Origin of the sequence: Kitasatospora sp. NPDC101447, from assembly GCF_044767225.1 — a bacterium.
Classification (GTDB): Bacteria; Actinomycetota; Actinomycetes; order Streptomycetales; family Streptomycetaceae; genus Kitasatospora.
The window spans coordinates 453,123-509,283 of sequence record NZ_JBIWNL010000001.1; the positions used below are offsets into that span (position 1 = coordinate 453,123).

The 56,161-nt window shown below is 73.5% G+C and carries 51 protein-coding genes (2 of these 51 only partly in view); 28 read left to right on the forward strand and 23 right to left on the reverse strand.

Annotation, left to right across the window (positions count from 1 at the left end; genetic code table 11):
* Positions 1-156 carry the final stretch of a hypothetical protein gene (locus ACIRST_RS01935; protein ID WP_402799149.1) on the forward strand. The gene continues 204 nt to the left of window position 1, outside the view, so only the last 156 of its 360 coding nucleotides appear in the window; its start codon lies off the left edge, out of view; the stop codon is at positions 154-156.
* Positions 157-188: 32 nt separating this feature from the next.
* On the opposite strand, the gene ACIRST_RS01940 is transcribed toward ACIRST_RS01935, so the two are convergent.
* Complete coding sequence (locus ACIRST_RS01940) at positions 189-833, reverse strand: DUF4937 domain-containing protein (RefSeq protein WP_402799152.1); 645 nt, start codon at positions 831-833, stop codon at positions 189-191.
* 169 nt (positions 834-1,002) lie between these two features.
* Here ACIRST_RS01940 and ACIRST_RS01945 point away from each other — a divergent pair, with 169 nt between their 5' ends.
* From ACIRST_RS01945 to ACIRST_RS01960, 4 genes are all read left to right on the forward strand, one after another.
* Positions 1,003-2,007 (forward strand): GlxA family transcriptional regulator, encoded by a 1,005-nt coding sequence (locus ACIRST_RS01945; protein WP_402799155.1) that lies wholly within the window; start codon positions 1,003-1,005, stop codon positions 2,005-2,007.
* 96 nt (positions 2,008-2,103) lie between these two features.
* Positions 2,104-2,856 (forward strand): MBL fold metallo-hydrolase, encoded by a 753-nt coding sequence (locus ACIRST_RS01950; protein ID WP_402799158.1) that lies wholly within the window; start codon positions 2,104-2,106, stop codon positions 2,854-2,856.
* A gap of 162 nt (positions 2,857-3,018) precedes the next feature.
* Positions 3,019-3,723 (forward strand): ribonuclease H, encoded by a 705-nt coding sequence (locus ACIRST_RS01955; protein WP_350522766.1) that lies wholly within the window; start codon positions 3,019-3,021, stop codon positions 3,721-3,723.
* 108 nt (positions 3,724-3,831) lie between these two features.
* Positions 3,832-4,038, forward strand: a complete 207-nt coding sequence (locus ACIRST_RS01960; protein ID WP_396545871.1) for a hypothetical protein — start codon at positions 3,832-3,834, stop codon at positions 4,036-4,038.
* A gap of 122 nt (positions 4,039-4,160) precedes the next feature.
* On the opposite strand, the gene ACIRST_RS01965 is transcribed toward ACIRST_RS01960, so the two are convergent.
* The gene (locus ACIRST_RS01965; protein WP_402799162.1) at positions 4,161-5,423 is read right to left on the reverse strand and encodes a hypothetical protein; all 1,263 of its coding nucleotides are present in this window, start codon (positions 5,421-5,423) and stop codon (positions 4,161-4,163) included.
* 410 nt (positions 5,424-5,833) lie between these two features.
* Between ACIRST_RS01965 and ACIRST_RS01970 the strand changes: the two genes are divergently transcribed.
* Positions 5,834-6,580 (forward strand): hypothetical protein, encoded by a 747-nt coding sequence (locus ACIRST_RS01970; RefSeq protein WP_402799165.1) that lies wholly within the window; start codon positions 5,834-5,836, stop codon positions 6,578-6,580.
* 104 nt (positions 6,581-6,684) lie between these two features.
* Here ACIRST_RS01970 and ACIRST_RS01975 read toward each other — a convergent pair whose 3' ends face one another.
* Positions 6,685-7,257, reverse strand: coding sequence for a hypothetical protein (locus tag ACIRST_RS01975; protein WP_402799168.1), 573 nt, complete (start codon positions 7,255-7,257; stop codon positions 6,685-6,687).
* A 166-nt stretch (positions 7,258-7,423) separates the two neighbouring features.
* Here ACIRST_RS01975 and ACIRST_RS01980 point away from each other — a divergent pair, with 166 nt between their 5' ends.
* The gene (locus tag ACIRST_RS01980) at positions 7,424-8,695 is read left to right on the forward strand and encodes a YncE family protein (RefSeq protein WP_396545867.1); all 1,272 of its coding nucleotides are present in this window, start codon (positions 7,424-7,426) and stop codon (positions 8,693-8,695) included.
* An 83-nt stretch (positions 8,696-8,778) separates the two neighbouring features.
* On the opposite strand, the gene ACIRST_RS01985 is transcribed toward ACIRST_RS01980, so the two are convergent.
* Positions 8,779-9,477 (reverse strand): hypothetical protein, encoded by a 699-nt coding sequence (locus ACIRST_RS01985; protein WP_402799171.1) that lies wholly within the window; start codon positions 9,475-9,477, stop codon positions 8,779-8,781.
* A gap of 282 nt (positions 9,478-9,759) precedes the next feature.
* Here ACIRST_RS01985 and sph point away from each other — a divergent pair, with 282 nt between their 5' ends.
* Complete coding sequence (gene sph, locus ACIRST_RS01990; protein WP_350522759.1) at positions 9,760-10,737, forward strand: sphingomyelin phosphodiesterase; 978 nt, start codon at positions 9,760-9,762, stop codon at positions 10,735-10,737.
* A gap of 161 nt (positions 10,738-10,898) precedes the next feature.
* A complete protein-coding gene (locus ACIRST_RS01995; protein WP_402799174.1) occupies positions 10,899-11,717 on the forward strand; it encodes a thioesterase family protein in 819 nt (272 codons plus the stop codon).
* Between the two features lie 63 nt (positions 11,718-11,780).
* Here ACIRST_RS01995 and ACIRST_RS02000 read toward each other — a convergent pair whose 3' ends face one another.
* Entirely contained in the window at positions 11,781-13,109 is a 1,329-nt protein-coding gene (locus ACIRST_RS02000; protein ID WP_402799177.1) for a radical SAM protein, read from the reverse strand.
* Between the two features lie 597 nt (positions 13,110-13,706).
* Between ACIRST_RS02000 and ACIRST_RS02005 the strand changes: the two genes are divergently transcribed.
* Together ACIRST_RS02005 and ACIRST_RS02010 are read left to right on the forward strand one after the other, a co-directional pair.
* Positions 13,707-15,125, forward strand: coding sequence for a family 2 encapsulin nanocompartment cargo protein terpene cyclase (locus tag ACIRST_RS02005; RefSeq protein WP_402799180.1), 1,419 nt, complete (start codon positions 13,707-13,709; stop codon positions 15,123-15,125).
* 59 nt (positions 15,126-15,184) lie between these two features.
* Positions 15,185-16,063, forward strand: coding sequence for a geranyl diphosphate 2-C-methyltransferase (locus tag ACIRST_RS02010; protein ID WP_350522755.1), 879 nt, complete (start codon positions 15,185-15,187; stop codon positions 16,061-16,063).
* A 69-nt stretch (positions 16,064-16,132) separates the two neighbouring features.
* On the opposite strand, the gene ACIRST_RS02015 is transcribed toward ACIRST_RS02010, so the two are convergent.
* Positions 16,133-16,777 carry a dihydrofolate reductase family protein gene (locus ACIRST_RS02015; protein ID WP_402799183.1) on the reverse strand — a complete coding sequence of 215 codons (645 nt, stop codon included), beginning with the start codon at positions 16,775-16,777 and terminating at the stop codon, positions 16,133-16,135.
* A 326-nt stretch (positions 16,778-17,103) separates the two neighbouring features.
* On the opposite strand from ACIRST_RS02015, the gene ACIRST_RS02020 reads away from it, so the two are divergent.
* The gene (locus ACIRST_RS02020; protein WP_402799185.1) at positions 17,104-18,174 is read left to right on the forward strand and encodes a phosphatidylinositol-specific phospholipase C domain-containing protein; all 1,071 of its coding nucleotides are present in this window, start codon (positions 17,104-17,106) and stop codon (positions 18,172-18,174) included.
* 122 nt (positions 18,175-18,296) lie between these two features.
* On the opposite strand, the gene ACIRST_RS02025 is transcribed toward ACIRST_RS02020, so the two are convergent.
* On the reverse strand, positions 18,297-20,747 hold the full coding sequence (locus ACIRST_RS02025; protein ID WP_350522752.1) for a tetratricopeptide repeat protein: 2,451 nt from the start codon (positions 20,745-20,747) through the stop codon (positions 18,297-18,299).
* 594 nt (positions 20,748-21,341) lie between these two features.
* Here ACIRST_RS02025 and ACIRST_RS02030 point away from each other — a divergent pair.
* The 4 genes from ACIRST_RS02030 (at position 21,342) to ACIRST_RS02045 (ending at position 26,087) form a co-directional block, all read left to right on the forward strand.
* Positions 21,342-21,695, forward strand: a complete 354-nt coding sequence (locus tag ACIRST_RS02030; RefSeq protein ID WP_350522751.1) for an isomerase — start codon at positions 21,342-21,344, stop codon at positions 21,693-21,695.
* 154 nt (positions 21,696-21,849) lie between these two features.
* Positions 21,850-23,202: an MFS transporter gene (locus ACIRST_RS02035; protein WP_350522750.1), complete on the forward strand. Its 1,353-nt coding sequence runs from the start codon at positions 21,850-21,852 to the stop codon at positions 23,200-23,202.
* A gap of 203 nt (positions 23,203-23,405) precedes the next feature.
* Positions 23,406-24,236: an SAM-dependent methyltransferase gene (locus tag ACIRST_RS02040; protein ID WP_402799379.1), complete on the forward strand. Its 831-nt coding sequence runs from the start codon at positions 23,406-23,408 to the stop codon at positions 24,234-24,236.
* A gap of 216 nt (positions 24,237-24,452) precedes the next feature.
* Positions 24,453-26,087: a metallophosphoesterase family protein gene (locus ACIRST_RS02045; RefSeq protein ID WP_350522748.1), complete on the forward strand. Its 1,635-nt coding sequence runs from the start codon at positions 24,453-24,455 to the stop codon at positions 26,085-26,087.
* A 68-nt stretch (positions 26,088-26,155) separates the two neighbouring features.
* On the opposite strand, the gene ACIRST_RS02050 is transcribed toward ACIRST_RS02045, so the two are convergent.
* The 5 genes from ACIRST_RS02050 to ACIRST_RS02070 all read right to left on the reverse strand — a co-directional run bounded on the left by ACIRST_RS02050 (position 26,156) and on the right by ACIRST_RS02070 (position 30,801).
* Positions 26,156-27,694: a cytochrome P450 gene (locus ACIRST_RS02050; protein ID WP_402799191.1), complete on the reverse strand. Its 1,539-nt coding sequence runs from the start codon at positions 27,692-27,694 to the stop codon at positions 26,156-26,158.
* Between the two features lie 35 nt (positions 27,695-27,729).
* A complete protein-coding gene (locus tag ACIRST_RS02055) occupies positions 27,730-28,347 on the reverse strand; it encodes an ATP/GTP-binding protein (protein ID WP_350523175.1) in 618 nt (205 codons plus the stop codon).
* Positions 28,328-28,687, reverse strand: a complete 360-nt coding sequence (locus tag ACIRST_RS02060; protein WP_350523174.1) for a DUF742 domain-containing protein — start codon at positions 28,685-28,687, stop codon at positions 28,328-28,330. Before ACIRST_RS02060 ends, ACIRST_RS02055 begins: the two co-directional genes overlap by 20 nt.
* 63 nt (positions 28,688-28,750) lie before the next feature.
* On the reverse strand, positions 28,751-29,137 hold the full coding sequence (locus ACIRST_RS02065) for a roadblock/LC7 domain-containing protein (RefSeq protein ID WP_396545994.1): 387 nt from the start codon (positions 29,135-29,137) through the stop codon (positions 28,751-28,753).
* 17 nt (positions 29,138-29,154) lie between these two features.
* Positions 29,155-30,801 carry an ATP-binding protein gene (locus ACIRST_RS02070; RefSeq protein ID WP_402799195.1) on the reverse strand — a complete coding sequence of 549 codons (1,647 nt, stop codon included), beginning with the start codon at positions 30,799-30,801 and terminating at the stop codon, positions 29,155-29,157.
* Positions 30,802-31,264: 463 nt separating this feature from the next.
* Between ACIRST_RS02070 and ACIRST_RS02075 the strand changes: the two genes are divergently transcribed.
* Both ACIRST_RS02075 and ACIRST_RS02080 read left to right on the forward strand, forming a co-directional pair.
* On the forward strand, positions 31,265-32,539 hold the full coding sequence (locus ACIRST_RS02075; protein WP_402799198.1) for a cyclic nucleotide-binding domain-containing protein: 1,275 nt from the start codon (positions 31,265-31,267) through the stop codon (positions 32,537-32,539).
* Between the two features lie 104 nt (positions 32,540-32,643).
* A complete protein-coding gene (locus ACIRST_RS02080; protein ID WP_396545850.1) occupies positions 32,644-32,853 on the forward strand; it encodes a hypothetical protein in 210 nt (69 codons plus the stop codon).
* 48 nt (positions 32,854-32,901) lie between these two features.
* Here the strand turns inward: ACIRST_RS02080 and ACIRST_RS02085 are convergent, their stop codons facing one another.
* The gene (locus ACIRST_RS02085) at positions 32,902-33,531 is read right to left on the reverse strand and encodes a helix-turn-helix domain-containing protein (RefSeq protein ID WP_350523169.1); all 630 of its coding nucleotides are present in this window, start codon (positions 33,529-33,531) and stop codon (positions 32,902-32,904) included.
* Between the two features lie 81 nt (positions 33,532-33,612).
* Between ACIRST_RS02085 and ACIRST_RS02090 the strand changes: the two genes are divergently transcribed.
* The 3 genes from ACIRST_RS02090 to ACIRST_RS02100 are packed head-to-tail and all read left to right on the forward strand — an operon-like array spanning position 33,613 to position 36,302.
* The gene (locus ACIRST_RS02090; protein ID WP_350523168.1) at positions 33,613-34,365 is read left to right on the forward strand and encodes an MBL fold metallo-hydrolase; all 753 of its coding nucleotides are present in this window, start codon (positions 33,613-33,615) and stop codon (positions 34,363-34,365) included.
* A gap of 23 nt (positions 34,366-34,388) precedes the next feature.
* A complete protein-coding gene (locus ACIRST_RS02095; RefSeq protein WP_350523167.1) occupies positions 34,389-35,033 on the forward strand; it encodes an NAD(P)H-binding protein in 645 nt (214 codons plus the stop codon).
* Between the two features lie 3 nt (positions 35,034-35,036).
* On the forward strand, positions 35,037-36,302 hold the full coding sequence (locus ACIRST_RS02100) for a multidrug effflux MFS transporter (RefSeq protein WP_402799204.1): 1,266 nt from the start codon (positions 35,037-35,039) through the stop codon (positions 36,300-36,302).
* A 289-nt stretch (positions 36,303-36,591) separates the two neighbouring features.
* Here ACIRST_RS02100 and ACIRST_RS02105 read toward each other — a convergent pair whose 3' ends face one another.
* Positions 36,592-36,765 carry a hypothetical protein gene (locus tag ACIRST_RS02105; protein ID WP_350523165.1) on the reverse strand — a complete coding sequence of 58 codons (174 nt, stop codon included), beginning with the start codon at positions 36,763-36,765 and terminating at the stop codon, positions 36,592-36,594.
* A 448-nt stretch (positions 36,766-37,213) separates the two neighbouring features.
* Positions 37,214-37,648, reverse strand: coding sequence for a hypothetical protein (locus ACIRST_RS02110; RefSeq protein ID WP_402799206.1), 435 nt, complete (start codon positions 37,646-37,648; stop codon positions 37,214-37,216).
* A 76-nt stretch (positions 37,649-37,724) separates the two neighbouring features.
* Between ACIRST_RS02110 and ACIRST_RS02115 the strand changes: the two genes are divergently transcribed.
* The 4 genes from ACIRST_RS02115 (at position 37,725) to ACIRST_RS02130 (ending at position 41,419) form a co-directional block, all read left to right on the forward strand.
* Entirely contained in the window at positions 37,725-38,225 is a 501-nt protein-coding gene (locus ACIRST_RS02115; RefSeq protein WP_402799209.1) for a Pycsar system effector family protein, read from the forward strand.
* Positions 38,226-38,344: 119 nt separating this feature from the next.
* Positions 38,345-39,280, forward strand: a complete 936-nt coding sequence (locus ACIRST_RS02120; RefSeq protein WP_402799212.1) for a class I SAM-dependent methyltransferase — start codon at positions 38,345-38,347, stop codon at positions 39,278-39,280.
* A complete protein-coding gene (locus ACIRST_RS02125; RefSeq protein WP_350523161.1) occupies positions 39,264-39,851 on the forward strand; it encodes a GNAT family N-acetyltransferase in 588 nt (195 codons plus the stop codon). The genes ACIRST_RS02120 and ACIRST_RS02125 overlap by 17 nt, the downstream gene beginning before the upstream one ends.
* Before the next feature lie 116 nt (positions 39,852-39,967).
* Positions 39,968-41,419: a WGR domain-containing protein gene (locus tag ACIRST_RS02130; protein WP_350523160.1), complete on the forward strand. Its 1,452-nt coding sequence runs from the start codon at positions 39,968-39,970 to the stop codon at positions 41,417-41,419.
* A 60-nt stretch (positions 41,420-41,479) separates the two neighbouring features.
* Here the strand turns inward: ACIRST_RS02130 and ACIRST_RS02135 are convergent, their stop codons facing one another.
* The 7 genes from ACIRST_RS02135 to ACIRST_RS02165 all read right to left on the reverse strand — a co-directional run bounded on the left by ACIRST_RS02135 (position 41,480) and on the right by ACIRST_RS02165 (position 50,101).
* A complete protein-coding gene (locus tag ACIRST_RS02135; RefSeq protein ID WP_402799216.1) occupies positions 41,480-42,496 on the reverse strand; it encodes an NADP-dependent oxidoreductase in 1,017 nt (338 codons plus the stop codon).
* Positions 42,497-42,631: 135 nt separating this feature from the next.
* Positions 42,632-43,273: a hypothetical protein gene (locus ACIRST_RS02140; protein ID WP_402799219.1), complete on the reverse strand. Its 642-nt coding sequence runs from the start codon at positions 43,271-43,273 to the stop codon at positions 42,632-42,634.
* A gap of 219 nt (positions 43,274-43,492) precedes the next feature.
* Positions 43,493-44,569 carry an LLM class flavin-dependent oxidoreductase gene (locus tag ACIRST_RS02145; RefSeq protein WP_402799222.1) on the reverse strand — a complete coding sequence of 359 codons (1,077 nt, stop codon included), beginning with the start codon at positions 44,567-44,569 and terminating at the stop codon, positions 43,493-43,495.
* A 219-nt stretch (positions 44,570-44,788) separates the two neighbouring features.
* Positions 44,789-45,178: an SCO5389 family protein gene (locus tag ACIRST_RS02150; protein WP_350523156.1), complete on the reverse strand. Its 390-nt coding sequence runs from the start codon at positions 45,176-45,178 to the stop codon at positions 44,789-44,791.
* 118 nt (positions 45,179-45,296) lie between these two features.
* The gene (locus ACIRST_RS02155; protein WP_402799225.1) at positions 45,297-46,838 is read right to left on the reverse strand and encodes an MFS transporter; all 1,542 of its coding nucleotides are present in this window, start codon (positions 46,836-46,838) and stop codon (positions 45,297-45,299) included.
* Positions 46,839-47,015: 177 nt separating this feature from the next.
* On the reverse strand, positions 47,016-47,549 hold the full coding sequence (locus ACIRST_RS02160) for a flavodoxin domain-containing protein (RefSeq protein WP_350523154.1): 534 nt from the start codon (positions 47,547-47,549) through the stop codon (positions 47,016-47,018).
* 188 nt (positions 47,550-47,737) lie between these two features.
* On the reverse strand, positions 47,738-50,101 hold the full coding sequence (locus tag ACIRST_RS02165; RefSeq protein WP_402799229.1) for a glycoside hydrolase family 65 protein: 2,364 nt from the start codon (positions 50,099-50,101) through the stop codon (positions 47,738-47,740).
* Between the two features lie 239 nt (positions 50,102-50,340).
* Here ACIRST_RS02165 and ACIRST_RS02170 point away from each other — a divergent pair, with 239 nt between their 5' ends.
* The 3 genes from ACIRST_RS02170 (at position 50,341) to ACIRST_RS02180 (ending at position 55,007) form a co-directional block, all read left to right on the forward strand.
* The gene (locus tag ACIRST_RS02170; RefSeq protein WP_402799232.1) at positions 50,341-53,076 is read left to right on the forward strand and encodes a GNAT family N-acetyltransferase; all 2,736 of its coding nucleotides are present in this window, start codon (positions 50,341-50,343) and stop codon (positions 53,074-53,076) included.
* 134 nt (positions 53,077-53,210) lie between these two features.
* Positions 53,211-53,888, forward strand: coding sequence for a response regulator (locus ACIRST_RS02175; RefSeq protein ID WP_402799235.1), 678 nt, complete (start codon positions 53,211-53,213; stop codon positions 53,886-53,888).
* 138 nt (positions 53,889-54,026) lie between these two features.
* Entirely contained in the window at positions 54,027-55,007 is a 981-nt protein-coding gene (locus tag ACIRST_RS02180) for an Acg family FMN-binding oxidoreductase (protein WP_402799238.1), read from the forward strand.
* 36 nt (positions 55,008-55,043) lie between these two features.
* On the opposite strand, the gene ACIRST_RS02185 is transcribed toward ACIRST_RS02180, so the two are convergent.
* On the reverse strand, positions 55,044-56,161 hold the 3' portion of the coding sequence (locus ACIRST_RS02185) for a GAF domain-containing protein (RefSeq protein ID WP_402799241.1). Its footprint extends 607 nt past the window's final position; the window shows 1,118 of its 1,725 coding nt (coding positions 608-1,725); its start codon lies off the right edge, out of view; the stop codon is at positions 55,044-55,046.

The following is a 56,161-nucleotide window of genomic DNA, read 5'->3' on the forward strand; positions in this document are numbered from 1 at the left end:
TTCGGCCCCCGGACCGGTCGTGGTCGGCCGCAGGAGTTCTGGGCGGCGCTGGTGACCGCCGGGGAGCTCCTCGACCCGGCGGACGGCGACGGGCGCGGGACCGTCGCGGAGGCGCTCGACACCTGCCGGGCCCGCCTGGCGCAGTGCGCCCGCTGAGTGCGTCCGCTGGGCGCGCCCCCTGACCCAGGTCAGGACGGACCCGGTTGGCCTCGCACCAGCCACGCCGGTTCGAGCGGAACCAGGTGCCCGGTGAGGGCGTGGACGTCGGACGGGACGTCGGCGCGGGCGAGGAGGGCCGGGAGGCGGTGCGCGGCGTAGGCGCGGTGGGCCGCGGCGGTGGACCACAGGGTGGTGACGAGGAACCGGTCGGCGGCGAGGCGGGTGACGGCCCCCGCCAGCATGCCCTCGGCCGCCGCCATGCCCGGTGTCCAGATCCGGTCCTGGACGTCCAGGAAGTGTGCGGCGCGGCCGGGGCGGAGCCGGCAGTCGGCGGCGCGCAGCACGGTGGCGCGGGCGAGGGCGTCGGCCGGGGAGGCGGCCGCGCCGGGCAGGGCGCGGACGACCGGGCCGGCGGCGATCCGCAGGTCCGTCCAACTGCCGTGCTGCGCCGCCTCGTCGGCGACGAGGTCGTGGCGCTCGCGCATGAACCGGGTGTAGGCGGGCTCGTCCGTCCACAGGGCGAGCAGGAGGGCCCGGTCGCCGTCCGGCGCCCAGCCGCCGCCCTGCCCGACGAGGCCGGGCTGGTCGGAGATCGCCGACCAGCGGCGCTGGCCGGCGGCGAACGCCTCGCGGGCGCCGGCCCGGACCCGGCAGTCGATCCACTTGCTCCACATGCGGTCCATCCTGCTGCGCCGGGCGGGCGGGCCGTCCATCGGGCGGTGGTCGCAGGGACCGTCGGGCCGGGGACGTGGGCCGTACGACGCGGTGCGGCCGTCCCGGATGGCCGGATCTTGCAGAGTCCCGTCATTGCCGCCACCACCGCTGCCGGGCGAGGCTGGGGCCATGGACGACGCACTCCGCCTGCCGCACCTGGTCGTGATCCCGGTCTTCCCCGGGGTGAACGCGCTGGACGTGACCGGGCCCGCCGAGGTGCTGGCGCTGGCCGGACGGCTGCTGCCGCCCGGGCGGCCCGGGTACGACGTGCGGGTGTGCGCCGAGCGGTGCGGGCCGGTGGAGACCTTCTCGGGGGTGCCGCTGCACGTGACCGCGACGCTCGCCGAGCAGCGGGTGCGCCCGGACACGGTGCTGGTACCGGGGCGGGTGGACCTGGGCCCGGACGGGCCGGTGCCGCGGGTGGACCCGGCGGTGGTGGCCTGGTTGCGGGAGGTCGGGCCCGGCGCCGGGCGGGTCGCCTCGGTGTGCGCCGGCGCCCACGTCGCGGCGGCGGCCGGACTGCTGGACGGCCACCGTGCGACGACCCACTGGGCGACCGCGGACCGGCTGGCCGCGGACCACCCGGCCGTCGAGGTGGACGCCGATCCGGTGTTCATCCGCTCCGGGCGGCTGTGGACCAGTGCGGGCCTGACCACCTCGATGGACCTCACCCTCGCCCTGGTCGCCGACGACCACGGCGACGACCTCGCGCTGGAGATCGCCCGGATCATGGTGATGTACCTGCAACGCCCGGGCGGGCAGAGCCAGTTCAGTGTCCCCCTGGCCCACGGGCCGGGCGCCCGGGCGGACCTGCGGACGCTGCGCCGCTGGATCGGCGAGCACCCGGATGCCGACCTTTCGGTACCCGCGCTCGCCGCCCGACTCGCCATGAGCGAACGGCACTTCGCCCGCGTCTTCCGCTCCGAGACCGGCACCACACCCGGGGCGTACGTCGAGGAACTGCGCCTGGAGACCGCCCGCCGGCTGCTGGAGCGCACCGACCACCCGCTGCCGGGGATCGCCCGCGCGTGCGGCTTCGGCTCGGTCGAGACGCTGCACCGGGTGTTCCGGGACCACCTCTCCACCACCCCCGGCGACTACCGGCGCCGGTTCGGCCTCACGACCACCGACTGACGGATCACCGACCGGCGGATCGCCGACCGGCGGATCACCGGCAGTCGGATCACCGACCACCCCAACGGAACGACCATCCCAAGGAGAACGACCACCGTGAAGATCACGGCCACGCACATCGGCACCGCGACCGTCCTGCTGGAGATCGGCGGCCTGCGGCTGCTCACCGACCCGGCCTTCGACCCCGCCCCGGCCGAGTACCGCCACGACCCAGTGGTGCTGCGCAGCACCGGAGGCCCGGCGGTCGGCGCGCACGAGCTGCCCCCGGTGGACGCCGTGCTGCTCAGCCACGACGAGCACCCCGACAACCTGGACGCCACCGGCCGGACCCTGCTCGCCGGGCGCCCGGTGCTGACCACGGTCGGCGGCGCGGCCCGGCTCGGCGGCGGCGCGCTGGGCCTGGCGCCGTGGCAGACCCGCGACCTGACGGTGGACGGCCGGACCCTGCGGGTCACCGGTACCCCCGGGCTGCACGGTCCGGTCGGGGAGGTGACCGGCTTCGTGGTGGAGGTGCCGGGCGAGCCGGAGGCCCTCTACGTCTCGGGCGACACCGTCCACTTCCCCGAACTGGACGAGGTCGGGCAGCGGTTCACGATCGGCACGGCCGTGCTGCACCTCGGGGCCGCCCGGATCCAGGCCTTCGGCGGCGGCGAGCTGATCACCATGGACGCGGCGCAGGCCGCGGCGCTGACCGCCTCGCTCGGTGCCCGCCGGGTCGTCCCGGTGCACTACACCTCGTGGGAGCACTTCACCGAGGGGCGCGAGGAGACCACCGCGCACTTCGCCGCAGCGGGCCTGGCGGACCGCCTGCACTGGCTCACCCCCGGCGTGCCCGAGATCCTGGGCTAGCGGGATCGGCGGGATCGGCGGGCCCGGCCGGATCGGTGGGCTCGGCGCGATCGGCGGGGCCGGCCGGATCGGTGGGCCGTCCCTGCCGCCGGGGCCCGGCAGCGGGGACGGCCCCGTCGAGCGGCTTTGGCTCCCGGCCGCCCGACCAGGCATGATCGGGGCATGGTCGAACGAGTCATTGCAGCGTGTGACGGAGCAGCCAAGGGCAACCCCGGCCCGGCGGGCTGGGCGTACGTGGTGGCGGACGCCGCCGGGACGCCCCAGCGCTGGGAGTCCGGGGCGCTCGGGCACAGCACCAACAACGTGGGCGAGCTGACGGCGTTGCAGCGGCTGCTGGCGGCGACCGACCCGGCCGTGCCGCTGGAGGTGCGGCTGGACAGCACCTACACCCGCGACTCGGTGACCAAGTGGCTGAAGGGCTGGAAGCGCAACGGCTGGAAGACGGCGGCCGGCAAGCCGGTCGCCAACCAGGAGCTGATCCAGGCGATCGACGCGCTGCTGGAGGACCGGGACGTCACCTTCGTGTACGTGCCGGCGCACCAGGTGGACGGCGACCCGCTGAACGCCGTCGCCGACAAGGCCGCCAGCGACGCGGCCCGCACCCAGCAGGGCGCCTCCGGCACCGCCGCCGACCTGCCCGAGCCCGACCCGGCCGCCGCCTCGAAGCCCCGCACGGCGCGCAGCACCGGCACCCGTTCCGGCGCGGCCGGCACCGCCGCGAAGCGCACCTCCTCGGGTACCTCCCGCACCCTGGCCGCCCGCTACCCGGGGACGTGCCCGTGCAGCCGCCCGTACGCCAAGGGCGACAAGATCACCAAGGTGGGTGCCGGCTGGGGCCACCCGGAGTGCGTGGCCGCCCACGCCTGAGCCCGGCCCGCCTGACCGTCGCCGCCCACGCCTGAGCACCGGGGCCGCCTCGCCCGTACTACCCGATGAGCGGCCCGAGCGGCCCGAGCGGACCGGGAGGTGAGTGCGGTGATCGTTTCGGAGACGGCGGAGTTCCACGTCGGGGACCAGGTGTGGGTGTACCGCGAGTCGTCCTACGCCGCGGTCGAGAGCGCCGTCGTCGTGGCGGCCCCCGCGGACGGCAGTCTGCGGCTGGAGTTCACCGACGGGCACCGCAGCCATCTGCGCTCCGGCCGGGTGGAAGTGCCGGCCGCGCGCCCCGCCCGGGTGCTCTGAGGGCCGGTCTTCGGACCCCCGCCTGCAGGGGTCCGAAGACCGGCCCGAGGGCCCGGTACCGGAAACACGACCGGCCGACCGCGGGTGCGGTCGGCCGGTCGTGTGTCGCGAGACGGGTGGGATCAGCCCTGCTGGGTGATCTCCTTGATGTCCTCGAAGCTCATGCCGAGCGAGTTGAACGCGCGGGCCTGCGTCTCCGGGACGCCGAGCTTGGCGAGCTCCTTGAGCTGGGCGTCGGTCAGCGGCGCCACGGCGGTGGCCGGGCCGTTCTCGGGGTCGAGGCCGGCGCCGGGGCGCGGGCCGGGGCCGCCGGCGGCGAGGCCGAGCACCGCCTTCATCAGGTCCTCGGTGGTCGTCTTGACCGCGTCGCCCGGGGCCTGGACGTTCGGCGCGGACTTGTCGAAGGCCAGCTTCACCGGGAAGTTGACGCCCGGCTCGATCTTGTCCGCCAGCTGGGCGAAGTCGAAGGTGGCCGAGGAGAAGGCGCCGTCCTTCAGGTAGAGGTCGACACCGACCTTGCGGTCCGGCACGTCGCTCGGGGCCTGGCTCGGGAACTTCTTGAACTGCTGCGGGAACTTGTCCGCGACCGGCTTGACGGCCTTGAACATCTCGTCCACCAGCTGGCGGGCCGGGGCGCTCATCCAGATGTGCTCGGTGCCGTCCTTGCTGCCCTTGTCCTCGTACGTGACGGTGCGGGTGAGCACGTCCTTGAGCGAGTTGACGAGCTGCTTGGCGGCCTCCGGGTCGGCGGTCGGCGCACCGCTCGGGGTGGCCTTCTTGCCGTCGTTCTTCTTCGCCTCGTCGGCGAGTTCCTGGAGGTCGAGCGAGATCCACTTGCCGGCCAGCACCTCCTTGACCGCGCCCATGTCCGCCGGCAGGTCCTTGCTGACGGCGTCCACCTGGGAGGGGTCCTCGCCGACGAGCTTCACCAGGCCCTTGGCGTCGACGTGCAGGTAGCCCTTGGCGTCGACCTGGCGGTACTCCAGCAGCGAGGTGCCGTTGCGGTCGGCGATCACGTAGGAGATGCGCACCGACTTGTCGAGCGTCAGGTCCTTGTCGGCGGCCGAGCCCTTGGCGTTCTTGAACGCCTCGATCTCCTTGAGCGGCTTGTCGGCGGAGACCGCGACGGCGATGGAGAGCCCGGACATCGCCTTGGCGCTCTTCTCGTCCATCCCGCCGCCCTCGGCGCCCTTCTCCCCGGTGGCCTTGGCGAAGGCGACGATCTGCTCGGGGGTGGCGTCGATGGAGAGCTTGAAGCCGGCCGACTTGCCGTCGCCGACCTTGTCGAAGGCCTTCGAGACCTTCTGGGCGGCGGAGAGCTGCTCGACGGTGCCGCAGGCGGCGAGACCGGTGGCGAGGACGGAAGCGGTGACGGCGACGGGCATCGCACCGCGGGCGGCCTTGCGGATGGCGGTGTTGATGGTGCAACTCCTGTGTGACTGGGCCCGATCGGACGACCGGGCCTTCCCTCCCCTGTGGCGTGCAGCGCCACAGCGCATACACATGTGATCACATTATCAGCAAGTCGTCGCACCATTATTTGGCGCAGGCTTTAAGCGATGTGGCCGGAAACGTCCATGATGGCCGGATAGGTCCGCCCTGTGCGAGGTCTGCGCCGAGCTGCCACGAGGTTCCACGAGCCGCCGCGCGCATCCGGAGCCCGGCCGGACCATGCCGAACCATGGCGGAACCTTTGCCGAGAAGGGGTGTTCAGGCCCCCGGCACCCCTTGTTAGCCTCAGCCGATTTCCCGCCGGGCAGGTCGGCGGACAGACGGGGCATGAGGTACCGAAAGCATGGCAATTCGCCGGGCGAAGCAGAAGGCCCAGGTCATCGAGAAGCTCTCGCAGGTGGCGCCGCCGGGGGAGACCTTCATCGCGTGCGTGCACGTGGAGACCGGACCCAGCCCGTGGCTCAACGCGGTCTTCGACGAGGTGCCGCTGCTCGGCCTGATCGTCGCACTGACCCGTCAGTTCTACTTCCTGACGCTCACCAACAGCTCGATCGTGGTCAACTCGGCCAGCCGCTGGACCAACCGCCCCGGGGACGTCGTCGCGGTCTTCCCGCGGCACGCCTTCCCGGTCAGCCGGGTCAAGCGGGCCTCGATCTGGAGCTCGATGTACCTGCAGCTGCCCACCGGCGGCAAGCCGACCCGGCTGAACATCCACCGCTACTGGCGGGCCGAGCTGGACCAGCTGAGCACCGCCTTCCCGCCCGGGTCGATCGACGCTGCCTCGCAGCCGTTCGAACTCGCGCCGCAGGGCATGCCGTACGCGGCCCCGCAGGGCCAGCCGTTCCCGCAGCAACAGCAGCAGTCGTACCCGGCTCCGCCGGCGCAGCCGTACCCGCCGCAGGGTCAGCCGTACCCGCAGCAGCAGCCGTACCCGGCCCCGCCGGCGCAGCCGTACCCGCCGCAGGGCCAGCCGTACCCGCAGCAGCAGCCGTACCCGGCCCCGCCGGCGCAGCCGTACCCGCCGCAGGGTCAGCCCTACCCGCAGCAGCCGCCCTACGGCGGCCAGCCGGGCTACCCCGCGCAGCGGTGACCCCGCCCCGGGAGGGCTGAACACGCCCCGGCCCCGGCTCCCCGCATGGGGGGCCGGGGCCGCGTGGTTCCCGTGGCGGCTGCCGCCGCGGCGGCCAGGACCGCCTACGAGTGCTGCAGGGCGACGATGACGAAGGCGACGGCGGCGATGACGATCGTGCCGAGGACACCCAGCACGGTGGGCGTCAGCCGGTCCCGGAACTGCTTCGGCGGCTTCACCCGCTGCGTGGGGTGGGTGCTGTACTCCCACCAGTTCACCAGCCGCTGGACGTTCGTCTGGAAGTCGGCGGCCGGGTAGATCCGGCTGGTCGCCAGGCCCGGCAGCGAGCGGCGGCGCCCGTTGGTCGTGAAGATCCGTGCCGCGCTGGACACCGAGCCGTTGGCCTTGGTCTCCCGTACATCGACCCACTTGATCTCGTGCCACGGGTAGGTGCGGCCGCGTCCGAGGCCCCAGCAGACGGTGACGCCGTCGGCGCCGACCCGGCTCCAGGAGCGCCAGCTGAAGACGAAGGTCGGGACGCAGAGGGCCAGGGTGCCGAGGATCAGCCAGAGCGTGCCGGTGGAGCCGAGTTTCGACTCGCCGAGGACCAACTGGGTCACGAGGACGAGGAGCAGCGGAAGGAGATTCGACCACGAGGGCCGGAACAGGTCTTTCCCCCGGAAGATCAGTTCGTTCACCCGGCGCACACTACGCCTGTGCTTCCGGGCCGGAACAGGGGGGTGCGAGTGTCTTGCCAGGCGGCCCGGTCCCTCCCTACCGTCGAAGGGCGCAAGCTGACAGACCGTCTCACAAGACGCTGGGGCGGTCTCCCAAGACGTCGTGCCACCCGGTGAAGGAGCGACGATGCCACGGACAGGTCCCCGGCGCCGCCTCGGCGTCCGATCCCTCTGCACTCTCGCGGCCGCCCTCGGCCTGCTCGTCCCGGCTGCCGCCACCAGCAGCAGCGCCGCGCCCGGCGCGGCGCCGGCCCTGCGGGAGGTGATGTTCGTCGGCAACAACTGGGAGGGCACCGCCGACGTGATCGAGTCCTCCGGCGGCCTCGGCAAGGTCGGACGGATCGACGTCATCCCCGACAAGGACCAGCGGCTCGCCGAGATCTACCTCGACCCGGTGAAGCTCGCCTTCTTCCTCGGTGTCCGGCTCGGCCCCGGCGAGGGCCACGACCAGTTCGTCGACGACATGTACAGCACGCCCGACGGCACCGCCGTGGTCGTCTCCCGGCCCAGCTTCGCCGACGTCGTCTCCCTCGACCTCGCCACCGGACGGATCAAGTGGCGCTTCCCGGTGGCGGGTTACCGCGCCGACCACATGGCGCTCTCGCCGGACGGCACCCGGGTGGCGGTCTCCGCCTCCACCGCGAACACCGTCCACGTCCTGGACGTACGCACCGGCACCGAGCTCGGCTCGTTCCACACCGGGGACAAGCCGCACGAGAACATCTTCACCGACGGTGGCCGGCAACTGTGGAACATGTCCATCGGCAACGTCGAAACCGCCCTGGACGCACCGTGGCTGGACTGGACGAAGGGCGATCGGCACATCACCGTCGTCGACGCGGCCACCCTGGCGCCGATCCGGGTGATCGACATGCGCAAGCGCCTCGACGACGCCGGGCTCGGCGGGTTGTCCAACGCCGTCCGGCCCGCCGTCTTCTCCCCGGACGGCTCCAAGCTCTACTTCCAGGTGTCGTTCTTCAACGGCTTCGTCGAGTACGACGTGGCGGCCGACCGGATCACCCGGGTGAAGACCCTGCCGGCCGCCCCGGCCGCCGGTACGGACCGCACCACCTGGCCCAACGACTCCCGCCACCACGGCCTGTCGATGAGCCCGTCGGGCGACCGGCTCTGCGTCGCCGGCACCGTGGACGACTACGCGACGGTGGTCGACCGCGCCACGCTCCAGGAGGGCCCGCTGGTGCCCGCGTCCAAGCCGTACTGGGCGACGGTGAGCGGCGACGGGAAGTCCTGCCTGATCTCCGAGAGCGGCGCGGACCGGGTCACCGCGATCGACTTCGCGACCGGGCTCAAGACCGCCTCGGTCGCGGTCGGCCGGCATCCGCAGCGGGTCCGGCTCGGCCACGTGCCCACCGGCTGGACCGGCCCCACGCCGCCCTGATCCTGCGGGGCAGGGTGTTCGGCACCCCGCCCGGCGGCCGCGGGGACGGCCTCGCCCGCGGCCTGCCGCTCCTGCTGGCGCCCCTACCTGCGGCCCCGCCGGGCCGCGGCCGGCTCCCGGAGGGTGCGGCGGGCCGCGGCCAGGGTGAGCAGGCCCCACAGGACGGCGAGCACGGCGGTGACGTAGACGCCGCCGCCGAGGATGGAGAGGTCGTCGTCCAGCGGGGCCGGCGGGGCCCAACCCTCCGGGTCGACCAGCACGTTCATGGTGCTGCCGACGTCTGACCGGCCCGAGCAGCCGAAGCCGCCGACCTGGCCGTGCGGCAGCGGCTGCCCGTCGGCCCGGCGGATGTCACAGGTCCAGCTGACCCTCCCGCTGCGGTCCTTCGAACTGTGGGCGCCGGTGACCACCACCTCGGTCTCCACCCCGCGGTGGGTCAGGATCTGGGCGCGGAGGCTCGCCGTCGGAAGCACCATCAGCAGCACGCCCGCCAGGACGGCCGGCCAGAGCACCCAGTTGCTGGGCCGGACGAACCCCAGGCCGGTGATGCCCGCCGCGAGCACCAGGAACGCCGCGATCGCGCAGAGCACCTGGTAGTCCGGGTCGGTGGCGATCGCCAGCAGACCGACCATCAGCACCGGGGTGAGCACCCCGACCAGCCACGCCGTCCGGCGGACGGCCCGTGGCGACAACTGCGGCGCCGGGAGCCTGCGGACCCGCTTCGGGGGCGGGACCACCCCGTCGGCGCGCGGTCTCTTCTGCTTCTTCTTCTTCCCCGCCATGGAGCCCCCGTCCGGTGGTGCTTGGTGCTTGGTGCTTGGTGCGTGGTGCGTGGTGCGTCGTGCGTGGTGTGCGTGCCTGCGACAGTGTGACCGCAGCTCCGGAGGTCCGGAAGGGCGGGGGCCGGATCTCCGGCTCCTCGGCCACCACCAGGCGTTCGCGCGGAAGTTACCGACGAGTTCACCCCAAGCTCGTCCGAAGTCTTGCCGCCCGTGCCGCTCAACAAGTTGGATGCACAACATCCCGCGACCCGACGGGTCCACGACACGCCCCACGGAGCCCAGATGCCGCTGTCGTCCGTCCGCCGTGCCCTCGCCGCCGGTGCCGCCGCCACCGTGATCGCCACGCTCGGCGCCGCCCCCGCCTCGGCCGAGAGCGCGCCGCTGACCGCGCCCCCGCTCGACGTGCTGACCTACAACGTGTTCCTGATGAGCACGTCGCTCTACCCCAACTGGGGCCAGCAGTACCGGGCGCAGGCGATCGCCTCGGCGGACTTCTTCCAGGGCCACGACGTGGTCGTGCTGGAGGAGGCCTTCGACAACGCGTCCTCCGACGCGCTGACCGCCAAGGCCTCGGCCGCCTACCCGTACCACACGCCCGTGGTCGGCCGCTCCACCGGCGGCTGGGACGCCACCTCCGGCAGCTACAGCTCCACCACGCCCGAGGACGGCGGGGTCACCCTGCTCAGCAAGTGGCCGATCCTGCACAAGGAGCAGTACGTCTACAAGGACGCCTGCGGCTCGGACTGGTTCTCCAACAAGGGCTTCGTCTACGCCGTCCTGGACGTGAACGGCCGCCGCACCCACGTGGTCGGCACCCACCTGCAGTCCACCGACTCGGGCTGCTCCAGCGGTCAGGCGGCGGACATCCGGGCCAGGCAGCTCGGCGCGATGCGCGCCTTCCTCGACGCCAAGCGGATCCCGGCCGCCGAGCCGATCGTCCTCGCGGGCGACCTCAACATCGACTCGCACGGCTCCGAGTACCAGGCGCTGCTGGACAACGGCAACCTCGCCCCGGCCTCCGCCCGCACCGGCTGGCCGTACTCCTTCGACACCGCCGACAACTCCGTCGCCGCCTACCGCTACCCGGGCGACCCCAAGGAGGACCTCGACTACGTCCTCTACCGCGCCGACCACGCCCGGCCGCAGCAGTACGCCAACCAGGTCCTCCGGGTGCACAGCACGCCCTGGACGGTGAGCAGTTGGGGCAAGAGCTACACGTACACCGACCTCTCCGACCACTACCCGCTCGCCGCGCACTGACACCGCGCGGGGCCCGGGGCCGGGCGCCGGGTGTGGGATGCGTCACCGACTCGCCCCACCTGCGGTTCGGCCCCCTACGATCCTGAACGCCGAGGTCAGGCGCCGTCGTACCCCGGCGGCGCCCGCCCGGCGCCCAGCGATCAGCCCCAGGAGAAGCGCACGTGACCACCCCCACCGCCGCGCCCGACAGCTACTTCCAGCGCACCGGCGAGAACCGCTACAAGCCCACCGCCCACGCCCAGGGTGCCTGGCACCCCGACGAGCAGCACTTCAGCCCGCTCGGCGGCCTGGTCGTCCACGCGATCGACCGCCACCGCACCGACCGGGTGCGGACCGACCGCCCGGGCGGCGCACTGGCGCTGGCCCGGATCAGCTTCGACATACTCGGCCTGATCCCCCTCGACGAGATCGAGGTCACGGTGGAGACCGTCCGGCCCGGGCGCACCATCGAGCTGGTCGAGGCCACCGTGGTGGCCGGGGAGCGCGCCGTGGTCCGGGCCCGCGCGTGGTTCCTCGCCGAACTCGACACCGCGGCCGTCGCCGGGACACACGACCGGCCGCTGCCCGGGCCCGAGGAGTTCGAACCGTGGGCGATGGGCGGGCTGTGGGGCGGCGGCTACATCGAGTCGATCGACGTCCGCCGGCGGGAGTCGGCCCCGGGCCGGGCCGCCGCCTGGATCTCCACCCCGGTCGAACTGGTCGCCGGTGAGCCGAGCAGCCCGTACGCCTCGTTCATCGCCCTGGTGGACACCGCCAACGGCATCGCGGCGCGCCAGGACCCCACCGCGTGGATGTTCCCCAACACCGACCTGACGATCCACCTCCACCGCCGCCCCGAGGGCTCCTGGACCGGCCTGGACACCGCCGTCAGCTTCGGCCCGACCGGCCACGGAGTCACCAGCACCGTCCTGCACGACCGGCAGGGGCCGGTCGGCCGCGCCGAGCAGATCCTCACCGTCCGCCCGCAGCCGGGCAGTTGACGGAGGCGGCGCCGCCACCGGTCGTGGGTGGCGGCGCCGTCGGGGAGCAGCGCGGGTACGGGCTCAGGAGGCGGGCAGCGAGTCCATGAAGGAGCTGACCGAGAAGACCGCGTTGCCCGGGCCGGCCGGACCGTAGCCGGGCGGCGAGGAGAGGCCGAACTCCTCCAGGGTCGCGCGGTAGGTCTGCAGCAGGCGGATGTGGTACTCCAGCGGCGCGCCCTGCGGGTTGGCCTTGCCGAGCGGGGTGGTGGGCTCGGGGCACCAGGTGGTGAAGCGCGGGACCACGCCGTGGGACATGAAGTAGCGTAGGCCCTCCTCGGTGGAGGCGATCGCCTCGTCCACGGTGGTGAAGCCGAAGGGCTCGGCCATCTCCACGCCCGCGACGAAGTTGGGGATCACGTTCTGAGGGCCGAACACCTCGGTGGAGTCGAGGATCCGGCGGTGCCACTCGTCGCGGCCGACGTAGCGCTCCTTGCCCGGGCAGTAGAGCTCGAAGAGCCGCTTGTCCCACACCTCGAAGTTGGGGTGGTAGATCCGCACGCCGTAGTCGTGGAAGCGCTGCACGTCCTCGCGCGGCAGCGCCTGCGCCACCACCTTGCCGATCCAGCGGCCGGGGAAGCGCTCCTCGATGGCCTTGGCGTACTGCCCGTAGAAGTCGGCCTCGTCCCGGCCGCCGACCTGCGAGGTGATCGCCCCGCCGGTGAGGGTGTACGCCCGGGAGGCGCGCGCGGTGTCGTGGCGGTCGATGATCTCCAGCGCCTCCAGGACCTCCTCGACCGGCTTGACGCCGGTGTACGGGCGGCTGGCGGCCTTGTGCTGGCGCCAGTTGTGGTTGATGTCGCAGTACTGGCACTCCTCCTTGGCGCCGAAGTACTGGCAGACCCGGAACACCGTGAGGTAGATCAGGTACCCCCACTGGATGGTCGGGGCGACCTCCATCACCGACTTCCCGTTGGCGAGCGTGTGCCGGTAGTAGTCCGGCATCGGCGGCAGGCCGACGTCGGCGATCCGCGCGCCGTCCAGGTAGAGGCCGAGGGTGCCGTCCTCCCCGGCGCCGACCCGGTACGGCGAGTCCGGGTTGACCCGCACCGACACCACCGTGCGGCGCAGCCCGTACGGCCCGCCGGTCAGCACGACCTCCTCCGGCGGCCGGTTGAGCGCGGCGGCGCCCAGCTCGGGCAGGGTGCGGTGGTCGAAGGAGAAGATGAAGTACGACTTCGGCTTGACCTCGCCGCCCCCGTCGGCCTCGGCGCTGCCGCTGAGCGCGGACTCGTCGAAGGCCATTCCGCCGCGCAGCAGGTCCTCCTTGATCACCGCCTCCCGGGGCACGTCGGGATAGCGCTCCATGAGCGCCTCGACGAGTGCGGTGCGGCTGCGGGCCTGGCTCTCCATGCGCTGCTCTTCCTTCCTGGCCCCGATCGTCCACGGCGCCGTGCCCATTCTCGTCCCCCTTATGCGCCCGGTCCTGTCCGGCCGCGCTGGGGAGGGCCGCCCGGTCCGCGGTGGGGGCGAGGGGGGAGGTGCCCGTCGGCGGGGAGCGCAGGGGCCGCCGGTCATTCGCCGTCGAACGGCCTCCGCCGGATACGGCCCCTGTACGGCCCCTTGGCGCGGCCCCGGCGCGGCGGCGTCGGCGGGACACGGGGGTGGTCGCCGGGTTGACGCGGCACGCGGGCGGGTCGGGCCGGCCGGTTCGGCGCCGGGGCGCCCCAGTGCGGGCCGGACCGATGCATGACAGGGGCGTTCCCAAACACCGTCAGCCCGAACGTTCACCCTATCGGGTGTAGAAGATCGTCCGTTGCGTTCCGGAACGCGCCTTCGCGCCTACGGTTGGGAACCGAGCGAGACGGGGCCCGTCGCCCGGAGTTCTCTTCGCGGCGGGCGAAATGACGACCCGTCATATCGTGCGACCCATTCCAGAGGAGGCTCCATGCCCCTGCGTGTCAGAACGGACTCACCACCAGGGTCCGCCGTCGCTGCGGCGGTGGGCTCATGAGCTCCCCGGCGATCGAGCGCATCCTGCGCGGACCCACCGGACTGGGCACCGCCGGGCTGCAGTTGAGGCCGCAGGCCCCGGCGGCGGAGGCCCCGGCCGCGGAGGCGCCGGCCGCGGAGGCGCCGGCGGTCGAGGCGCTGGCGGCCGAGGCTACGGCCGTCGAAGCCCCGGCGGTCGCGGTCCCGGCGGCCGGGGCCCCGGTGCCCGAGGTCCCGGCCCCCGAGGTCTCGGCTGCGGAGGCCCCGGTGTCCGAAGCCGTCGTCCCCGATGTCCAACTGCCCTCCGTCCCCGCGCCGACCGTCCCGGCCCCGTCCGTCCCGGTCCCGTCCCTCCCCTCGCCGACCGTCCCGGCCCTGCCCGGTGCGGCCGCGTTCGGCATGGCCGCGCTCGGGGTGGCTCCGGCCGCCGCGGCGCCGGACGGCGGCAAGCCCAGGACCGGAGACCCCATCCCCGGTCTGTACCACCACCCCATCGCCGAGCCCGACCCGGCGCGGGTGGAGGCGCTCAGCCTGAAGATCAAGGCCTGGGCGATCGACGAGATCGAGCTCTACCCGCCGGAGTGGGAGAAGGACTTCGACGGGTTCTCCACCGGGCGCTACATGGTGGCCTGCCACCCCGACGCGCCCAGCATCGACCACCTGATGCTCGCGGCCCGCCTGATGGTGGCCGAGAACGCGGTGGACGACTGCTACTGCGAGGACCTCGGCGGATCACCGGTCGGCCTGGGCAGCCGCCTGCTGCTCGCGCACACCGCCCTCGACCCGCTGCACACCACGCCGGAGTACCACCCCGCCTGGGAGGCCTCGCTCTCCGAGGACGCGCCCCGGCGTTCGTACCGCTCCGCGATGGACTACTTCGTCCGCGCCTCCACGCCCTCCCAGGCGGACCGCTTCCGGCACGACATGGCGCGGCTGCACATGGGGTACCTGGCCGAGGCCGCGTGGGCGGAGACGGACCACGTGCCGGAGGTGTGGGAGTACCTGGCCATGCGCCAGTTCAACAACTTCCGCCCCTGCCCGACGATCACCGACACCGTCGGCGGCTACGAGCTGCCCGCCGAGCTGCACGCCCTGCCCGCGATGCAGCGGGTGATCGCACTGGCCGGCAACGCCACCACGATCGTCAACGACCTGTACTCGTACACCAAGGAGCTGTCCAGCCCCGGACTGCACCTGAACCTGCCGGTGGTGATCTCCGAATGCGAGGGCGTCTCGCGCAAGGAGGGCTACCTGAAGGCCGTCGGGGTCCACAACGAGCTGATGCACGCCTTCGAGGCCGAGTCGGCCGCGCTGGCCGTCGCCTGCCCGGTGCCGACCCTCGTACGTTTCCTGCGCGGCGTGGCCGTGTGGCTCGACGGCAACCACTACTGGCACCAGACCAACACCCACCGCTACACCCTGCCCGACTTCTGGTGACCGCCCCGGCGGCGGCACCGTTCCCGGTAACCCTTCGTAAGAACCTTTGGAGTTGACCCATGTCCCTGACCGACGACCTCACCACTTCCGGCAACACCATCCCCGGCCCGGCAACTCCCTACCAGGGCGACATCGCACGCTACTGGGACCACGAGGCTCGCCCGGTCAACCTTCGCCTGGGCGACGTCGACGGCCTCTACCACCACCACTACGGCATCGGCGAGATCGACCTCGGCGCGATCGGCGACCCGGCCGACAGCGAGCGCGAGAAGAAGGTGATCGCCGAGCTGCACCGGCTGGAGTCCGCACAGGCCGACGTGCTGCTCGACCACCTCGGCGACATCCGGCCCGACTCCACCCTGCTGGACGCCGGCTGCGGGCGTGGCGGCTCGATGGTGATGGCCCACCAGCGCTTCGGCTGCAAGGTCGAGGGCCTGACCCTCTCCACCCAGCAGGCGGACTTCGGCAACAAGCGCGCCGCCGAGCTCGGCATCGGCGGGTTCGTCCGCTCGCGGGTCGCCAACATGCTGGACATGCCGCTCGCCAACGGCAGCATCGCCGGCTCGTGGAACAACGAGTCCAGCATGTACGTCGACCTGCACGACCTGTTCGCCGAGCACTCCCGGGTGCTCTCGGTCGGCGGCCGGTACGTGACCATCACCGGCTGCTGGAACCCGAAGTACGGCCAGCCGTCGAAGTGGGTCTCGCAGATCAACGCCCACTTCGAGTGCAACATCCACTCCCGCCGCGAGTACCTGCGGGCGATGGCCGACAACCGCCTGGTGCCGCAGGCCGTCATCGACCTGACTCCGGACACCCTGCCGTACTGGGAGCTGCGGAACACCACCTCGCTGGTCACCGGCATCGAGGAGGCGTTCATCGAGTCCTACAAGGACGGTTCGTTCCAGTACGTGCTGATCGCGGCCGACCGGGTCTGATCCGGTCGGAAACGCCCGACGGCGGCCTCCCCGCACCCGCGGGGAGGCCGCCGTCGGCCGTGCGGGCCGCTACCGCCGGGTGAAGGTGAGGTGGGTGACACCGCTCGGGCTGGACACCGCCTCGGTGCGGAACCGCCCCTCCAGCCCTTCGAGCCCCGCCCAGAGCGGCTCACCCCGGCCGAGGACGATCGGCACCACGACCACGTGCAGGTGGTCGATCAGGTTGGCCTCCAGGAAGGCGCGGACCGTGCGGGGGCCGCCGCCGATCCGCACGTCCTTGCCGCCGGCCGCCTCGCGGGCCTGCCGCAGCGCCTCCTCGGGCGTCGCGTCGAGGAAGTGGAAGGTCGTCCCGCCCGCCATCTCCAGCGTCGGACGCGGGTGGTGGGTGAGCACGAAGACCGGGGTGTGGAACGGCGGGTTGGGCCCCCACCAGCCCTTCCACTCCTCGTCCTGCCAGGCGCCGCGCTGCGGCCCGAACTTGTTGCGGCCCATGATCTCCGCACCGATGTCGTCGGCCCAGGCGCGGGCCATCGCGTCGTCCACGCCGGTGTCGCCGCCCTCCTTGCCCTGCATCCGCCGGAACGTCCGGGTGCCGAAGAACCACTCGTGCAGCCGGTGGCCGGCGTGGCCGAACGGTTCGTCGAGGGTCTGGCCCTCGCCCGTGCCGTAGCCGTCGAGGGAGATCGAGAAGTTGTGGACCCGGACCAGGGACATCGGCTTCCTCCGCCGCTCGGTGCCTCGGTGCGGGCGGGCCGCACCCCGTTCGCGCCACGCTAGCCCGCGGGCCCGGATTCCTGAGGCTCCGTCACCGTCCCTGGCGTGGCGGACCCGACGGGACCGGACGCGGACCGGACGGCGGCCGGAACGGACCGGGCGGGCGCGCGTGAGAGGTGTGGACGAAGGGGAAGGGACCGGGGGAGAGTCAGCGCACTCGTCACGCTATTGTCGTGCCTTCTTCACGCGGAGCACGCCTTGATCGGGGATGCTCCGTCAGGCTGCCCGGAGGAGGCGGCCGACACGTCGAACCTCGGGGGGTTCCCATGACCGTACGCCGCACCCTGGCCGGATTCCTGGCGGCCGGCCTGCTCGCCGGCGCCGGCGCGTTGATCACCACCGCCCCGGCGGACGCCGCCCCGGGCGGGACGGGCGAGCTGCCGTTCGGCTCGGCCACCACCGTCGGCCTGCACAACACCTACGACCCGGCCGCCTTCCCGTACCTGGCCCAGGGCCTGGACACCGGCACCGGGATGATCGAGTTGGACCTCTGGCCGGACATCATCACCAAGGAGTGGAAGGTCAGCCACTCCAACCCGCTCGGCAACAGCAACAACTGCACCGCCGCGACCACCCCCGCCCAGCTCTACGGCGGCGGCACCAACAAGAACCTGGAGAACTGCCTCGACGACGTCCGGGTCTGGCTCGCCGCGCACCCGGCGGCCGGGCCGCTGGTCGTCAAGCTGGAGCTCAAGCCCGGCTTCTCCGCCAACCTCGGGATGGGCCCCGACCAGCTGGACACGCTGATCGCCCAGCACCTCGGCTCCGCCGTGCTGCGCCCCGCCGACCTGCTGGCCAAGCCCGGCGGCGGCTCGTACGCGAGCCTCGACGAGGCGGTCCGGGCCGGCAACTGGCCGAGCCGCTCGAAGCTGGCGGGGAAGGTGCTGCTGTACGCGATCCCGGGCACGGTCGAACTGGGCAACCCCTTCGACACCCTGCACACCGACGTCGAGTACGGGCGGCACCTGCGCGACCTGGCGGCGGCCGGCCGGATCGGCCAGGCCCAGCTGTTCCCGTCCGTGCTGGGCGCCGCCAGCGGCGACCCGCGCAGCCGGTACACCGGCGCGGACGCCTCGATCCGGCCGTGGTTCGTGGTCTTCGACGGCGACGCCGCCACGTACACCGGCGGCATCGACACCGCGTGGTACGACACGGCGCACTACCTGCTGGTGATGACCGACGCCCACAAGGTCGCGCCGGAGATCAGCGGCACCGACCCGACGGCCGACCAGGCGCGGGCCCGCGCCGAGCAGCTGGCCAAGGCGCACGCGAGCATCGTGTCGAGCGACTGGCGCAAGCTGCCGGCGGTGCAGTCCCTGGTGCTGCCGCGCGGCTGACGTCCGGCCCGCGCTCCACCCTCCACCGGGCTCCGCTCCACCCTCCACCGGCCTGAGCTCCACCCCCCGACCGGGCCCCGGCGACGCACCCCGCGCCGGGGCCCGCCCCTCGTGCGGGGGTGTCAGCCGTGGCGGTCCAGCCGGGCGCGGACGGCGTCGGCGTCCCGGTGCTGCAGGTCCTCCAGGATGGCGAGGCCCTGCCTCCAGGAGTGCACGGCCGACTCGCGGTCGCCGAGCGCGAGGTGGGTGTCGCCGATGTGCGTGTGGATCTCGGCCTGGAGGAAGTAGTCGCCGATCACCTGGCGCAGCCGCAGCGACTCCTGGTACGCGGGCAGCGCCTCGGGGTACTCGCCGACGCTGTGGTGGATGTAGCCGATGCTGTCCAGGATCGAGGACTGGGCGGGGAGGCTGCCGCACTCGCGGGCCAGGTACAGGGCGCGCCGACAGGAGGGCAGGGCCTCCCGGGGACTGCCGAGGAGCGTCAGGTACCAGCCGACGCTGTTGAGCGCGAGGGCCTGCCCGTGCAGGTCGTCGATCGACTCGAACACCCGCAGCGCCCGTCGGGACTCGGCCACCGCTTCGGCGTAGGCGTGCTCCTCGCCGTGGGTGATGGCGAGGTCGAGCTGGGTCTTGCCCTGCCGCGCGCGGTCCCCGAGCTCGGCGAACAGGTCGAGTGCCAGGCGCAGTTCGCGGTGCGCCCGGGGCTGGCGGCCCTGCGAGCGGTGCACCTGGCCGAGCCAGCGGTGCGCGTGCGCCCGGCGCGCGAGGTCCCCAGTGCGCTCGGCGGCGGCCAGGGCGGTCTCGCTGACCTGCTGCCACTGCTGCCACAGGCCCGACTTGAGCAGGTAGGACACCTGCGCCCCGGCGAGCTGCCAGGTGTGCCCGTCCAGCCCCGCGCGCTGCGCGCAGACGACGACGCCCTCCAGGACCTGCTGCTCCTCCCGGTACCAGTCCAGGGCGTGCGGGCGGTCGGTGAGGCTCTCCGGCGTCACCCCGGCGGACGGTTCCGCGAGGGCGAGCGGCGGCCAGGAGACGTCGTCGGCGTACGCGTGCAGTCCGGCGAGGTGGGCGGTGTGCAGGTAGTGGTCGACCATGCGCAGCGTCGCGTCGGCCCGTTCCCGCGGGGAGTCGTGGCGGACCGTCTGTTCGGCGGCGTAGGCGCGCAGCAGGTCGTGGAAGCTGTACCGCTCGCGGTCCGGTGTGGTGATTAGATGGGCGCGGTGGAGTTCGTCCAGGAGGCGGCGCGCCTCGGCCGGCGGCAGACCCGCGAGGCTCGCGGCCGCGGCCGCGCTGATGTGCGGGCCGGGGTGCAGGCCGAGCAGGCGGAACAGGCGGGCGGCCTGCGGGGCCAGGGCGTGGTAGGACCAGGAGAACACCGCCCGGACGTCGGCGTGGGCGTCGTCGACGGACAGCGCGTCCAGCCGGGCGCGGGTGTCGCGCAGTTCGTCCGACCACACGTCCAGCGGGGTGCCCGGGTGCTCGGCGGCGCGGGCGGCGGCGATGTTCAGGGCCAGCGGCAGCCGGGCGCACAGTTCGACCAGTTCCCCGGCCGCGTCCGGTCGGCCCAGCACGGTCTCGCTGCCCAGGCGCCGCGCCAGCAGTTCGAGCGCCTCGTCGCGGGAGAGCACGTCGAGGGCGAGCGGCACCGCGCCGTCGAGGGCGACCAGGGCGGGCATCCGGTTCCGGCTGGTGACCAGCACCAGACAGCCGGCCGATCCGGGCAGCAGCGGTCGCACCTGCTCCACCCCCCGGGCGTTGTCGAGCACGACCAGGGTCCGGGTGTCGGCCAACCGGCTGCGGTAGAGCGCGAGTTGCCCCTCCGGGTCGGCGGGGATCCGGGTGGCGGGCACGCCCAGCGCCGCCAGGAAGCCGCGCGCCACACCGGCTGCGTCGACCGACGGGCCGACGGGGTCGAAGCCCCGCAGGTCGGCGAAGAGCTGGCCGTCCGGGAAGCGGTCGGCCACCTGGTGGGCGAAGTGCACGGCCAGGGAGGTCTTGCCCACCCCGGCGGTGCCCGCGATCGCCGAGATCACGACCGCGCCGCAGTCGGGCACCCGATCGCCCAGCAGCGCGTGCAGTTCCTTGAGTTCGCGGGCCCGCCCCGTGAAGTGCCGGACGGCCGCCGGCAGCTGACGCGGCACCTCGGCCTCGGGGACGGTCCGGCCCGGGGCCGCCGGCCGGTCCTGCGCCGCCGATCGGTCCTGCATCGCCGATCGGTCCTGCGGCACCGACCGGTACTGCGCCGCCGCGTCGGGCCTCCCGGCCGCCGGCATCGAGCGCAACTCGTCACGGTCCCGGGCGATCTGCTGCCACCGCTCCCGCCACCGCGCCTGCTCCGCCGGGGCCGCGCCGCAGGCACGGACGAGGGCCAGGCAGACCTCCAGCCGCGGCAGTTCGCGCCGACGCGGGTTGAGCGCATCGGACAGGGTGCTGCGCGCGACCCCGCTGCGCCGCTGCAGTTCCTGCAGGGACGGCTGTCCCGCCCGTACCTTCAGCGCACGCAGCTCACGTATGTAGGCGGCCACGCTCCCGGCCGGTTCGTCCGCCTGCCGACGCGGCTGCACTTCCGTCATGCGATTCCCCCTGTGAGACCGGCCGCCCGCGCTGGGCAACCGGGTTCGTCCGGACTCGACCGAGAACATTGTGGTGCCCGTGCCGCGATCCGCAGACTTCTTTGCAGACGAAAAGTCCGCCGGCTCGGTGCCGGGGGCGAGGAGGGGGACACCATGCGGATCGTGCAGCGGCTCGCGACCGGCGGCAGGGCGGTCTCCTGACGCGGCGCGCCGAGCGGTGACCAGGATCCGCCAGGGAGCGGGCCACGGCGTCACCCGGGTTCCAGGAACCGTCGCGCGTACCCCGGTTCGAGGGGAGCGACGGATTCCGAGAGCCGGAAGGGACGGGGGTTCTTCCGGCTCGTGGGGTGCGACCCGGGCATCGCCGAGGCCCGTGCGGAGACCGGCACCGACGTCCCTCCCGGCACCCGACGGCGCAACGGCCGCGGCCGGTGGCAGGGACTGACGACGGGCGGCACCACCGACCCCACGCGGTGGTGCCGCCCGTCGTCGTACCCGTCGTGCCTTGTCGGCCCTTCCGGTGGAGGGCTCGCCCCGGGCGGACGGCACGCGGTAGCGTCGGCACCGAACTGATCTCACTCCCCGGAGGTTCCCGTGCCGCAGATCCTGGTCGACCACTCGGCCGAACTCGACTTCGACCGGACGGCCTTCGCCGACGAGGTCCACAAGGCGATCACCGAGGTCATCGACACCACCGTCGACCACTGCAAGACGCTCTTCCGCCCCGCCGCCCACCACCGCGTCGGCGACGGCACGACCGGGGAGGCCGCGGTCCTGGTCGAGGTCAAGATCCTGGCCGGCCGCACCACTGAGCAGCGCGCCGAACTGACGGACCGGATCCTCACGATCCTCCGCTCCCGGATCACCCGGCCCGCCGCCCTCGGCGTCCAGGTCACCGAGCTCGACCGCGACACCTACCGCTTCGTCCACCACCCCGGCGCGCACTGACCGCTGCGCACCTGCACCTGCACCCGCACCCGCACCCGCACCCGCGTCCTCGTCCGCGCCCGCGTCCGCGTCCGTCACCGTCGGTGCGGCGCCGTGCAGCGCCGCACCGACGGGCACGATTCCGTCGACCGCCGAACGGTGCCATGCTGGGGACATGACGGAAAGCAGCGCGGCCGTCCCGCTCCGTGAGCGGTCGGAAGTCGGCGGACGCCGACGGGAGTTGGCCGCGGCGACGGTGGGGTCGGTGGTCGAGTCCTTCGACTGGAACATCTACGCCGTGCTCGCGCCGTACTTCGCGGCGGACCTCTTCGGGCACGGCAAGCACGGGGTCGGCGGTGTGCTCGGCGCGTACGTCACCTTCGCGGTGGGGTTCGTGGCCCGGCCGGTCGGCTCGTACCTGATCGGGCGGCTCAGTGACTCCCGGGGGCGGCGTTCCGCGCTGAGCCTGGGCATGGCGGTGATCGCCGTGGCGAGCCTGGGCATCGCGGCGGTGCCGGGCCGGCACGCGATCGGGGTCTGGGCGGCGGTGCTGGCGGTGGTCGCACGGGTGGTGCAGGGGCTCGCCTTCGGCGGGGAGGCGCCGAGTGTGGCCGCGTACGTGACGGAGACGGCCCCGCCGCGGCACCGGTTCGCGTTCAGCTCGGTGTCGTACGGCGGTGTCATCCTCGGTTCGCTGCTCTCCTTCGGGGTGCTCACACTGCTGATCCACACCATCGGCAAGTCCGGGCTGGAGAACGGTGGTTGGCGCTGGGGATTCGTGGTCGCCGCGCTGCTCGGGCTGGCCGCCGTCTGGGTGCGGCGGCAGGCGCCGGAGAGCGCGGAGTTCCACCGGGCCCGGGCCAACGCCGCCGCCGGCGGCCGTCCGCCGTTCCTGCGGATGCTCCGTGAGCACCGGTGGGCGGCGCTCACCGTCTTCCTCAACACCCTGGGCGGGACGGTCGGTTACTACTTCGCCCTGGTCTACCTCCCGCAGTACGCCGCCGCGTACCACGTGATCGACAAGGAGTCGGCGGCCTCGTTCATGACCGTGGTGCTCGGTGTCGTGCTGGCCACCATGCTGCTCACCGGCGCCGCCGCCGACCGCTTCGGCCTGCTGCCGGTCGCCCGGATCGGGTTCGGCCTGCCGATCCCGCTGGTCGGGCTGCTGCTCGCCGGGCTGCGCGGGGGCTGGCTGCCGTTCCAGGTCGTCGCCGTGGTGCTGGGGATGCTGGTGGCGACGGTGCTCGGCACGCTCAACGTGTTCACCGGGCTGCTGTTCCCGACCGAGGTGCGGGCGGTCGGCCTCGGCGTGGTCAACGCGGCCACCATCGCCGCGTTCGGCGGCACCTTCCCGCTGCTCGCCGCGTGGCTGGGCGACCGGCACCTGCTCGGCGTGATCCCCTGGTACGTCACGGTGTGCACGATCGGCCCGGCCCTGGGGCTGCTGACGGCGATGAAGGTGCCCTCCTTCGCGGCCGCCGTCCGGGACACCGCGGCCGTGTCCCGCCGTTCACCGGCATCCACCTGACGGACGATCATCGCCTGTGGTTGAGTGGTCCGGACATACGCCGAACGGGGAGGGCGAGCGTGGGTACCGACAGGCCGGACACCAACGAACCGGACAGTGCAGCCGGGAGCAGCGGATTCGACAGCAGCGGATTCGGCGACGACGGATTCGACGACAGCGGATTCGGCGACAGCGGATTCGACACCGACGCTTCCGAGAGCTGGCTGACCGAGGCAGGGTTCGAGGACCCGCCGCAGGTCGACCTGCGCACCGACCGGGCGCACTCCGCCCGGGTCTACGACTACCTGCTCGGCGGCAAGACGAACTTCCCGGCGGACCGCGAGGTCGGCGACCGCGTCATGGCCGACCTCCCGGGCGCGCGCGAGGGGGCCACCGCCGCCCGGGCGGTGATGCACCGGATGGTGCGCCGGCTCGCCGAGGTGCACGGCATCCGCCAGTTCCTGGACGTCGGCACCGGCATCCCGACCGCGCCCAACCTGCACGAGATCGTCCAGTCGGTCGATCCGTCCTCCCGCGTGGTGTACGTGGACAACGACCCGATCGTGCTCGCCCACTCGCGCGCGCTGCTCACCAGTACCCCCGAGGGCCGCACCGCCTACGTGCAGGGCGATCTGCGCGATCCGGAGAAGTTCCTCGCCGACCCGGCGGTGGCCGGCACCCTGGACCTGAACGAGCCGGTGGCGCTGACGCTGATCAACATCGTGCACTTCCTCACCGACGAGGCCGCGCACCCGCCCGTCCGCAAGCTCCTGGACGCCCTGCCCGCCGGCAGTTTCCTCGCGCTGACCGCGGGCACCGGCGACACCGCGCCCGACCGCGCCGAGATCGGCGCCCGCCGCTACGCGGAGGCCGGGATCGAGGTCCACATGCGGCCGCGGGAGGGCGTCGAGCGCTTCTTCGCGGGCCTCGAACTGGACGATCCCGGTGTGGTGCTGATCAACCGTTGGCACCCGGAGCTGGGCGGCGAAGCGCCGTCCCCGGGGCTGGCCGACGAGCAGGTCCCGGTGTACGGGGGAGTGGGCCGCAAGGTCTGACCGCCCAGGGGTTCGGCCCCGTCGAGGTGCGGCCCGTCGAGGTCCGGCCGGGCGAGGTCCGCTCCGGCGAGATCCGGCCCCCGCACGGCCGGCCACCGCCGATATTCCGTCAGTTCGACGACCGTCAAACGGGAGCTTGCCGAAACGATCGACCTTACGTGCACATGTCATTAAAGTGACTGCCTGTCGAACCCCCACTCGGCAAGCGGAGTCCCCATGACCATTGCACGCAGGTCCATCCTCAAAGGCACCTCGGCGGCCGGAGCCGCCCTCGTGGCAGCAGGCACGACGGCGGCCGCGCAACCCGCGGCCGCCCAACCGGCCGATGACGCCCCCACCAGCCCGCTCCTGCAGTCCACCCCGCACCGCAGCGGCGCAGCCGGCGTCATCGGCCTGCACCTGCAGTTCGGCAACGACCCCGGTGCGGAGATGACCGTCTCCTGGCTCACCCCGCAGTCCGTCCGCCGCCCGCAGGTCCGCTACGGCACGCCCGACGGCGGCCTCGGCCGGGTCGTCCAGGCCGAGACCCGGACCTACCGGGACTCGATCGACAAGGTCGAGGTGTACGTCCACCACGCGCGCCTCACCGGCCTGCGCCCGGGCACCACCTACCTGTACAGCGCCGGCCACGACGGGGCCAATCCCGAGACCGGCACCTTCACCACCGCCCCGCGCGGCCGGGCGCCCTTCACCTTCACCAGCTTCGGCGACCAGGCCGCACCCAACCTCCGGCGCCTGGTCACGTTCCCCGACGGCATGCCCTCGCCGCTCGGCAAGTACCCGGTGTTCATGAGCAGCCAGGTGGGCACCGCGGCCTCCGCGGACATCGTCGCCGCCGTCGAACGCATCGGGCCGCTGTTCAACCTGATCAACGGCGACCTCTGCTACTCCTCCTACGCCGGCCGCCACGGCCAGAGCCGCACCGCGACCTGGGCCGACTGGTTCATCAGCAACAGCCGCTCCACCCGGCTGCGCCCCTGGATGCCCTGCGTCGGCAACCACGAGAACGAGGGCGGCAACGGCCCGATCGGCGCGCTCGGCTACCAGGCCTACTTCTCCCTCCCCGACTCCACGGCCTCCTCCGACGAGGAGACCCGGGGCATGTGGTACGCCTTCACCGTGGGCTCGGTGCGCTTCATCAGCCTCGCCAACGACGACGTGGCCATCCAGAACTCCGGCGACATCTATCTGCGCGGCTACTCCGGCGGTGCCCAACAGCGCTGGTTGGAGCGAGAGTTGCGGGCGGCGCGGAGCAACCGGTCGATCGACTGGATCGTGGTGTGCATGCACCACCCGATGATCTCCAGCTCGATGCACGGCGCCGGCAGCGACCTCGGCATCCGCGAGACCTGGGGCAAGCTGTTCGACGCCTACGGGGTCGACCTGGTGGTGTGCGGCCACGAGCACTACTACGAGCGCTCCCACCCCGTCCGCGGCACCCTGCCCAACGACACCCGCACCCCGGTGCCGACCGACACCCGCACGGACATGATCGACACCGGGCGGGGAACCGTCCACATGATCATCGGCGCCGGCGGCAACGCGGCCACCACCCAGGACGACCTCTTCGAGCAGCCCAAGGGCCGGGTGGTCATCGGCCTGGAGGACCCCAAGCCGGGCGCGCCGTACCGGGAATCGGTCTGGCTCACCGAGGACGCGCCGTGGGCCGCCGTCCAGGACCGCGAACACGCCCACGGCTTCGCGGCCTTCGAGGTCGACCCCGGTGACCGGCGCGGCGGCACCACCACCATGAAGGTCACCTACTACACCTTCGACGGGCCGCACGGCGACCTCACGCCGGTGGACACCTTCACGCTGTACCGGCGCCGGACGGACGGTCGCGACGGCTGAGACCGGGGCTGGGGCAGGGCCAGGGGCGGGGACGCACCCGCCCCCGGCCCTGCCCCCGGACCCCTCCCTCAGCGGCGGAAGATGCCGGTCAGCACGTCCCACCAGCTGCGCCGCTGAGCGGGGAGGGCGGGGGCCGCGGCCCCCGCCCTCCCCGCGCCCTGCGCCGCCCGCTCCGCCTCGGCCGCCAGCTGCGCCAGCTCGGCCCGCTCAGCCGCCGCCCGCTCGGCCTCGGCGACCGACTCCGGGTCCGGCTCGATGTCGCGCGGGGTGAACTCCACCGGCAGCGCCGTCAGATGGCGGGAGATCCAGGCCGAGGTCCAGGTCAGGTCCTCCTCCTCGACGGCGAGCCGGAGGTCCGGGAGCAGGGTGAGCAGGATGTCGATGCCGGCCTCGGCGACGTGCCGTCCGATGTCCTGGCCGGGGCACTCGTGCGGCCCCGCGCCGAAGGACAGGTGCGAGCGGTTGCCGTACAGCGGGGTGGCCAGGTCCGGGCGGACCACCGGGTCGACGTTCCCGGCGGCGAGCCCGAGCAGCAGCAGGTCCCCGGCCTTGATCTGCTGCCCGCCCAGCTCGGTGTCGGCGGTGGCCCAGCGGCCGGCCACCAGGGACATCGGCGGGGAGTCCCACAGCACCTGGTCCAGCGCCTCGCCCAGGGTCATCTGGCCGCCGGAGAGGTGGGCGCGGAAGCGCGGGTCGGTGAGGACCATCTTCAGCGAGTCGGCGATCAGGTTGACGGTGGTCTCGTTGGCGGCGAGCAGCACCACCCGCAGGTGCTCCATCACCTCGTCCTCGGTCAGCCCGGCCGGGTGCTCCAGCAGACGGCTGGTCAGGTCGTCGCCGGGGGCCTCGCGCTTGATCGCGATGGTCCGGCGCAGACCGGCCACCACGTACTCGTTGCTGGCGATGGCCGTCTCGGTGCCCTTCATCAGGTCCCGTGCGGCGTCGACCAGTTGCGGCCCGTACTCGTCGGGCATGCCGAGCAGCTTGGTCATCACCAGCATCGGCAGGTGCTCGGCGAACTGGGTGATCAGCTCGGCCCGGCCGGTCGGCCCGACGACCTGGACCAGGTCGGTGGTGAACCGCCGTACGTGGCGGCGGATGCCGCGCCGGTCGAAGCGGTTCAGGCCGTCCAGGACGGCGCCGCGCAGCCGGCGGTGCTCCTCGCCGTCCGCGAACACGCAGATCGGCTGCCAGGCGATCACCGGCAGCAGCGGGGAGTCCATCGGGAGCTCGCCGGAGCGCATCGCCGTCCACAGGCGCGAGTCGCGGGAGAAGAGCGACGGGGTGCGCATCGCGGTGATGTTGGCGCCGTGGCTGAGGACCAGCCAGGCCCGGTGGTCGCCGTGCAGCAGCACCGGGGCGACCTCGCCGTACTCGGCGCGCAGCTTCTCGTAGAGGCCGGCCGGGTCGGCCTCGGCCTCCGGTCCGTAGAGGCGCCGCAGGCCGCCGGGGCCGATCGGGCCGGGCGTCCCGATCGGGCCGGGGGCCCCGGGGGAGGCGGTGGGTCCGGAGGGGCCGGTCGTCGCGGCCGGGGCGGCGGCGCGGTCGTGCGCCGGGCAGCCGGGCGGCGGGGTGGGGACGGCGTCGTCGGGGAGCGGGGTGGTCACAGGATCTCCGGTCACGGGGGTCGGTCGGGGCGGCGTCAGCGGACGGGCGGCGCGGCCAGCTCGTACAGGTAGTGCATCAGCGTCATCAGGGTGTCCCGGCTGGACTGGCGGCTGCGCGCGTCACAGGCGACGATCGGCACCTCGGTCGGCAGGTCGAGCGCCCCGCGCAGCTCCTCCAGGGGGAAGCTCGGTGCCTCGGGGAAGCCGTTGACGGCCACCACGAAGGGCACGCCGCGCTCCTCCAGCCGTCCGATCACCTCGAAGCTGACCTCCAGCCGGCGGGTGTCCACCAGGACCACCGCGCCCAGGGCGCCCTCGAACAGGCCGTTCCAGAGGAACCAGAACCGCTCCTGTCCGGGGGTGCCGAAGACGTACAGCACGAGCCGGTCGCTGATGCTGATCCGGCCGAAGTCCATGGCCACGGTGGTGGAGGTCTTGGCCTCGACCCCGGTGGGGTCGTCCACGCCGACCCCGGCCTGCGTCATGGTCTCCTCGGTGGTCAGCGGGCGGATCTCGCTGACGGAGCCGACCAGCGTCGTCTTGCCGACGCCGAAGCCGCCCACGATCACCACCTTGACCGCCGTGCTGACGCTGTCCGGCAGCAGGTCCGCGCCGGCCGGCCCCACCACCGTGTCAGAGCCGCTGAAGTCCATGGATCACCGCCTCCAACAGGGCCCGGTCGGGAAGTTCCGCCGCCGGTACGGCGGCGCGGGCCTCGATCAGTTCGTCGTCGAGCAGGTCCGCCAGCAGGACGATGACCACGCTCGTGGGCAGCTCCAGGTAGGCGGAGACCTCCGCCACCGAGAGCGGGGAGCGGCACAGCCGCAGGATGGCCGCGTGCTCGGGCTGCAGGGCGGGCGTCGGCTCCCCGCGGGAGACGATCAGGGTGACCAGGTCGAAGACGCCCGGCCCGGACGGACCGCTGCGGCCGCGGGTGATCACGTACAGGCGGTCGGGCTCGGGGCCGTCCCAGCCGCCCTGGTCTGCCGTCATGCAAGCGCCTCACTGTGCTCGTTCATGCGGCCGTCCCGCCGCCGGGCCGGTCCGGGGTCCGGTTCACGCGACCACCTCGGGGTTGCGCGGCGGCGTGGACAGGTGCTCGCCGATCCGGGCCACCAGGTCGCGCATCTGGTGGCTCACCAGCCCGGCGTCCACGCCCTCGTCGGCGAGCACCGCGAGGTAGGCGCGGTCGCCGGCGGCCATCAGGTAGAAGTAGCCGCCGTCGACCTCGATCACCACCAGCCGCATCGAGCCGTCGCCGTGCGGGAACTCGTGCCCGACGGCGGCGGCCAGGCTCTGCAGCCCGGCGCAGGCGGCGGCGAGGCGGTCGGCGGTGTCCGGGTCGGCGCCGTACTGGGCGATCCGCAGCCCGTCGGCGGACAGCACGATGATGTGGCGTACGTACGGGACACTGTCCGCGAGGTCGTTGAGGATCCAGTCCATGTTGCTCCGGTGCGGAATCACTGCCAATCGCCCTTCCCTGCAGTCTCTTCACTGGTGTGTCCGGTCGGACCGGTGGCCGGGCCGTCGCCGTCGGGGGCCGTCCCGGTGCCCTTGTAGCCGTCCATGAACGCCTCCAGCCACAGGCCCGGCTGCTTCGGCTCCTTGGCCGGGCGGGGCGCCCGGGCCGCCGGTCCCGCCATCGGTCCCGAGGTCGGCCCGGCCGGCTGGGCGGCGGTGCGCGCGGGTCCGGCGGGGCCGGTCCGCGGCATCGGCCGGTGGCGGCGGCGCTGCGGGAGCCCGTTGGCCGTCCGCTCGGTCACGATCACCTCGTCGTCCCCGGCGGGCGCCGCCGCGGTGGACGGTGACCCCCACGGGTTGGTCGAGCCGTAGGACGGGCCGACGCCGGCCGAGGTGGTCGGGGCGCCCCAGGGCCGGGCCGGAGCCGCGTGCCGGGGCGGGTTCGCCGGGAGCGGGCGCGGGCCGGAGAAGGCGCCGATGCCGTGCGCCCGCCCGGTCGGGGGAGCGGTGGTGAGCAGCTCCTGCGGCACGACCAGCACCGCGCGCACCCCGCCGTACGCGGAGCGGCGCAGCGACACCTGGAAGCCGTACGCCTGGCAGAGCCGGCCGACGATGGCGAAGCCCAGCCGGGGGGACTCGGTGAGGTCGTCGAAGTCCTTGGAGACCATGGCCTCGCGCATCGCCTGCTCGGCGCGGGCGCGGGCCTCGTCGGTGAGGCCGAGGCCGCCGTCCTCGATCTCGATCGCCATCCCGCTCTGCACCTCGGACGCGCTCAGGTGCACGTGGGTGTGCGGCGGGGAGTAGCGGGTGGCGTTGTCGAGCAGCTCGGCGACGGCGTGGATCAGCGGTTCGACGGCCGGTCCGGTGACCGAGATCTGGGCCACCGGGTGCAGGTCCACCCGCTGGTACTCCAGGATCCGGGACATGCCGCCGCGCAGCACGCTGTAGAGCGCGATGGGCCGGGTCCACTGGCGGCCGGGGCGGGCGCCGGACAGGACGGCGATGCTGTCGGCGAGGCGGCCGGTCAGCGCGTTGCCGTGGTCCAGGCGCAGCAGGTCGTCGAAGACGGCCGGGTCGTTGCCGTGCCGGTCCTCCATCTCCCGGAGGTCCTTGGCCTGCCGGTGGATGATCGCCTGGACCCGGCGGGCGATGTTGACGAAGGCGCGCTCGGCGGAGTCGCGCCGGCTGACCTCGTCGTCGACGGCGACGGCGATGCCGTGCGCCACGGACACCAGGGACTTGCGGAACCGCGGCGAGACGGACGCGTCGCCCTGCTCGACCGGCTTCAGCAGGATGTCCATCGAGTACCCGTACCGGGACCCGGAGACGACCCGGCGCAGCTCGACCTCGGCCAGCCGCGCGAGCTCGTTCTCCTGCCCGGCCAGCCGGCGTTGCAGGTCCTCCGCCTGTCGGGCGCTGCGGTCCCTCAGCTCGGTCAACGCACGCCCCCGGCGGGCCGATTCGGCGGCCACCACGGCCACCAGCACGGTGCCCGTCGCCCCGCACCACAGCACCCCGGCCCGGGCCCCGGCGCCCACCACCGCCGCGGCGGCCGCGACGGCGGCCGCCATCACGGCCGTCGGCAGCAGCCAGCCGAGCAGGGGTGCGGGTCGCCGTCTGGCGGGTGACGATCCAGGTCGAAGCATTCAGCATCCTCAAACGATCGGAACAGTACGGGGACGGACGGCGACCGGCTCCGGAGGCGTGGTGCTGCAGCATAGCCAAGTTCAGGACAATCCTGACCAAGACTCAAAAATACTGTCCCTCAACCGACTTGTGGCAACTTGCCGGACATGCCCGACATCTCGCACACCAGTCCCACACCCGGCGGATCGCCGCCCCGCACCAGGCTTCTCGCCCTGCCGCCCGCGCACCGGCAACCCGGCCCGGATTCGCCCATGTGAAGGGTTTCCGGCCCAAGTCCCCGCGCGGCGAACCGAGTTCGTGCTACAGGATGCCGATGTCGGTCAATGTCACGCCAGTTGATCACCCGGACGAGGGGGTCATCGGCGGTGTGGTGCGCTCCGGCGCGGCCCGGAGCTGTTCGATGCCGTCGTCGAAGCGCGGATTCGTCTGCGTGTCGAGTGCCTCGCCTCCTAGGGTCATCGCATGACCGACCACGGACACCGAAGCCCGGATCCGCTGGGCCAGACCCTGTGCCACCTCATGGGCCACGGGGTCTGGACGGGCATGCTGGAGGACGCGTTCGAGCGCCGGCACCCGATCGGCGCCACCCTGCTGCGGCAGGGCGAGCCGGGCACCCATGTCCTCGCCCTGCTGGCCGGGGTCGCCAAGGTCTGCCGCCGGGAGCGCAACGGCGACGTCCGGCTGCTGGCGTTCCGCGGCCCCGGCGAACTGCTCGGCGAGGTGGCGGTGTTGGACGACGGCGCCCGCTCGGCGAGCGTGCACGCCAGATGCCTCGCGGCCAAGCCCGTCTGCCGGTTCCTGCGCACCCGCGGCCTGCTCATCGACGACCCCGACCTGCACCGCGACCGCGACCTGGTCTGGATCGACAGGGTGCTGGCCGCGCTGCCGCAACGTGTCGCCGAGGAGGTCCGGGCGTGGGCGGACGTGCTGCGCACCCAGGGCCCGCGGGAGGACGAGCCTCGCAGCTGGGAGAGCATCCGCAGCTACCTGACCCACCTGCGGCCGGCCCTGACCGCCTGGGCGCAGGCCGGGATGACCAGCCTTCGGGAAGCCACCGCCGACCACCTCCAGGACGCGCTGGACGACCTGGACGGAGCCGCCCGGCGCCAGCTCACCATCGCGTTGCGCAGCCTGTTCAAGGCGCTCAAGCGCGAGCGCCTGGTCTTCCGCGACCTGGCACGCCACCTTCCCGTGGGAGATCTGACGGGCATTCCGCGGCCGGTCCCCTCCGACGTGCCGGCCGGCCTGCTCGACCACGCCACCACCGCGTTCGCGCGGCTCGCCATCGCACTGGCCGCTGTCCACGCCGTCCTGGCCTCCGAGATCCGCACCGCGCTCGCCGCCGATCTGAACCTCTCCCGCGGCACCCTCGTACTGCGCCGCGGCATGCGGCGGCACACCCTCTACCTGGAGGCGTTCACCCACCGCCTGGCCGCCGACTGGCTCACCTACCGCCACCGGCGTTGGCCCACCAGCGTCAACCCCCACCTGCTGGTCATCCAGAAGACGGCCCTCGACCCGGACCACCCAGCTGTAGGCCGGATCACCATGCAGCTGAACCTGGTCCTGCCCAAGGGGCACACCCTCGACAAGCTCCGCCAGGACCGCATCCTCGACGAGGCGTTCGCCACCGGCGACCCGCTCAAGCTCATGCGGCTCTTCGGTATCACCGAAGACACCGCCATGCGCTACGTCACCACCGCCCACCCGGAACGCACCACCAAGCTGCCCCGGTAGCCTCACCGCCACCACCTGCTCGGCCGGCGCGCCGACTCAGCCGGCGGTGTCGGGGCTGGCGCGGGTCGCCCGCCGCCACCCGTCAGTGATGTGGGCCCCATCCCGTGGCCGGCGAGGCGACGCTGAAGGCGCTGGCCGCGGAGGCCGCGGCGAACGAGGCCCGCTACCGGGCGCGGGTGCGCACGGTGCTGCGCTCGTCGTACTCGGGGCACTGGCGGCGGATGCTCTCCCCGCTGCTCGGGGCGCTGGAGCTGAAGTGCAACAACACCGCCTACCGGCCGGTGATGGACGCGATCGACCTGCTGAAGCGGTAAGCAGACTCGGTAGAGCTTGAGATCGCAGGCCCGCGAGCGGCCGGTCGATCAGCGGGGCAGGATGCGCATTACTGCCTCGCGTTCGCCGCTGAGCCGCAGGCCTTGCTGTACTGCGGCGCTCAGATCGAGGTCGCCGAGCAGAGTCGCAGCCAGCAGGTGCGGCGGTCCGGTCAGTGACGCGGTGGGGTGGTCGACCCGGCCGGCGTGTGTGTGCACCGAGCCGTCCTTGACTTCGATGACCAGGTCCTCGCTGCCGTCGGCGTGCAGTTGCAGGGCGATTGCCGGCTGGTCGGGGCGGTGGTCGGTCAGTGCCCGGGCGGGCACGTCCAGCCAGTGGGTGCGGAAGGTCTCGTTGCCGCCCGGCTCACGCAACAGCGGCACGCCCCACCGGCTCAGCTCCTGCAGCACCGGCTCCAGCGCGCGGCCACGCTCGGTGAGGGAGAACAGGGTGCTGGCCACCGGCGGCGGGGCGGCCTCGCGGTGGATCAGGCCGGCTTCCTCGAGTTCGCGGAGCCGGTCGACCAGCAGGTTGCTGGCGATCCCGGGCAGCCCGTTGCGCAGGTCGGTGTGCCGGCAAGGACCCAGGGCGAGCAGTTCACGGACGATCAGCAGGGTCCATCGGTCGCCGATGGTGTCCAGTGCTTTCGCGATGCCGCAGTACTGCCCGTAGGTGCGCATGCCACCATTCTACATCGTGGTGTTGAGATTCAAAACTCTCTTGTTGACTTTCTCAACAAGGTCGGTCTAGCGTCGCTGCCCATGACCTCCACCCTTTCCGTGCGTCGGCTGGCCTGGGCCGGCGTCGAGATCCGTCTCGGCGACACCCGCCTGCTGATCGACCCGCTTGAGAACGTCGCTCCGCTGGCGCCGGTGATGGGGCCGCCGCACCGGCCGGTCGACCCGGTCGATACCCCGCCCGGCACCCACGCCCTCATCACCCACCTGCACCCCGACCACTACGACCACGACCTGATCGCCCGGATCGCGGCCACCGGCACGATCGGCTGCCACACCCCGAGCGCGGCGGCGCTGCACGAGGTGGGCATCACCCCCGTCGCCCAGGACCTGGGCCAGTCACGCCGCATCGGAGAGCTGACCGTCACCCCGGTGACCTCGCTGGACTGGCGCGGCAACGACTGTGACCAGGTCGCCTGGGTCGTCGAAGGCGCCGGCCGGCGGGTCATCCACTGCGGCGACACCCAGTGGCACGGCAGCTGGTGGCAGATCGCCCGCGACCACGGCCCGTTCGACGTCGCGTTCGTCCCGGTCAACGGCGTCATCGCCCACTTCGAGGGCTACGCGGCCAACGTCCCGGCGACCATGACCCCCGAGCAGGGCGTCGAGGCCGCCGTCGCACTCGGCGCCGGCACCGTCTGCGCCATGCACTACGGCCTGTTCCACAACCCGCCGTTCTACACCGAACAACCCGACATCGAGCAGCGCTTCCAGCATGCCGCCGACGAGCGCGGCATCACCGCGGCCATCATCGCCGACGGCCAGCCCGTCCTCTGACCATCAGAAACAAGGAGCAACACATGAAGATCGTCCTGTTCGGTGCCAGCGGCAACATCGGCCGGCCCACCACCGAGGAACTACTGCGTCGCGGCCACACCGTCACCGCGGTCACCCGAGCCGGCCACATCGACGGACTCAAGCACAAGGCCCTGACCGTGACCACCGGTGACGTCACGGACGCCGCCGCGGTCGCCGGCCTCGCCGCCTCCCACGACGCCGTACTGTCGGCCGTCGGCCCCCGGATCGGCCAGGAGAACGACCGCGCCACGATCCTCGGTGCCGCCCGTGCGCTGATCGACGGACTCCGCCGAGCCGGTGTCACCCGCCTGGTCACCATCGGCGGTGCCGGTAGCCTACGCACGCCGACCGGCGCCCGGGTCATGGACGACCCGGACTTCCCCGCGCTGTGGAAGGCCAACGCCGAGGCCCAGTCCGAAGCGCTCGACCTCTACCGCGGCGTGCACGACCTCGACTGGACGTACGTGTCGCCCGCCGCAGTCATCGGAGCGGGCGAGCGGACCGGGGCCTACCGCAGCGCCGGGGACACCCTGCTCACCGACGACGACGGCAACAGCCGCATCTCGTACGCCGACTACGCGATCGCCTTGGCCGACACGATCGAGAGCGGCACCGCGATCCGCCGCCGCATCACCGTGGCGTACTGAGCCATGAGCAACGACGCCGCCGGCCGGCAAACCCGATTCATCGTCCTGCTCGCAGCGCTCGTGGCCCTGGGACCACTGTCCATCGACGGCTACCTGCCCGGACTGCCGGACCTCGCCGGCGACCTGCGCGCCAGCGCCGCGGCCACCCAGCTCACCATCACCGCCTGCCTGGCCGGGCTGGCCATCGGGCAGCTGATCGCCGGGCCGCTGAGCGACACCTACGGCCGGCGGCGTCCGTTGCTGGCGGGCCTCGCCCTCTACACGATCGCCAGCGCGCTCTGCGCGGTGGCGCCCGACGTCCGGACCTTCGTCGGCCTACGCCTGGTCCAGGGCATCGGCGGGGCGTTCGGCATCGTCATCGCCAACGCCATGGTCCGCGACCGCACCTCCGGAACCCGCACCGCACGTCTCTTCTCCGCACTGACCTTGATCACCGGCCTGGCGCCGGTGTTCGCGCCGGTCCTCGGCGGCCAGCTACTGCGCGTCACGGCCTGGCCGGGGATCTTCGTGGGCCTGGCCGTACTCGGCGCCGTGATGCTGGCGGCCTCCGCCGCAGGACTGCCGGAGACCCGGTCCTCCGCGGCACGCCAGCCGCTGCCGGCTGTCGTCGGGCAGCTGCTCAGCGACCGGGTCTTCACCGGGTACGTCCTGGCCAACGGCCTGGTCTTCGCGGCGATGTTCGCCTACATCTCCGGCTCGCCGTTCGTCCTGCAGGAAATCCACGGCCTGTCACCGCAGCAGTACAGCGCCGTGTTCGCCGTCAACGCCGCCGGACTCATTGCGGCCGCGCAGATCAGCGGCCGGCTGGTGGCCCGGGCCGGCGCCCGCGTGCTGCTGCTCGCCGGTCTGCTGGGCGCGACAGCCGGTGGCACCACGGTCCTGGGCGCCGTGCTGACACGGGCACCCCTGCCCGCGCTCCTGATCGGCCTGTTCGTCCTGGTCTCCAGCGTGGGCCTCGTCATGCCGAACGCCGCGGCCCAGGCCCTGGCCGACCACGGCGGACACGCCGGGTCGGCCGCCGCTCTGCTCGGCTTCAGCCAGTTCATGATCGGCGGGGCACTTGCTCCGCTGGCCGGCGCGGGTGGCGCCACCGACGCCTTGCCGATGGGAATCATCGTCGCCGTGCTGCCGGCGCTCGCTCTGCTCACACTCGGCGTCCTCACCCGGTCGGTGCCCGGTGAGCGCACTCGCAGGCCGGCTCGCCAAGGACCTGCCGGGCACCGGCGACCGCGCCGGCACATCGATCGCAGACGCGGCAAGGTCCACTAGCAGCTGAAGGGTCGGTGGCCCAACCGTCGCGAACCGCGCCTGCCTGGCACACCCTCCGCCAGGCCGAAGTTTGACGCGCGGTGGATAGAACACCACCGGCATTCGGACTGACACTACTCAAGAACGGTGTCGTCTGCGCTGAAGATCAGATGTCGTTCAACGGAAACGAGCCCCCAGGACCCTCAACAACTCCTTCAAAAAACCCGCCTCTTCAAGAACCTCGCAACACCCTTTGATGAGGAAATCCCGGGACAATCGGGCCGCAAGGCATGACCGAACGTCACCTCAGTTACAGAGCGCTACTTGTCACTTCGCCGTAGCTTCGGGAGGACAGGGCCTGGACGCAGGGCACGGCGTCCAGCCAGGGCACGGTCTTGCGGTCGGTGAACCAGCACACTTCGATCCCGTCCGCCCGGTAGCGGGCGGTGCGCGCCTCGATGCCGGTGATGGCGATGGCTGCCATCTGGGCTTCCAGGGCGGCGCTTGCCGTCCGGGGAGGTGGCCAGCACGTCCGCTCGCCAGGAGCCGTCGGGTGAGGGGACCTCGGACTCGGCGTTCCAGCCGGCCGCGCGGGCGTGGTGGGCCAGGTCGAGCTTGAGGAGGTGGTGCTGCATGCCCTCGCCGGCGGCCTTGGCCTCGCAGTGGGGCGCGTTGTTGGCGTGGCACAGGAACCATAGTTCGTAGGCTCCGTGGGTGCGGTGGACCAGGTGCAGCCGCCACTCGCACTCGTAGCAGGTCAGCGGCGAGGGCGTTTTGGTCTTGTAGATGCTCTCGCGGTCCTGGCCGCAGCCCAGGTCGGCCTGGGTGACGTCGACGCGGCCCCACTGGCCGTGGACTCCGACGAAGACCATCGTGTTTCCTTCCTTGTCGAAGGGGCCGGTGAGGTGCCGCTGCTACAGCCGCCCGGAGGGTCAGACCGGCCGTAGCGGCGGACGCTCTTCCTGCCGTGCCGGGCCGTGGCCTCCGCCAGGTGCGGCACGCATGTGCTGGCACTGACGGGCATTGGCGGTGAAGGCGGCGCTGGTGGTCCGGGAGTAGGACTCGCAGCCGCGCATCGCGCGGACCAGCATGCGGGTGGCGTAACCGCGGCGCTGCCAGCCGTCGGTGACCCGGATCTTCGCAACGAGTCCGAGTTCGCACTGCTGGCAGATCTTCCAGGTCAGGCGCGCGAAGTCGTAGCCAGTGGCGTCGACGACGCGGATCTGCTGCCAACCGCTGTCGCTGATTGACGGCAGGTAGAGCCAGCGCTCCTGCTGAGGTTCCGGAGCGCGGTCTGGGACGGCAACGTCGACTTCGTCGCGTCGGCCGGTGAACGCCGCGCGCAGGCGCGACACCAGGTCTGCCACGCTCCGCATCGTCCCATCCGGACAGCCCTGGTGGGGGCGGATCCTCAACTATCGACTGGGCGAGTATCGAACCCGTATGCGTGTCTGGATCGATCCGCAGATCACGGGCGGGTTCCGCCGTATCCATGTCCAGGATTTCGCGAACCCGCGCGCTTCCGTGCGGGCCGACACCAAGGCGGCGGTGTTCCTGGCGTTCACGGGCGCGGTGCTCGCGACCTTCATCCCCTTGGACACCGGCGGCACCGCTCCCGGGGGCCGGCTGCTGCGGTGGACCGCCGTGGCGAGCGCGCTGCTGGCCGTCGCCTGCTTCGTCTCCGCGCTCGTGCCGCGTCACCGCAAGGGGCGTGGCGGAGACCTGCCCGGCCCGGGGTACTTCGAGCACATCGCCCCGGGCGCGGGCCCGGACCGTCTGCGCCGCGCGTTCGCGCGGGCCGGGCGCGACCCGGCCAGCCCGCTGCTCGCCGCGCTGGCCGGGACCAGCGCGATCATCCGGGCGAAGTACCGCTGGATCGAGGCGGGGACCGTCCTGCTCCTCCTGGCGCTTCCCCAGTTCGCACTGACCCTCCGGCCGTTGTAGAGCGGAGGCCCCGGCCGCACCACGGCCGGGGCCGCGGCGGCCCGCCGAGGCAACAACTGTTGCGTTCCGTGGCAACAGTCATTGACGGACCGCGGCAGCGATCCCTACAGTGCGGTCCCATGGAGACGGACGATCTTGGTCGGCGGGTGGCGGCGGACGTGGCCGGTGGGGGCGGGGTGGCGGGGTTGCGGCGGCTGTCGGGGGTGATCGAGGCGTTGGAGGAGCGGCGGACCGAGCTGGTGGAGGAGTTGCGGCGCGGGCAGGAGGCGACCTGGGAGGAGATCGGGCGGGCCTGCGGGATGACCCGGCAGGGGGCGACGCGGCGGTGGGCGGGACGGCTGCGGGCGCGCTCGTTCGGCGTCGCGGCGGCCGCGTACCAGGCCGGGCGGCCGGGGTACCCGCAGGCGCTGATCGGATCGGCGGTGCCCCGGGAGGCCCGGCGGGTGCTCGACCTGGGCGCCGGCACCGGCAAGGCGACCCGGCTGCTGGTGGAGGCGGGCCTGGACGTGGTGGCGGTCGAGCCGGACGCGGGCATGCGGGCGCAGCTGGCCGCGGCGGTGCCGAAGGCGGCCGTGCGCGCCGGCTCGGCGGAGCGCATCCCGCTGCCGGACGGGAGCGTGGACGCCGTCGTGGTGGCACAGGCCTGGCACTGGTTCGACCCGGCGGCCGCCGTCCCGGAGATCGCCCGGGTGCTCGCCCCCGGCGGGACGCTCGCCCTGGTGTGGAACGTCCGGGACGAGTCCGAGCCCTGGGCCGCCGAACTCGGGGCGCTGATGCACCGTCCGGCCCGGCAGCGGATCGACACCCGGCCCGTCCTCCCGGCGCCGTTCGGGCCGCCCGAGCGGCTGGAGATCGGCTGGGAGCACGAGACCACGCCGGCCGGGATCGTCGAGATGGTCGCCTCGCGCAGCTACGTCATCGCGCTGCCGGAGGCCGAACGCGCCCGCCTGCTGGCCGACGTCGGGCACCTGCTCGCCACCCACCCGGACCTGGCGGGCCGGGACGTCATCCGGCTTCCGTACCTGACGAGGTGCACCCGTGTCCGCCTCGGCTGAGCCCGTCGCCGGGAGCGCCCCGGCGACCGTCGCCATCCGCCGCCTGGGGCGCGCGGACGCCGAACCGTACCGGGCGTTCCGGCTCACCGCGTTGCGCGAGACGCCGAGCGCTTTCACCTCCGGCTACGCCGAGGAGTGCGCCAGACCGATGGCCGCGACGCTCCGGCGCCTGGCCGAGGCCGAGGACGGGCCGGGCGCGCTGCTCGGGGCCTTCGACGCCGACGGCACCCTGGTCGGCACCGCCGGGCTCACGGTGGCGCGGCGGAGCCGGGAGCGGCACAAGGGCACGCTGTACGGCATGGCGGTGGCCCGCGGCGCGGCCGGGCGGGGGACCGGGCGGGCCCTGGTGCGCGAGGTGCTGCGGACCGCCGCCGCGGACCCGTGGCTGCAGCAGGTGCTGCTGACCGTCTCGGAGGGCAACGAGGCGGCCCTGCGGCTCTACACCGCCTGCGGGTTCGAGGTGTGGGGGCGGGAGCCGAGGGCCGTCCTGGTGGACGGGCGGGCCGTCGCCAAGCTGCACATGGTCCGGCTGCTGGACACCGGGCCGACGGACGAGCGCGGCCGGCTCTGAGCCCGGGACGGGGCCCGGCCCGGGCGATTGTCGGTGCGAGGGCATAGTTTGGGGTCGTCGGAGGGCCTGAGCCGCCCCCGCGCTTCCATCTCCGTTGCCCGAAAGGGGTCTTCGCCGTGTCCGTCGCCGTGGGAGAGCAGGTCACCTACCTCGAACTGTCCGAGGACGAGGGGAGTGCGCACAAGTTCTACGAGGTGCGCATCGCCGGTGCGGTGGTGACGGTCCGGTACGGGCGGATCGGCGAGCCCGGTCAGAGCAAGGCCACCAGCTACCCCAGCGCCGAGAAGGCGGCCGCCGCGGCCGCGAAGAAGATCGGCGAGAAGGTCCGCAAGGGCTACGCCCCCGCCGTCCAGGGCGTGCGCCAGCGCCGCGCGGTGACCAGGCGGCAGATCGTCAGCACCCGTTCCACCGCCCGCCAGGCTCCGCTGCTGTGGCGGTTCCGCTCCGGCTCGCCCGCCTTCGGGATCTTCGTCGGGGAGGAGCACGCCTGGGTCGGCAACGAGCGCGGCGACGTCTACACCCTCACCCACGACGGCGAGGTCACCGCCCGCTACGGCCTGCCGGACGGCGTCAAGTGCATCGTCGCGGACGACTGGTGGATCTACGCCGGCTGTGACGACGGCAAGGTGTACGACCTGGGCGGCAAGGTCCCGCGGGTCGCCTACGAGATAGCCCAGGACGTCGACATCTTCTGGCTCGACATCCACGACGGCGTGCTCGGCGTCGCCGACGAGCGCGGCGGCCTGACCACGGTGGACCACGAGGACGAGTTCCAGTGGCGCCGCCAGGCCGACGGCCGGGCCGGCTGGATGGTGCGCTGCGACGCGGACGGCGTCTACCACGGCCACTCGCGCGGCGTCGCCCGCTACGACAACCGCAGCGGCGACCCGCGGTGGCACACCCCCACCAACGGCGAGGTGCTGTTCGGCTGGCAGGAGGCCGAGGAGGTGTTCGCCGGCACCGGGCGCGGCTGGGTGCACCGGCTGCGCAAGTCGGACGGCGCCGAGGTGGCCGCCTACCGCTGCGACGCCGCCGTGTTCTCCTGCGCGGCCTCCCCGGACGGCGAGTACGTCTTCGCCGGGGACAACCACTCCTCGGTCTACTGCTTCGCGGCCGACGGCACCCGGCTGTGGAAGCTCGCCACCGGCTGCGGCTCGGCGTACAGCATGCAGTACCGGGACGGCCGGCTGTACCTGGTGACCACCGACGGCTCGCTGGCCTGCCTGGACGCGAGCGAGCAGGCCGTCCGGGCGGCCGAGGGCGGCACGCTGCCGAGCACCGCCGAGGTCGGGAGCGCGGGCTGGGAGCCGGTGCTGGCCGGCGCGGAGCTGGAGACTGTCGTGGTGGCCCCGGGTGCGGGCACCGGCGGCGGGATCGAGGTGGAGTGCGTCCAGGACGGCGCCCGGCTGCGGGTGCGGGTGCTCTCGCAGGGCTACGACCCCACGTGGCGGGTGCAGTTCCCGAAGGACATCCGGGTCCCCGGGGCGCGCTACGTGGTCGCCGAGGTGCGGGAGTCCGCGTCCGGCGGCTTCTACCGGGCGCGCGGCGAGATCAAGCGCCTGCTCTGACAGCCGGGCCCCGGGGCCGGGGCAGCCGCCCTGGCCCCGGGGCTGATCCGTGGCAGCGGATCAGCGGAGGCGGAGCACCAGCTTGCCGGTGTTCTCGCCGCGGAACAGCATCTGCAGGGTCTCCGGGAAGTCGTCCACGGTGCCCTCCACCACCTGCTCCTTCACCTTGATGCGGCCGTCGCCGATCCAGCCCGCGATCTCGGCGGCCGCCTCCGCGTACCGGCGGGCGTAGTCGAACACCACGAAGCCCTCCATCCGCGCCCGCCGCACCAGCAGTGACAGGTAGTTGGACGGGCCCTCGACGGTGCTCTCGTTGTTGTACTGGCTGATGGCCCCGCAGATCACGACCCGGGCGTGCATCGCGAGCCGGGTCAGCGCCGCGTCCAGGATCGGCCCGCCGACGTTGTCGAAGTAGACGTCGATGCCGTCCGGGGCGTGCGTGCGCAGCGCCTTGCGGACGTCCTCGGCGCGGTAGTCGATCGCGGCGTCGAAGCCCAGTTCCCCGGTGAGCAGCGCGCACTTCTCGGGACCGCCGGCGATGCCGACCACCCGGCAGCCCTTGACCTTGGCGATCTGCCCGACCATGGTGCCGACCGCCCCGGCGGCGCCGGAGACCACCACGGTCTCGCCCTCCTTGAGCGCCCCGACGTCCAGCAGCCCGAAGTACGCCGTCATGCCGGGCATCCCGAGGGCGCCGAGGTAGGTGGACAGCGGCGCGAGCGCGGGATCGACGGTGATCGCGCCCTTGCCGTCCGACACCGCGTACTCCTGGACCCCGAAGGCCCCGACCACGTGGTCCCCGACCCGGAACTTCGGGTGGTTCGACGCGACGACCTCGACCACCGACCCTGCCCGCATCACCTCGCCCAGCGCCACCGGCGGCAGGTACGACGGGCGGTCGTCCAGCCACCCGCGCATCGCCGGATCCAGCGACACGTACCGGGTCCGCCCCAGGAACTCGCCGTCCCCGGGCACCGCCACCGGCTCGCTCCCGTGCGCCCAGTCCTCCGCCCGGACCTCCCCGACCGGCCGACGGGCGAGGCGGATCTGGCGGTTGACTCCGGTGTCTTCGGTCATGACGTCTCCTGGGTGCGCACTCGGCTCGGGAAGTTCGACGGCCCGATTCTAAGCAAGCGCTTATTCATCTGACCAGAGCCTGCCACCTTCCGTGAGGTGACAGGGGAGTCCGGCAGCAGCCGGCACCGGCGTCGGTCAGTAGCGGTCGAGGAGGTGGCCGTAGCCGCCCGTCTGCCAGACGATGCGGCGGAACTCCCGGAGGTCGAGGGCCGCCGTGCCCAGTCCGACGGCGGCCGGGAAGTGGACGGTGCCGCAGCGGGCGCAGTACCAGGCCTTGGCCCACAGGCGTTCGGCCCGGGGCCGTCCGGCGAGTTCCTTCTCGGCCGACGTGTGGAGCAGTACCGCGGTCAGGAAGAGGAGGCCCGCGAGGATCACGGCGACGGCGGGCACCATGGGGGAGATCTCGAAGGCGTGGTGGTCCTGGAAGGTGGAGAACTGCGGGTCGTCGTCGTTGAAGTCCCTCGCGAAGGATCCGGCGAGGAAGGTGAAGACGGCGATCACGAGCAGGGCGACCCCCACGCCCACCGCGGTCCGGACGGGCGCCCGGTTGTCGATCGGCGCGGGCGCCAGGGCGCGGGACAGGTCGGACACGATCTCCCGGGTCCGGTAGTGGTGGTGGTCACCGTGCGGGTGCCGGGACGTCACGCTGCTGCGCCCGGCGTGGTACACCGCCGGGACGCTGCGGACCTGGTCGGTGAGCCCGCAGCGCGGGCAGGGGCGCAGGGCCGGTTGTGGCGGCGGCGGTGGCGGTGCGGGTACGGCGTCGTGGGTCCCCATCGTGATCTCCCCCGTGGCGGCGTCCGGCCGGGGCGGCCGTCCGTCCGTACCGGCTCAGGACGCCGAAGCTGCCGCCGTGGTTGCGGTCAACTCGCGCCGAGTGCAAGCTTGTTGGAGATACCCGGCGGGTGACGGGTCCAGTCGGCCGGGGCGGGGGTCGCTCGGTCGGGGCAGGTCGGTCACCCGGTCACCCGGTCACCCGGTCACCCGGTCACCCGGTCACCCGGTCACCCGTGACCCGGTCGCGTCCTCGCCGGCCGCCGGAGCGGGGTGGCCCGGCTGCCAGCCGAGCGCGGGCCCGAGCCGGGTCGCCAGATCGGTGAGGATCTGCACGTAGTCCCGGTGTTCGAAGGTGAACGGCAGGGCGAAGGCGACCTCGTCGACCTCCCGGTACCCGGCGTGCGCGTGCAGTCGTTCGACGAGCTGCTCGGACGTGCCGACCAGGTCGGGGGCGAACAGCAGCCGGGCCGGTCCCTGCGGGGCGAGCGTGCGCGGGGTGCGGGCGAGGGCGTACGCCTCGTACCGGGCGCGCTGTTCGGGCGTGGCGCTGTCGGTCGGGATGACCACCAGCCCCTGGGAGACCCGGGCCCGCTCGCCGTCGGGGTGGCGTTCGCGGAAGGCGCGGACCTGTTCGGCCTGGATCGCGGCGAAGTCGGGCGGCCCGTCGTCCGTCTCGGCCTTCACCACGCTGCTGGTGAGCAGGTTGATCCCCTGTTCGCCGGCCCAGCGGGCGGAGCGCAGGCTGCCGGCGCCGTACCAGAGCCGGGCGGCGAGGCCGGGGGAGTGCGGCTGGACCCTGCGGGAGTACGCCTCGATGCCCTCGGTGCCCTCGAAGTCGGAGGCGTCCTCGCCGCGGAGGAGGGCGAGCAGGCGTTCGGCGCGTCGGGGGCTGAAGTCCTCGTGTCCGCCGGTGTCGGGGTAGAGCGCGTCGCGCACGTGCTCGTAGTGGATGGGCGGGCCGACGGAGAAGCCGGGGTTGAGCCGGCCGTCGGACAGGACGTCCAGGGTGGCGAGGTCCTCGGCGAGGCGCAGCGGGTTCTCCCAGCCGAGCGGGGTGACGGCGGTGCCGAGCCCGATGCGGCTGGTGCGCTGGCCGGCGGCGGCGAGCACGGCGACGGGGGAGGAGATGCCGTACTGGAGGTGGCGGTGGCGCAGCCAGGCGTGGTCGAAGCCGAGCTGCTCGCCGAGGGTGATGAGGTCCAGGGTGGATTCGTGGCCGCGGCGCGGGTCGGCCTCGTCGAAGAGCCCGATGGTCAGGAAGCCGAGCTTCCGCAGGGGGCGAGGGTCCGGCGACATGGTGGGTGGCTCCGCGGGTTGTGGGACGGCCCGGGGGAGGGCCGGAGCGGTGGTGCCCCTCGAACGTAGGCGTCCCGGTCCCGGTCCGACAAGATCGGCACGCGATCCGGACACCCGACCGCAACGGACCCGCAACGGCGGGCAACGCCGCGCAACACGGCGTCGTGCGTCGCGGGGCCCGCGCCCGGGTGCGGCGCGGGCCCCGCGTGGGACCGCCGGTCAGCAGCTGCGCAGTTCCGGGCTCTGGTTGCGGATCTGGTTGCGCAGCGAGGTGAACTCGCGGTACGCCTCGCTGTCCTCGGCGCCGGGCCGGAAGGCGCCGACGCGGTGGCAGTTGACGAAGGCGAGCTTCACGCCGAAGTGGTCCTCCAGGCTGCCCCGGATGGCGTTGCTGGCGAGCGCGCGCAGCAGCTGGGCCCGCTGCTCGTCGCTGGGCGTGGTGTTGTCGGTGGTGAACTCGTCGTCGCCGGCGGCGAGTTCGGTGCTGAGCCCGGCGACGACCTGGTAGGCGTACGGGAGCGAGTCGCGGACGGTGGCGAGGAAGTCGGCCTGGTCGACACGGCCCTCCCGGGCCTGGGCGAGGAGGGCGGGGGAGACGTCGAGCGACATGGGTGTCCTCTTTCGGGGGTGTGGGGCGTGTCCGGGCGTCGGTGGGCAGCAGCCACCGCCATGGTTATCGAAGATGAAAACCATTACGGGTAAGCGTCGCGCCCACCCTGACGTCCTGTCAAGCACCGCCCCCCGAAGGACTGACGTCCGCCGCCGACGGCCGGCGGACCTTGATGACCAGCGTGGCGATCACGACCGCGAGCGCCGCGAAGACCAGGCCCATCTGGAAGGCGCTGGCGATGCCGTGCACCAGGACCTGCGAGGAGTAGGGCTCGGGGAGCTGTCCGGTGGCCTTGAAGCGCAGGGCCTCCTGCGGGGTGGCCTGCTGCAGGAACGCGCTGACCTGCTTGCCGGCCTCGTTGCGGCTGGCGGTGCCGTAGACCGTGACCAGGATCGACAGGCCCAGGGACCCGCCGACCTGCTGGGTGGTGTTGAGCATGCCGGTGGCGGCGCCGGTCTCGTGCGGGGCGACGTGGGAGACGGCGGTGAGCATCACCGGGACGAAGATCGAGCCCATGCCGAAGCCGAAGAGCAGGGTCGGGCCGAGGACGCCGCCGACGTAGGTGGTGTTGATGTCGATCTGGGTCGCCCAGGCGACGCCGGCCAGCACCAGGACGGAGCCGGTGACCAGGAACGGCTTGGGGCCCCACCGCAGTTGGTTGCGGGCGGCGAACTGGGCGGCGGCGATGATGGCCACGCTGATCGGCAGGAAGGCGAAGCCGGCCCGCAGTGGGCTGAACCCGAGGATCTCCTGCACGAACAGGGTGATGAAGAAGAAGATGCTGAACATCGCCGCGGCCACGCAGAGCATCAGCCCGTACGCGCCGGAGCGGTTGCGGTCGCGGAACAGGTGCAGCGGGGTGATCGGTTGCGGCACGCGCCGCTCGTTGAGCAGGAAGGCGGCCAGCAGGACGACGGCGAGGCTGAACGCGGTCAGCGTCACGGGGTCCGTCCAGCCGTGCTCGGAGGCGCGGATGAAGCCGTACACCAGGGAGACCATGCCCGCGGTGGCGGTGAACGCACCGGTGAGGTCGAAGCGGCCGGGGTGCCGTTCGGACTCGTTGATGTAGAGCGGCGCCAGCAGGGCGATCGCGATGCCGATCGGCACGTTGACGAAGAACACCCAGCGCCAGGACAGCCAGGACGTCAGCATGCCGCCGAGCAGCAGCCCGATGGCACCGCCCGCGCCCGCGACGGCGGAGAACACGCCGAAGGCCCGGTTGCGCTCCGGGCCCTCCTTGAAGTTGGTGGCGATCAGCGCGAGCGCGGTCGGCGAGGCGATCGCGCCGCCGAGGCCCTGCAGGGACCGCGCGGCGAGCAGCCAGGCGGAGGACTGCGCGACGCCGCCGAGCAGCGAGGCCAGGCTGAAGACCAGGACGCCGACCATGAACACCCGGCGCCGGCCGAGGATGTCGCCCGCCCGGCCGCCGAGCAGCAGCAGCCCGCCGAAGGTCAGGGTGTAGGCGTTGATGACCCAGGACAGGTCGGTGGTGTTGAACCCCAGTGCCTGCTGGATGTGCGGCAGCGCGATGTTCACGATCGTGATGTCGAGGACGACCATGAGCTGGGTGGCCGCGATGACGGTGAGGGCTATCCCTGGGTGCTGGCCCCGACGTGCGGTCGCGGGCGGAGTCTTGGCCAGGGCGCGCGAGGTGACCATGGCAGGTTCCCCAATGACTCGGGGGTGAACGAGGGGAGGGGACGGATTCGTTCACCTCCACCGACACTAGTCCGGGGAGATAGGGAACACAACCGTTCATTACGGACAAGCGGCGATTTCCGGACACCGGGGACGAACGCCCACCGACCGCTCGACCCGGGCCTCCGGCCGTCCCGCTCAGACCAGCCCTGCACCCCAGGCGCGGGCGCGGTCGAGCTCGCCGGCGCGCAGCGGGCCGTCGTTGTCCTCCACGATGAAGCCCTCGGGTTCGGCGACCACGTCGAAGTGGCGGTGGGCGAGCCGGTGGGCGATGCCCTCGGCCGCGCCGCCGGACCGGGCCATGTCGACCCTGGTGTCGAACGCGGCCGCGTGGGTGCCCGGTTCGGTCGTCGGGAGGTCGTGGAACCAGGACCGCAGGCCCGGGCCCGCGGCGGTCTCCCGTGCCTCGGCCGCCGCCGTCTCGCGGCCCTCCTGGCGCCCCTCGACCGCCGCGGCCATCCGGCGGCTGAGCCCGGAGGACATGCCGTGCATGTGGGTCGGGCCGCCGACCACCAGCAGGTCCGCGGACCGGGTCTGCTCGGCGTCGGCCTCGGCCACCGCGAGGCAGTCCACGGCCGCCCCGGGGTCGGCCCGGCGGACCCCCTCGGCGATCGCCTCGGCGATCTCCCGGGTGTTGCCGTACATGCTCTCGTACACGATCACGGTGTGCATGGTCTCCACCTTTCGTCACCTCCAGCCTCGCGCCGGCGGCGTTCGGCGGCGGTGGGCCGTTCGGCCCGGATCGGGGCCGTCAGGCCCTCGTGGGGACGGCGGTTCGGCCCGGCGGCCGCACCGGGCGCAGCGCAGGCGCGCAGGCAGGCAGCCAGGCGGGCAGGCGGGCGCCGAGGGCCGCGCGCCTGTCAGAGGTGGAAGCGCCGGGTCTCGCCGGGCCGGATCGTCGCCTCGGTGCCGCGCAGGCGGACGCGGACCGGCTCCTGGCGGTCCGCGCGCAGCCGCACCGTGACCGTGCGGCGGTCGACGGCGATGCCGAGGCCCCAGTGGCCCCGGTAGCGCAGCTCCAGCTCCAGGCGGCCGAGCGCGGAGGGCAGGTGCGGGTCGAGCCAGAGCGCGTCCTCGCGGACCTCCAGGCCGGTGTAGCAGCGCTGCAGCAGGTCCACCGCGCCCGCCATGGCGCCCAGGTGGACGCCCTCCGCCGTGGTGCCGTGCTGGCTGTCCCGCAGGTCGGCCACCAGGGCGTCGCGGAAGTACCGCCAGGACGCGCGGCGGTCGGAGCGGGTGAGCACCCAGGCGTGCACCACCGAGCTGAGCGTCGAGCCGTGGACGGTGCGCCGCAGGTAGTAGTCGGTCGTACGGCGCAGCAGCTCGTGCCCGGCCGGGTGGCCGAGGCGCCGCAGCAGGTCGCGCACCTCGCGGGCGGAGAACAGGTACCAGAGCATCAGCGCGTCGGCCTGCTTGGAGGCCTTGTAGCGGTTGACGCTGTCGCCCTCGGCCTCCAGGATCCGGTCGAGCCGGCGCAGGTCCGGGTAGCGGCGCCGGTAGCCCGCCCAGTCGAGCTCGGCGAGCCGCTCGTAGCCGTCGAACTGGCTGAGGACGCCGTCGTGGAAGGGCACGTGCAGGTGCCGGCCGACGTCCTGCCAGCGCTCCAGCTCCGCGGTGTCGAGGGCCAGGCGCTCGCGCAGCTCGTCGCGGCGGTAGCCGGGCAGGGCGTCGAGGGCGTCGCGGGCGCGGGCCAGCACCCAGGAGGCCAGCACGTTGGTGTAGGCGTTGTCGTCCAGGCCCGGCCGGTCCGCCCAGGGGTAGGCGTCGTGGTACTCGTCGGGGCCGAGGACCCCGCGGATCGACCAGCGCTCCCGGGCCCGGTCGTAGTCGGCGGCGGAGGACCAGTAGCGGGCGATCTCCAGCAGCATCTCGGCACCGGCCGAGGCGAGGAAGTCCCGGTCCCCGGTGGCCTGGTAGTACTGCCAGACGTTGTAGGCGACGGCCGAACCGACGTGCCGCTGCAGGTGGCTGTGGTCCGGCAGCCAGCGGCCGGACAGCGGATTGAGGTGCAGCTGCTGGGACTCCTCCCGGCCGTCGCCGGCGCTCTGCCACGGGTAGACCGCCCCCCGCAGGCCGAGCGCGCGGGCCTGCCGCCGCGCGGCTTCCAGGCGGCGGTGGCGGTGGCGCAGCACGGCCCGGGCGAGCTCGGGGAAGCGGAGGTCGAGCAGTTGCAGCACGAACAGCTCGTCCCAGAAGACGTGCCCCCGGTACGCCTCGCCGTGCAGCCCCCGGGCCGGGATGCCGACGTCCAGGTCGACGGAGTGCTCGGAGTACGTCTGGAGCAGGTGGAACAGGTCCAGGTGCAGCGGGCCGGCGCCGTCGAAGTCGGCCTCGATCCCGCAGCGGCGCCACAACTCCGCCCAGCGCAGGGCGTGTTCGGCGAGCAGCTGCCCGAAGTCGGCGGCTTCGGCGGCGAGCAGCCGGGAGGCGCGCAGCGGGGTCCCGGTCGCCCGGTCGCGGGAGGTGTGCACGGCGACCGTCTTCGTGACGGTGACGGGCCGCCCCGCAGTGGCCTCCAGGGCGAGGAGGTGGGCCGTCCAGCCCTCGCGCTGCTCGGTCGTCACCGTGTGCGCGCGGTCGGCGCTCGTGCGGGCGCACAGGGCGATCCGCAGCGGCGAGTGGAGCGCCTCGGCTTCGAGCCGGAGCAGCCCCGTGCCGTCCACCCCCTGACCGGCCGGGACGAGGTGGCGCCCGGCCAGCCCCCGGTAGCGGGCGACCCCGGTGTTGGCGACGTCGCCGTCCAGGCCCGAGCGCACCTCCAGCAGGCCGGACCAGTTCTCCGGGGTGAAGGTGCTCTCCAGGGCCAGCAGGTGCGGCCGGGCCTGGCTGGCCAGGCGGCGCTGCACCAGCCTGGTCCGCCGCCCCTGCCCGTCGACGACGAGGGCGGTGCGGGTCAGCAGCCCCCGGCGCAGGTCCAGCTCCAGCGTCTGCTCGGCGGGCGGCCCGGTGAACCACGCCCCGCCGGCCGGGCGGAAGGTCAGCGGCAGCCAGTTCGGGCAGTTGACCAGGTCCTCGTTGGTGACCACGCGCCCGGCGACGGCCGACTCCGCCCGGTCGTAGCAGCCCGCCAGGTACGTCCCCGGGTAGTGCACCCCGTCCGCCACCGCCTCCGGCGCGGCGCCCCGGCTGACCACGTACCCGTTGCCGACCGCGCACAGGGCCTCCCGCAGCCCCTCCTCGGCCGGGTCGAAGCCCTGGTAGCGGAGGGTCCACGGGTCCGGCATGTCGGGATGCTCCGCTGGTGGGTCCGCTGCCACGAGGTGACCTCCGTGCCGACCGGTGTGCCTCCAGTCTGCGCATCCCGCGGCCGGGCCGCCCGCCTGCTCCTCACTACCGGCCTGCTGCCCGCCACCTGCCGGCTGCCGCTCGCCCGCCGCCGTCCGGCCCGCGGGCGGGGCCGATCGGCCCTTCCCCGGGCCGGGGCGGGGTGGCGAGGCTGGAGGGCGGAGACAGGAGGTGCGCCATGACCGCTGCCCACCCGTCGCTCACCACCGCGGAGGCCCTGCTGGCCGACGGCACCACTGTGGAGCTGCGGCCGCTGGGGCCGGACGACCACCGGGCGGTGCTCGACCTGCACGCCGCCGGGATGTCCGAGGAGAGCCGCCGGATGCGGTTCTTCGGGGTCAGCCGCAACGCGCCCGCCCAGGCCGCGGACCGGCTGTGCGGGCCGTCGCGCACCGGCGTCCTGGCGCTCGGCGCCTGGGCGGGGGACGAACTGGTCGGCGAGGCGGACTGCGAACTGCTGGACGAACCGTCGCGGACCGCGGAGCTGGCCCTCGCGGTGGCCGACCGCTGGCACCACCGGGGCGTGGCCACCCTGCTGCTGGAACACCTGGTGCACGCCGCCCGGGCCGCCGGGATCCGGTTCTTCGAGGCCGACACCCTCTACGGCAACCAGGCCGTCCACCAGGTCTTCGCCGACCTCGGCCTGCCCGTCCGCCGGCACCACGCCCAGGGTGAGGTGAGGATCCGGGTGCCGCTGGACGAGGGCGACGAGCACTACCGCTCGGCCGTCGACGAACGCGGGCGCCGCGCCGACGTGGCGAGCCTGGCCGCGCTGCTGCGCCCCGCCTCGGTCGCCGTGGTCGGGGCGTCCCGGCGGGAGGGCTCGGTCGGCGGGACCGTCCTGGCGAAGATCCGGGAGGGCGGGTTCGCCGGTCCGCTCTGGGCGGTCAACCCGCACGCACGCGAGATCGGCGGCGAGCGCGCGTACCCGTCCGTCTCCGCGCTGCCCGCCGTGCCGGACCTCGCCGTGCTGGCCGTGCCCGCCGGAGCCGTCCCCGGCGTGGCCGAGGAGTGCGGCGAGGCGGGCGTGCGGGCACTGGTGGTGCTCACCTCGGGCCTCGGGCCGCAGGAGGCCGGCCGGCTGATCCGGGCCTGCCGCCGGCACAGCATGCGGCTGGTCGGGCCGAACAGCCTGGGCCTGGCCCAGACCGATCCCGCCGTCCGGCTGGACGCCGAGTTCGGCGGCGCCTTCGCCCGGCCCGGCACCGCCGGGGTGGCCGTGCAGAGCGGCGGCGTGGGGATCGCCCTGCTGTCGCGGCTGACCTGGCTGGGCATCGGGGTGTCGAGCTTCGTCTCGCTCGGCGACAAGTACGACGTCAGCGGCAACGACCTGCTCCAGTGGTGGGAGGCGGACGGCCGCACCGACCTCGCGCTGCTCCACCTGGAGTCCTTCGGCAGCCCGCGCGCCTTCGCCCGCACCGCCCGGCGGGTCACCCGCACGATCCCGGTGCTGACCGTCGACGCCGGCCGCTCGACCGCCGGCCGCCGCGCCGCCGCCTCGCACACCGCCGCGGCCGCCACCCCCACCGTCACCCGGGAGGCGCTGTTCCGGCAGGCCGGCATCACCGCCACCCGCAGCATCGACGAACTCGTCGCGGCCGCCGCCCTGTTCCACGCCCAGCCCCTGCCCGCACCGCGCGGGGCGGTCGCCGTGGTGTCCAACGCGGGCGGCATCGGGATCCTCGCGGCGGACGCCTGCGCCGAGGCCGGTCTCGCGCTGCCCGAACTCCCGCAGGGTCTGGCCGAACTGCTCCCCGCCGGCGCGTCCGTGCGGAACCCGGTGGACACCACGGCGGCCGTCACTCCGGTCGAACTCACCCACCTCCTCCGGGCGTTGGAGGAGGAACCGGCCGTCGACGCGATCCTGGTGTGCCTGGTTCCGACCGCGCTGGGCGCCGCCACCGGCGAGGACCCGGTACGCGCCCTGGTGGAGGGCCCGGCCCGCCGCCGCGTCCCGGTCGTCGCCGTGCTGCTCGACCAGCAGGTGCCCGTCCGGTACCGCAGCTGCGCCGACGGCGGCGTGCTGCCGGCCTACTCGGACGCGGTGGCCGCCGCCCGGGCCCTCGTCCACGCCCGGGACCGCGCCCGCCGACTCGCCGAACCGCCGTCCGCACCCGTCGCCGCCCCGGACTGCGACCGGCAGGCCGCCCGCAGCCTGGTCGACGGCTACCTGACCGCCCACCCCGGGGGCGGCTGGCTGGACCCGCTGTCCACCGCCGACCTGCTGGCGGCCTACGGGCTGCCGCTCACCACGACCGTCTGGGTGCGGGACGAGCAGGCGGCGGTGGCCGCGGCCGACGGGCTCCGCGGGCTCGGGCACGACGCGAAGGTCGCCCTGAAGGCGTACTGGCCCGGGCAGGTGCACAAGAGCGCCGTGGGTGCCGTCCGCACCGGCCTCGCCACGGACGCCGACGTGCGCGAGGCCTACCGCGAGTTCACCAAGCGCTTCGGCGCGGAGCTGGTCGGCGCCGTCGTCCAGCCGATGGCCGCGCCCGGGCTGGAGCTGCTGGCGGGCGTGGTGCAGGACCGCGTCTTCGGCCCGCTCGTCGTCCTCGGACTGGGCGGCACCGCCACCGAGGTCCTGGCCGACCGGGTGGCCCGGCTCGCCCCGCTGAGCGAGCGCGACCTGACCACCATGGTCACCGAACTGCGCAGCGCCCCACTGCTGTTCGGCCGGCACGGCGGGGCGGCCGTCGACCTCGCCGCCGTACGGTCCGTCCTGACCGGGCTGTCCCTGCTCGCCGAGGACGTCGCGGAACTCGTCGAGGCCGACCTCAACCCCGTCATCGTCCGTCCGGACGGCGCGGTCTGCGTGGACGTCCGGGTGCGCCTCGAACGCAGGCCGTCCTTCGACCCCTACCTGCGGCGGCTCCGGCGCCCCGCGGCCGCCGGGCCGGCCTTCGAGGAGGAGTGACCCCGGACCGGCGCCGCACGGGGCCTGCGGGCCGGGCCGGCGCCGCGGCCGGAGGCGCCGCCGCCCGTGCGCAGCGCTTCGCGGCGGCGCAGAATCGGTGGTGTCACCGCCCGCGCACCCCCACGGAGCAGGCCATGGACACGCCCCGGCCCGTACGCGTCTTCCTGCTGGACGACCACGAGGTGGTCCGGCGGGGCGTCCGGGACCTCCTGGAGGCCGAGGCGGACATCGAGGTCGTCGGCGAGGCCGGCACCTGCGCGCAGGCCCTCGCCCGGGTGCCCGCGCTGCGCCCGGACGTCGCCGTGCTCGACGTACGGCTCCCGGACGGCGACGGCGTGAGCGTCTGCCGGGAACTCCGGGACGGTCTGCCCGGCCTCGCCTGCCTGATGCTGACCTCCTTCGACGACGACGACGCCCTGCTCGACGCGATCATGGCCGGCGCGGCCGGTTACGTCCTCAAGGAGATCAAGGGCGCCGACCTGGTCGGCGCGGTCCGCACGGTGTCCTCCGGCCAGTCGATGCTCGACCCGGCCACCACCCGCAAGCTGATGGAGAGCCTGCGCCACCACGACGAGCAGAGCGAGAGCGACGCGGCCCTCGCCGGTCTGACGCCCCGCGAGCGGGAGATCCTCGTCCTGGTGGGGGAGGGCAAGACGAACCGGCAGATCGGCCGGGAACTCTTCCTGGCCGAGAAGACGGTGAAGAACCACGTCTCGCGGCTGCTCGCCAAGCTGGGCGTCGAGCGCCGCCTCCAGGCCGCGGTCCTGGCCGCCCACGCCGACCCCGAGCAGCACCACCAGCGCCCGCACTGAGCCCGTCGCCTGCACTGAGTGCGTCGCCGCACCGACCCCGACGGGCCCGGCCGGCCCCGGAGACGGAGCCGAACGGCCCAAGCGGCGCGCCGGCCCCCGGCCGCATGCTGGAGGTGATCGATCTCCCTGGAGGCGGCCATGCCCACCCTCACCCTCGACGCCCCCGCGCTGGAGAAGCTCGTCTCCGCCGCGGTGGCGGCACCCTCGATCCACAACAGCCAGCCCTGGCGCTTCCGGCTCCAGCCGGACACCTCGACGCTGGAGGTCCGGGCCGACCGCAGCCGGGCCGTCCCGGCCGTCGACCCGCAGGGCCGGGCGCTGCACATCTCCGTCGGCGCGGCCGTCCTCAACCTGAGGGTCGCCGCCCGCCACCTCGGCTGGGCGCCCGAGGTGAGGCTGCTGCCCGACCCGGCCGAACCCGGACTGCTGGCCGCCGTCGAGCTCGACACCCCGGCCGGCGCACCGGTGCCGGGCACCGAGAAGCTGTACGAGGCGATCTGGCGCCGCCACTCCAGCCGCACCCCGTTCACCGGCGAGCCCGTTCCCCCGGCCGTCCTGGACGAACTGGCCACCGCCGCCCGGTCCGAGGACGCCCTGCTCCACCTACCCGACCACGCGGAGACCGCCCGACTGCTGCACCTCACCGCCGAGGCCGAGCGCCGCAACACCACCGACGAAGCCCAGCGCACCGAGAGCCGCAGCTGGATCCGCAGCGGCGAGGCACCGCCGTACGGCATCCCGGTCGGCGCGCTCGGCCCCCAGGACGCGGCCGGCCGGCTGCCGATGCGTGACTTCTCCGCCATCCACGCCGACGAGCACCGGGCCCCCGCGCGCTTCGAGGCCGAGCCCCGCATCGCCGTCCTGGCCACCGAGCACGACGCCCCGCGGGACTGGCTGCAGGCGGGCCTCGCCCTGGAACACGTCCTGCTCGCCGCCACCGTCCACGGCGTCCGCGCCTCCCTGCTGCACCAGGCCATGGAGTGGCCCTACCTGCGCTGGGAGGCCCGCGACCCGCACCGCGGCCCCGGCCACGTCCAGATCCTGATCCGCCTCGGCTACGGCCCCGAAGGCGCCCCGACACCGCGGCTGGCCCCGGGGGAGGTGCTGGACCGGCCCTGATCCCGGAGCCCTCGGATCCGGCGTTGAAGACGGACCCTAGGACAGCGGAACCCGCCAGACCAGCTCGGTGCCGCCCTCGGGGCGGGCCCGCGCGGTGAAGGCGCCGCCCAGGGCGGTGGCGCGGTCGGCGAGGTTGGCCAGGCCGCTGCGGCGGCCGCCCTCGGGCAGGCCGACGCCGTCGTCGGTCACGGTGACGCTCACGTCCGGGCCGGCCGCGACGGTGGCCTCGACGGTGGTCGCCTTCGCATGGCGGGCCGCGTTGGACAGCGCCTCCTCCAGGACGGCGACGGCCGCGTCCGCGACCTCGGCGGGCACCGTGACGTCGAGCAGGCCGGTCATCCGCAGGGCCGGCGCGAAGCCGAGCGAGCGGGCCGCGCGGTCGACCACCTCGACGACGCGGCTGCGCAGTCCCTCCGCCGCCGGGCCGCGCTCGCGCAGCCGCAGGCCGAAGATGGTGGCGCGGATGGTCCGGACGGTCTCGTCCAGGTCGTCGATCGCCCGCAGCACCCGGTCGGCCGCCTCGGGGTGGTCGATGAAGCGGGTCGCGCCCTGCAGGGTCATCCCGGTGGCGAACAGCCGCTGGATGGCCAGGTCGTGCAGGTCGCGCGCGATCCGGTCGCGTTCCCGCAGCAGCGCGACCTGCTCGGAGTCCCGGCGCCGCTCGCCGAGTTCCATGGCCACCGCCGCCTGCCCCGCGAAGCCCAGCAGCGGCCCGGACCCGCCCTCCTCGAACAGCGCCGCCCCGGCGGCCCTGGCCAGCATCAGCACCCCGCGGATGCCGCGCTCGGCGGTCCCGACGGGGACGGCGACGGCCGGGCCGAGGCCCTCCCAGCGCGGTGGCCCGACGGTGATCCTCGGGTCCCGCCGGACGTCGGGACTGACCACCAGCCCGCCGGTGCGCACGGCGGAGCCGACGAACGACCCCTCGACCGGCAGCACCAGACCGCGGTGCTCCTCCGCACGCAGCCCGACGGCGATCCGCACCTCCAGCTCGCGGGCCTGCGGCACCGGCACGGCGAACACGGCGAGGTCCGCGCCGGCGATCTCGGCCGCCCGGGCGAGCAGCAGGTCCAGCACCTCCTGCTCGGCGCTGCCCGAGAGCAGGCTGCTGGTCACCTCGGCGCTCGCCTCCAGCCAGCGCTGCCGCTGCCGGG

Bases quoted from the DNA above. Each gene is read 5' to 3' on its own strand.
- ACIRST_RS01940 (WP_402799152.1), bottom strand. From the start codon at position 833: ATGTGGAGCAAGTGGATCGACTGCCGGGTCCGGGCCGGCGCCCGCGAG.
- ACIRST_RS01945 (WP_402799155.1), top strand. From the start codon at position 1,003: ATGGACGACGCACTCCGCCTGCCGCACCTGGTCGTGATCCCGGTCTTC.
- ACIRST_RS01955 (WP_350522766.1), top strand. From the start codon at position 3,019: ATGGTCGAACGAGTCATTGCAGCGTGTGACGGAGCAGCCAAGGGCAAC.
- ACIRST_RS01965 (WP_402799162.1), bottom strand. From the start codon at position 5,423: ATGCCCGTCGCCGTCACCGCTTCCGTCCTCGCCACCGGTCTCGCCGCC.
- ACIRST_RS01970 (WP_402799165.1), top strand. From the start codon at position 5,834: ATGGCAATTCGCCGGGCGAAGCAGAAGGCCCAGGTCATCGAGAAGCTC.
- ACIRST_RS01980 (WP_396545867.1), top strand. From the start codon at position 7,424: ATGCCACGGACAGGTCCCCGGCGCCGCCTCGGCGTCCGATCCCTCTGC.
- ACIRST_RS01985 (WP_402799171.1), bottom strand. From the start codon at position 9,477: ATGGCGGGGAAGAAGAAGAAGCAGAAGAGACCGCGCGCCGACGGGGTG.
- sph (WP_350522759.1), top strand. From the start codon at position 9,760: ATGCCGCTGTCGTCCGTCCGCCGTGCCCTCGCCGCCGGTGCCGCCGCC.
- ACIRST_RS02000 (WP_402799177.1), bottom strand. From the start codon at position 13,109: ATGGAGAGCCAGGCCCGCAGCCGCACCGCACTCGTCGAGGCGCTCATG.
- ACIRST_RS02005 (WP_402799180.1), top strand. From the start codon at position 13,707: ATGAGCTCCCCGGCGATCGAGCGCATCCTGCGCGGACCCACCGGACTG.
- ACIRST_RS02010 (WP_350522755.1), top strand. From the start codon at position 15,185: ATGTCCCTGACCGACGACCTCACCACTTCCGGCAACACCATCCCCGGC.
- ACIRST_RS02015 (WP_402799183.1), bottom strand. From the start codon at position 16,777: ATGTCCCTGGTCCGGGTCCACAACTTCTCGATCTCCCTCGACGGCTAC.
- ACIRST_RS02020 (WP_402799185.1), top strand. From the start codon at position 17,104: ATGACCGTACGCCGCACCCTGGCCGGATTCCTGGCGGCCGGCCTGCTC.
- ACIRST_RS02025 (WP_350522752.1), bottom strand. From the start codon at position 20,747: ATGACGGAAGTGCAGCCGCGTCGGCAGGCGGACGAACCGGCCGGGAGC.
- ACIRST_RS02035 (WP_350522750.1), top strand. From the start codon at position 21,850: ATGACGGAAAGCAGCGCGGCCGTCCCGCTCCGTGAGCGGTCGGAAGTC.
- ACIRST_RS02045 (WP_350522748.1), top strand. From the start codon at position 24,453: ATGACCATTGCACGCAGGTCCATCCTCAAAGGCACCTCGGCGGCCGGA.
- ACIRST_RS02055 (WP_350523175.1), bottom strand. From the start codon at position 28,347: ATGGACTTCAGCGGCTCTGACACGGTGGTGGGGCCGGCCGGCGCGGAC.
- ACIRST_RS02060 (WP_350523174.1), bottom strand. From the start codon at position 28,687: ATGACGGCAGACCAGGGCGGCTGGGACGGCCCCGAGCCCGACCGCCTG.
- ACIRST_RS02065 (WP_396545994.1), bottom strand. From the start codon at position 29,137: ATGGACTGGATCCTCAACGACCTCGCGGACAGTGTCCCGTACGTACGC.
- ACIRST_RS02070 (WP_402799195.1), bottom strand. From the start codon at position 30,801: ATGCTTCGACCTGGATCGTCACCCGCCAGACGGCGACCCGCACCCCTG.
- ACIRST_RS02075 (WP_402799198.1), top strand. From the start codon at position 31,265: ATGACCGACCACGGACACCGAAGCCCGGATCCGCTGGGCCAGACCCTG.
- ACIRST_RS02085 (WP_350523169.1), bottom strand. From the start codon at position 33,531: ATGCGCACCTACGGGCAGTACTGCGGCATCGCGAAAGCACTGGACACC.
- ACIRST_RS02090 (WP_350523168.1), top strand. From the start codon at position 33,613: ATGACCTCCACCCTTTCCGTGCGTCGGCTGGCCTGGGCCGGCGTCGAG.
- ACIRST_RS02095 (WP_350523167.1), top strand. From the start codon at position 34,389: ATGAAGATCGTCCTGTTCGGTGCCAGCGGCAACATCGGCCGGCCCACC.
- ACIRST_RS02100 (WP_402799204.1), top strand. From the start codon at position 35,037: ATGAGCAACGACGCCGCCGGCCGGCAAACCCGATTCATCGTCCTGCTC.
- ACIRST_RS02105 (WP_350523165.1), bottom strand. From the start codon at position 36,765: ATGGCAGCCATCGCCATCACCGGCATCGAGGCGCGCACCGCCCGCTAC.
- ACIRST_RS02115 (WP_402799209.1), top strand. From the start codon at position 37,725: ATGCGTGTCTGGATCGATCCGCAGATCACGGGCGGGTTCCGCCGTATC.
- ACIRST_RS02120 (WP_402799212.1), top strand. From the start codon at position 38,345: ATGGAGACGGACGATCTTGGTCGGCGGGTGGCGGCGGACGTGGCCGGT.
- ACIRST_RS02135 (WP_402799216.1), bottom strand. From the start codon at position 42,496: ATGACCGAAGACACCGGAGTCAACCGCCAGATCCGCCTCGCCCGTCGG.
- ACIRST_RS02140 (WP_402799219.1), bottom strand. From the start codon at position 43,273: ATGGGGACCCACGACGCCGTACCCGCACCGCCACCGCCGCCGCCACAA.
- ACIRST_RS02145 (WP_402799222.1), bottom strand. From the start codon at position 44,569: ATGTCGCCGGACCCTCGCCCCCTGCGGAAGCTCGGCTTCCTGACCATC.
- ACIRST_RS02150 (WP_350523156.1), bottom strand. From the start codon at position 45,178: ATGTCGCTCGACGTCTCCCCCGCCCTCCTCGCCCAGGCCCGGGAGGGC.
- ACIRST_RS02155 (WP_402799225.1), bottom strand. From the start codon at position 46,838: ATGGTCACCTCGCGCGCCCTGGCCAAGACTCCGCCCGCGACCGCACGT.
- ACIRST_RS02160 (WP_350523154.1), bottom strand. From the start codon at position 47,549: ATGCACACCGTGATCGTGTACGAGAGCATGTACGGCAACACCCGGGAG.
- ACIRST_RS02165 (WP_402799229.1), bottom strand. From the start codon at position 50,101: ATGCCGGACCCGTGGACCCTCCGCTACCAGGGCTTCGACCCGGCCGAG.
- ACIRST_RS02170 (WP_402799232.1), top strand. From the start codon at position 50,341: ATGACCGCTGCCCACCCGTCGCTCACCACCGCGGAGGCCCTGCTGGCC.
- ACIRST_RS02175 (WP_402799235.1), top strand. From the start codon at position 53,211: ATGGACACGCCCCGGCCCGTACGCGTCTTCCTGCTGGACGACCACGAG.
- ACIRST_RS02180 (WP_402799238.1), top strand. From the start codon at position 54,027: ATGCCCACCCTCACCCTCGACGCCCCCGCGCTGGAGAAGCTCGTCTCC.